The following is a 57,523-nucleotide window of genomic DNA, read 5'->3' on the forward strand; positions in this document are numbered from 1 at the left end:
CCCGCGGCGCGGGGCCGGTCGCCCTGGACGGCATGGCCGTACCCGAGTCGCCCCTCGGCCCCTCCGCGCGGCAGGCCCTGGCCGCCGCCGTCGGCGGGGAGGAACATCTGCGCACCGACGCCGAGTCCCGCATCCGGCACACCCGCGGCAAGTCCACCCCGGACCTGCTCCGCATCCGCGAGGGCGACCTGAGCGACATCCCCGCCGCCGTGGCGCTCCCCGCCGACCACGACGAGGTCCTCGCCGTTCTGCGGGTCTGCGCCGAACACGACCTGGCCCTCGTCCCCTTCGGCGGCGGCACCTCCGTCGTCGGCGGCCTCACCCCCGAGCGGCAGCGCTCCTTCGTGGCGCTGGACCTGCGCCGGCTGAACGCGCTCCTCGACCTCGACCCGGTCTCCCGCACCGCCACGCTCCAGCCCGGCCTGCGCGCCCCGCACGCCGAAGCGCTGCTCAACGACCACGGCTTCACCCTCGGCCACTTCCCCCAGTCCTACGAGTGGGCCAGCATCGGCGGATTCGCCGCCGCGCGCTCCAGCGGGCAGGCGTCCGCCGGGTACGGCCGCTTCGACGAGATGGTGCTCGGCCTCACCGTCGCCACCCCCCAGGGCACCCTGGAGACCGGCCGCGCCCCGCGCTCCGCCGCGGGCCCCGATCTGCGCCAGCTCGTGCTGGGCTCCGAGGGGGCGTTCGGCGTCATCACCTCGGTGACCGTGCGGATCCGCCCCGTCCCGCGCACCCGTGTCTACGAGGGATGGCGCTTCGACACCTTCGAGCAGGGCTCGGCGGCCCTGCGGCGCCTGGCCCAGGACGGGCCGCGGCCGACCGTGCTGCGGCTGTCGGACGAGAGCGAGACGCTCATCGGCCTGGCCCAGCCCGACGCCATCGGCGCCTCAGGACTGCCGCAGGCCGCCGGATGCCAGGCGATCGTCGGCTACGAGGGCACCGAGGAGGACACCGCCCACCGCCGGGAGCAGGCCGCGGCCGTCCTGCGCGACTGCGGCGGCACCTTCCTGGGCGAGGAACCGGGGGAGCGCTGGGCCCACGGCCGCTACTCGGCGCCCTATCTGCGCGACGCGCTCCTGGACGCCGGGGCGTTCGCCGAGACACTGGAGACCGCCGCCTTCTGGTCCCGGCTGCCCCAGCTGTACGCCTCCGTCCGCGACGCGCTCACCGCCACGCTCACCGAGGCCGGCACACCGCCCCTGGTGATGTGCCACATCTCCCATGTCTACGAGAACGGCGCCTCCCTGTACTTCACCGTGGTCTCGGCGCAGGGCGACGACGACCCCGTGGCACACTGGGCGCCCGCCAAGCATGCGGCCAACGAGGCGATCCTGGCGGCGGGCGGCACCATCAGCCACCACCACGGCGTGGGCACCGACCACCGCGACTGGTACGTCCGCGAGGCGGGACCCCTCGGCGTCGGAGCCCTCCAGGCCGTCAAGCGGCGCCTGGACCCCGCCGGACTGCTCAACCCCGGCGTCCTGCTGCCCGCCGACTGACCCCGCCGCACCCCACCGCTCTCGTCCACGACCCGTCAGGCGCCTCCGGAGGCACACCGATGCGACAGTTCACCGCCATCGTCAACCCCACCGCCGGCGGGTCCGCCGGGGTCGCGGTGCTGCTTCAGGTGGCCCGGCTGCTGCGGGAGGCCGGGGCCGAACTCCACACCGAGTACAGCAGGAGCCTGCCGCACGCCCAGGAGCTGGCCCGGGCGGCCGGGGAGCGGCAGCGGGTCGTCCTGGCCGTCGGCGGTGACGGGATCGTCGGCGGCATAGGCGGTGCCCTCAGCGGCACCGACACGCTCTTCGGCCTCGTCCCGGCCGGACGCGGCAACGACTTCGCCCGCGCGCTCGGCCTGCCCACCGAGCCCGAGGCCCTGGCCCGGGTGCTGCTCCACCACGCACCCCGCTCCGTCGACACCATCGAGGTGGAGACCGTCCGTGGCCGCAGCGTCGCCCTCGGCAGCGTGTATGCGGGCGTCGACGCGCTCGCCAACCGCCACGCCAACCAGTCCACCCTGCTGAAGGGCGCCGCGTCCTACTACGCGGGCGGACTGCGCGCCGTCGCCTCCTGGCGCCCGGCCGCCTACCGGGTCACCGTCGACGGCGAGGAGCTGACGCACCGCGGCTACACCGTGGTCGCCGCCAACTCCCCGTACTACGGCTCCGGCCGCATCATCGCCCCCGAGGCCCGGGTCGACGACGGGCTCCTGGACGTGGTGATGATCCGCGAGGCCCCGCGCCGCCTCTTCTTCGCCCTGATGAACGAGCTGAAGGCCGGGACGCACATCCACCGGCCCGAGGTGCGGATGCTGCGGGGCCGGGAGATCCGTATCGAGGCCGACCGGCGTCTGCCGTGCGGCGCCGACGGCGAGGTCGACGCCGTCCTCCCGGTCACGGCCAGGGTGCTGCCGGGGGCGCTCTCGGTCCTGTGCTAGGCGGGCGGTTCCCGTCCCGCGCCGGTGGGTGCTCGCCGCACCGCTCCGGTGGGTGCCGCCGGTCCGGAGCTGCTGACTTTCGTCACTGACAGTCAGCTGGGCGGGCGGCTAGCTTCGCCTGGCGGAACCAGACGAGGAGGCCCCGGGGCATGGGGAGAACACGTACCTACGCATGGGACGACCCGGCGGTCACCGCGGCGGCCGCGGGACGCACCTCCGGTCTGGAGTTCCTGCGCGAACTGCTGGCCGGGCGCCTCCCCGCACCGCCCGTCGTCGCGACCCTGGGCATGGCGCTCACCGAAGTGGAGCGGGGGCGGGTGGTCTTCTCCCTGGTCCCCGGCGAGGAGCACTACAACCCGATCGGCAGTGTGCACGGCGGTGTCTACGCGACCCTCCTCGACTCGGCCGCCGGATGCGCCGTCCACTCCGTCCTGCCCGAGGGCATGGCGTACACCTCGCTGGATCTGACGGTGAAGTTCCTGCGGCCGGTCACCGTGGACACGGGTGAGATACGGGCCGTGGGCACCGTGCTCAGCAGCGGCCGCCGCACCGCCCTCGCCCAGGCCCAGCTGCTCGACGGCGCGGACCGGCTGCTCGCCCACGCCACCAGTTCCTGCGTCCTGTTCCCGACGTCCGGGTCCTGAGGGCGGGCCTTCCGCTGCCTCGCGGCGGGCGCCCGACGCCGTAGCCCGTGCCCGTGGCGGCCATCCGGGGGGCGTGATCCCGGAACTCCCGTGGGGGAGCGGCCGCAGGGGTACCCAGTCCAGTGCACGCACACGAAAGGGCTGGGACGAGATGCAGATCGATCTGAAGGGCCGTACCGCACTGGTGACCGCTTCCACGCAGGGCATCGGCGCGGCGATCGCCGCCGGACTGGCCCGGGCCGGGGCCCGGGTGGGTGTCAACGGCCGTACCGCCGAGCGGGTCACGGAGAGCGTCGCCCGGCTGGCGCGGGAGGTGCCCGGGGCGGACGTCCTGCCGGTCACCGCGGACGTGGCCACCGAGGAGGGCGCGCGTCAGGCCCTCAAAGCACTGCCGGACGTCGACATCCTCGTCAACAACCTCGGCATCTTCGGCGCCGAGGACGCCCTGAAGATCACCGACGAGCAGTGGCGGCGCTACTTCGAGGTCAATGTGCTGGCCGCGGTGCGGCTGACCCGCCTGTACCTGCCGGGCATGTGCGAACGCGGCTGGGGGCGCGTCCAGTACATCGCCAGTGACTCGTCCGTGGTCATCCCCGCCGAGATGATCCACTACGGCATGTCCAAGACGGCGCTGCTCGCGGTGGGCCGCGGATTCGCCAAGCAGGCCGCGGGCACCGGAGTCACCGTGAACTGCGTCCTGGCCGGCGCCACCCACACCGGGGGCGTCGAGGACTTCGTCTACGAACTCGTCGGCCGTGAGCTGCCCTGGGACGAGGCCCAGCGGGTGTTCATGCGCGAGCACCGCCCCCAGTCGCTGCTGCAACGGCTGATCGAGCCCGAGGAGATCGCCCATATGGCCGTCTACCTCAGCTCCGACCAGGCCTCGGCCACCACCGGCGGCGCGCTGCGGGTCGACGGCGGCTACATCGACGCCATCGTGCCGTGACCGGATCCCCCGTGCACCGCCCTGAGATGCGGAAGCGCGGGGCTGCACATAGCGTCTGAAACGCATCTCGGTGGGGGACGGCACCGGGCGCCGCGCCGCCGTGCGCAGTGCCCGTTCGGCATGGGAGGCCGTCGGCCATGCGCACCACAAGTATCCGCCGCCGCGGACCCGGCGGACCGCCCCTGCCGCAGCGCTGGCGTGAGGCGGCGGACCGGCACCTCACCCCGGTCCAGCGGTCACTGCTGATCACCTGGGTGTCCTTCGGAGCCACCTTCGCCTCCGTACGGGTCATCACGCATGGCATCCGGGGCGGTTGGCTGCCCTGGGGAAACCTCTCCGCGGGCGGAGAGCACCTGCACCACTACAACATCGGGATCGTCACCCTCGCCGGTCTGGGACTGATCGCGGTACGCGGCGACGAACGGGCCGTCGGGCATCCCGCCGTCGCGGCCGCCTACGGCTGCGGGACCGCGCTGATCTGCGACGAGTTCGCGCTGCTGCTGGACCTTCAGGACGTCTACTGGGCCAAGCAGGGCCGGATCAGCGTCGATGTCTCCCTCGGAGTGTTCTCCGCGCTGGGGACGTATCTGACGGCCCGGCCCTTCTGGCACGAGGTCGGCCGCGTCACGGGCCGTCACCTCGCCTCCGCGGCCCGGGGCGGTGCGCGGTCTGCCGTCTGAGGCGACGGCCCCGGTCCGTCGCACCGGCGGTGTGCGCCTGTCCGGCGGATCCGGTTTTGACGCGAGCAGCCGTTGCATGCGGCACGAGGAGGATGGCATGAGCCAGGGCAAGCGCCCTACGGAGTCCGGACAGCGGCAAGGCGCCGGAAGCGAGGCCTCCGGCCGGGACCGCGGCCGCGGGGGGACCGGGCCACGCCGCCGTACCGCACCACCGGCCGCCGACCCGGACTCCGGCCCCTCGGCGGCGGACAGCCCCCGGACGAGCCGAGCGGGCAAGGGCAAGGACACCCCCCTGTCGGCCGCCCCGCCGACGGCACCGAGCCGGTCGCCGGGGGCGAAGGCCTCGGGCGCCGCGGGGGCGGGAGGACGGCAGGGACCGGAGAAGGGTGCCTCCGGCGGCGCGGGTACGGGGCGTCGGCCTACGACGCCGCCGGGGCGCGCGGGGCGTGCGGGGCGGGGGAGCGGTGCGGGAACGGGTGCGTTGGGGGCGCGGGGTGCATCGGCGGTGCGTGGGGAGGGGACTGCGAGTGGGGAGGGGGCTGCGCGTGGTGTGGGGGCTGGGAGAGGCCGGGCGCCGGGGGCCGCGGAGGCGGGAGGCCGTCCGGCGTCGGCTGCCGGGTCCGGCAGCCGCCCACCGACGGTCAGCACGGCGCCGCAGGGCCCGGTGGCCGGGAAGGGCACGCCCTCGGGCCGCGCGACCTCGCCGGGCGCGGCGGCCGACAGCCATGCGCAGGCGGTGACTTCGCCGCCCCGGGGCGCGGCGTCGGCAGACCGTCCCGCACCGGGTGCTCCGGCGCCGGAACACCCGTCGCCGTCAGGCCCGCTTGCCGTGGATGCTCAGTCGGAGCGAGAGGACTCGCAGCCGCAGCCGCAGCCCGGCGACGGGGCAGAGCCGGTGTGTGCCGAGCGGCGGCGGCGGTGGCCCGCTCCCGCGCCCGCGCCGCGGTGGCGCAGGACACGGCTGCGGATCTCCGCGGCGGAACCCTGGTCGGTGATGAAGGTCGGCCTGCTGGTGTCGGCGGGTCTCGGGCTGTGCGCGGTTGTGGCCGTGACACTGGTCTCGATCATGCTGATCGTGCTGGGCCAGGAGCCGGTGGTGTCGCTGGGCTGGGAGACCACCGTCGGCCTCACCGTCGTCGTCGTGATCGTGGAGGTGGTCCTGTTCACCGCGCTGGCGACGCTGGTGGCCTTCCTCTTCAACTGGTGCTCGGACGTCGTCGGCGGGGTCGAGATGACTCTTGCCGAGGAGATCCCGGCCGGTCCGGAGCAGGTGCCCGACGCCGCGCCCGAGGACGACCGGCTCCAGGCGCCCCCGGCGTAACACCTGCCTCGCGGGCCGTGGATCCTTCATCGCGTCGTTGAGTCGGCGCGTCGCTCATGGCGTGAGCGTGCGAGGTGATGGGCCGCACGCAGCAGTTCACGTGTTGACGCTTCGGTGCGCTCGCCCGGGTTCACCACTGCCAGCCAGCCGACGGTGCCGTAGACGGGGTGCGCGATCACGGTGTCGGTGGTGCTGGGGTCGACTTCGGCGGAGGCCGGTTCGCGCGGTTCATGACCGGTCCACCGGGTGAACGCCTCCTTCCCGGCGGCGATGTTCACGCGGAAGGTGTCCGGGCGGTCCAGACGCGATGCCTCGTCGCCGGGGTAGTTCTTGGTCACGACAGTCGCGAACGGCTGGGCCGTCGTCGGAGTGGCGCCGTCAGGGGCGTAGTAGAAGAAGGTGTCTCCCCAGCTGATGTCCGGCGTGCCGTCGCCGGGGGCGGGCCTGATGGTCAGGACGCCGTCGAGGCCGCCCACGAAGCCGATGATCTCGTCGATGGTCATGTGCTCCAGCGTTCCATGGAAGTGCATGTGGAGTCTTTGAGACCGAGAGAGAAGGATGGCAGGCCAGGGAAGCCGCCGACGCGATCTCCGGCGAGCCGGTGCGCTGGCTGCCAGGGACGCCGGCATCACCGCTCGGTCCAAGGCCCTCCTCGACGGGGCCACCGCACTCAGTGCCGTGCTCTCCCTTCACGGGCGGCCGACCTGACCCGCCCCCGCCCCTGGTGCGTACCGGACTTGCCCCTCCGCGGAGCTCCGCCGAGGGACAAGTCCGGCCGGGTCAGCGCGCTGCTCGCGCTGCGTGCGTTGCGTGGATCTCGGCGATGTACCCGCCGGGGAACTGCACCAGGGCACTGTCGCGTCCGGCCGCGGTGACGGGGCCCCACAGCACGTTCGCCCCGGCCGCCCGGGCCTTGGCCAGTGTCGCGGACAGGTCGGTCGCCTCGTAGCCCGTCTGCTCACGGCCGAAGGGGTACGGCAGATGGCCGTCCGTGACGGTCACCACCGTCTTGCCGAAGCCCGACTCGATCGCGATCCGGCGGTACGTCGTCCCGGGCAGGCCGATAGTGGCGCCGTCGGCCCTGCGGTCGTCCGCGGTGATGTGGCCCTGGGTGAAGCGCAGGTAGGACCGCAGGAAGGCGGAGGCCGCGTACGGCGACACATAGAGCCGGTTCTCCGGCACGGTCGCCAGGGGCGCGTAGTGCGGCGGGGTGGTGTGCCAGTAGAGCTGGGCGTGGATCCCGCCGGGGAACTCGATGACCGCGTCCCTGCCGATGGGATCGGCGAAGGGGGCCACCTGGACGTCGGCGCCCGCGGACAGCGCCGACTTCACGGCGGTGTCCAGGTTCGTGGTCAGCCAGCCGGTGCGTTCCGTCCCGAAGGGATAGGGGACCGGGGTCTGGAAGTCGAAGACCGACAGGGTGCCCACCGGGGAGAGGACCAGCTCCGAGAGGGTCTGGCTGGGGGTGGGGGTGACATCGGTCAGCACCGGCTGGGTGTTCGTGCCGCCGAAGGTGCTCTCCCAACTGGTCACGAACGCCTGGAGGGAGCCGTGCGCCACATACACATGGGTCGAGTCGTACTGCGGGCCCACCGAGATCCGGTGGCTCGCGGATACCGCGGCCGTGTCCCGGCTCGTGGGCGGGCTCGCCCCGGCCGGACCGGCCAGCGCCGAGGCGACCAGCGCGGCGGCGAGCAGAGAGACAGCGGAACGCCACCTCATGGAGTGTCCTTTCTGGTGAACGCCCACGGCGGCGGACCGGTCGGACCGGTCGTCCGTGGGAGGAATGTGGCCCCGTTCGTCGGGAGGCGCGGCACTGGCCGGGGGATCACCGGGGTGCTGCCGCGGCGGCCGGGACGGCGTAGGGCGTCGCCGAGGCCGCGAGGGCGGCGGCCCCCACCGTCGTGGCGGTCGGCAGGCGATGTGACTGCATGCTCGGTGCCTCTCTCCTCCACGGCTGCCCGGACCGGTGGGCACGGTGCGCGTCCGTGTTCCACGGTAGGGAGTTGACGGACCGTCGGATGCGCTCCGAGCGCACGGCATCGTGCCTCAGAGTGAAGTCCGGCAGTCCGGGTTCTCCCTCCCCGGGGCATGAGTGAGGCCCCCGGGATGCTTCCCCGGGGGCCTCACTCCGCGGTCCGGCCGCGAAGGCCGTCGGTCCGCTCAGGCGGTGTAGAGGGACTCGATCTCGCCGGCGAAGTCCCGGAGCACCACATGGCGCTTCAGCTTCAGCGACGGGGTCAGATGACCGGAGGTCAGGGTGAACTGGTGGTCCAGGATGTGGAACTTGCGGACGGACTCGGCCTTGGACACCGCCGCGTTGCCGTCGTCCACCGCCCGCTGGATCTCGGCGAGAAGCCCGGGGTCGTCGCGCAGCGCCGCCAGGGTCGTCCCCGCGGGCTTGCCGTTCTGTTCCGCCCAGCGCGGCAGGAACTCCTCGTCGATGGTCACCAGGGCCGCCACAAAGGGCTTGCCGTCGCCGACCACCATGCACTCGGCGATCAGCGCATGCGCCCGGATGCGGTCCTCGATCACGGCCGGGGCGACGTTCTTGCCGCCCGCGGTGACGATGATCTCCTTCTTGCGGCCGGTGATGCGGAGATAACCTTCCTCGTCCAGGGAGCCGAGGTCACCGGTGTGGAACCAGCCGTCCATGAGCGAGGCAGAGGTCGCCTTCTCGTTGTTCCAGTACCCCTGGAAGAGGTGCTCGCCGCGCAGCAGCACCTCGCCGTCCTCGTCGATGCGCACCGAGGTGGACGGCAGCGGCAGCCCCACCGTGCCGATCTTCTGCCGGTCCCACGGGTTCAGCGTGGTCGCGGCGCAGGACTCCGCCAGACCGTAGCCCTCCAGCACGGTGAAGCCGAGGCCGCGGTAGAAGTGGCCGAGACGCTCACCGAGCGGGGCGCCGCCGGAGATGGCGTGCCGGGCCCGTCCGCCCAGGACCGCGCGCAGCTTGCCGTAGACCAGGCGGTCGAAGAGCTTGTGCCGCAGCCGCAGGGCGAGACCAGGGCCTGCGGAGGTCTCCAGTGCCCTGCTGTACTCGATGGCCGTGTCCACGGCCTGGTCGAAGATCTTGCCCTTGCCGGTCGACCGGGCCTGCGCCCGCGCCGAGTTGTACACCTTCTCGAAGACGCGCGGCACGCCCAGCAGGAAGGTGGGCCGGAAGGAGGCCAGTTCCCGGGTGATGTCCTTGATGTCGCTGACATGTCCGAGCTTGACCGGTGCCATCATGGCGCCGATCTCGACCACGCGGCCGAGGACATGGGCGAGCGGCAGGAAGAGCAGGACCGAGGAGTCCTCGGCGAAGATCGGCTTCATCCGGGCGATGGTGTTGCCGCACTCCGCGAGGAAGTTGCGGTGGGTGAGCACACAGCCCTTGGGGCGGCCGGTCGTGCCGGAGGTGTAGACGATGGTGGCGAGCGAGTCGGCACCCGCCGACGCGATCCGCTCGTCGACCTGAGCCTCCGTCACATCGGCGCCGAGCGTGACGAGTTCGTCCACTCCGCCGTCGTCGATCTGCCAGAGGTTCTTCAGCAGGGGGACCCGCTCCCGCACCTGCTCGACGATCTCCTGGTGCGCCCCGGTCTCCACCACGCAGGCCACGGCCCCGGAGTCACCGATGATCCATTCCACCTGCTCGGCGGAGGACGTCTCGTATACGGGGACGGAGACCGCGCCGGCGCTCCAGATGGCGAAGTCCAGCAGAGTCCACTCGTAGCGGGTCCGGGACATGAGGGCCACCCGGTCACCCGGCTGGACGCCGGACGCGATCAGCCCCTTGGCGGCGGCGCGCACCTCGGCGAGGAAGGCGGTGGCGGTGACGTCCTGCCACTGCCCGGAGACTTTGCGGGCGAGCACCGCCCGGTGGGGGAATTCGGCCGCGTTGCGGACGGCGACCTGCGCGAGGTTGCCGTCCGCCGGGACGTCGTATAAGGCGGGAACGCTGAACTCGCGCAAGGCTGTTGCTCCTTGTCGACGTCGACATCGGTGTCGGCTGCGGCGTCGGGCCGGCCGCGTCAAGAGCGAGTGTCCGACAGTCCGAACAGAACCAGCCGTAGACGGACCCTACCAGCCAGTAAGGGAAGCGGTACAGATGCACGCCGTGCACACTTCGTGAAGCCCTCCCTATGAGTCTTCATCTTCACATCACCGGGGGGTTGATCAGGAAGGCTCGATTCCTCTGTCATGGAGGGCATGCCCGATCCTAATCTGTTCGGCATGGCCCCTCTACCGACTGGTAATGCCCTACGAGCCCGGCCGTTTCGGCCAGTTGAGGAGGGAGTGTGCACCTACCGAGGGAGCGGACCGAGGCCCGCTCCACGGCTCCCGGCCGCCGCGGCCCGCCCGGCGCCGCCGCGCCCCGGCGCCTCGGCCGGTCCCCGCCCGGGCCGGTGGCGGAGCGGGGGTGCCACTGCGGCTGCCTGAGGACGGTTCCGAGAAGGCTTCGGTGTGCTTCCTGCGCCACGGCGATGCCCGCGTGAGCTCCCGCGCGCCGCTACGACACCGATTCGCCCTGCGTGATATCGAGTTCTGTATTCCGTACCACAGTCGACGACCTTCGATACGACCGCCCGATCCTCGGTGGCGTCGGCAGAACGAAGAACGTTTCAACCGAGAGGTACCACGCAATGTACAGCCAAACAAGAACTGTAGCTTCGACGAACCGCCACCGCCATCCTCTGGCCGTTCTGCGCTCCAGGGCTGGTTTGACCCATGGCGAGTACGCGCGCCTGATCGCCACGACACATGCGGAGTTGGGATTCGGCCAGATGGCCGCACGCCGTGAGAAGGTCTCCCGCTGGGAGTCCGGACGTGCCGTGCCGGAGCGGACCGCCCAGCTCGCGATCGCGCACATACACGCCGTTCCCCACGCGGAGGTGCTGAGACTGGACTGGCCGGAATGGTTGCACCTGGCCAACGGAGACGCCCGGCAACTGGAATTACCCTGGACGACCTCCGCCGTCCCCGAAGCCATACTCGACGCCATCGCCGGACGTGAGGAGAGCCAGCAGGACTACCTCCTCGCGACCGGCTGGGCCGCCAGGTCGCTGATGGAGAACTGGCTGGACGCCATGACCGAGGAGATGGCCGCGCATCCCGCGGGTTCCATCAGCCCGGCCACAGGCCGGGTGCGGGGGCCCCGTCTGGGAGGCGGGACCGAATCCGTGCTGGAGGCCTGTACCCGGCTGCGCACCCTGCACCGCTTCGCGGCCACCTTCTCCGCGGGCTGGCTGGTGGCCGCCAGTGAACTCGAACTGCGCCATCTGGCCGACCACTTCCTCTCCTCCCCGGAGGCCCTGAACTCGGGCCGGGAGCTGCTGGTGCTCGCGGCCGAGGGCCTGGCCGTGTGCGGCTTCATCGCCCGGCTCCAGGGCCAGCACGTCGGCGCGCAGCGGTACTACGTCGCGGCGCTGCGATGTGCGACCGCGGCCAACGACCCGGAGACCGCGGCGGCGATCGTCACCCTGCACGTCGGCCAGTATCTGGATCTCCATCTGCACGAGGAGGCCGCCGAGTTGATCGAGGCGGTCAAGAAGTTGTTGCGCCACGACCAGGTGCAGGTCACGGACCCGACCCTGCTGGCGCTGCTGCACACGCAGTCGGCCCGGGTCCATGCGCAGCGCGGTGACGACCTCAGCCGCAGAAGGGCGCTGACCGTGGGGCGGCATGCGCTGACCAGCGCGACCTCCCCGGGCGGGATCCGGATTCTGCCGCTGCGGTCCGAGGACTGGCTCAGCTGTATGGACGCGGTGTCCCTGCTCGATCTCGACCAGCCGGATCGCGCCATCAGGCATTTCGAGCCGGTGCTCGCCGAGCACCGGCCGGAACTCCAACTGCCCCCGTGCGTCCACGCCATGTATCTGCTGCGTGCGGCCGAGACCCAGGTCGCACTGGGAGACGCGACCGCCGGTGCGGAGTCCGCCAATCGGGCGGCGACGCTGCTCGGCGGTGTACGGGCGGCGGCGTCCGAGCGGGTGCGGCTCGCCCTACGCGCCTACGCCCATCTCCCGGAGGTCACCAGGTTCCTGGACTCCGCCTAGGGTCTTTCGTTTGGATCGGGCCGGGTCAGGGAGCGGTGCCAGGGCCCGCGAGCCCGGCATGATCCGAAGTGGGGCCGGGGGAGGGGTGGGGCGAGCGGCACCACCGGGGACCGGAGGCACCGGCCCGGCTCCCGCGGCAGTACGGAATTCGGCCGTCCGGCATGCGTCACAGCGCTGCCGGGCGGCCGAGTGCTTTCCGGGGGAAGACAGGGGTGTGCGGGACGGGAACGGGACCGTGGGGAGGGGGCGGGGCGCCGCGGCCGCCCGGAGGGTGCCTCCGGCGCACGGTCGCCCTCTGTAGCAACGCTCCCGGTGCCGCGTCAATGCGCAACCGATGTGCCTTCGGGGTGCCCCGTGGGGCCGTACGACCGCGAGGCACACGCTAAGCACATGGGTGGCTGTGGAAAATTCCGGCACGTTGCGATGAGATTTCGGTGCCCGTCCCGAACGGTCCCACGAACCCCAAAGGGCTCGCACCCCAAGGGCGCGAGTTTCTCCGTGCGGCCGGGGCCGGGCAGTGTTCTGGATGTTTTTCGCGACCATCACGACCATCAGGCTGGAGATTTGCTCATGAGCCGTTCTGTCCTGGTTACCGGCGGCAATCGCGGAATCGGGTTGGCCGTGGCACGGCGGCTCAGCGCCGGTGGTGACCGGGTGGCGGTGACCAGCCGGTCCGGCGAGGCGCCCGAGGGCCTGCTCGCCGTGCCCTGCGATGTGCTGGACCCCGCCGCCGTGGACGAGGCGTTCGAAAAGGTCGAGGCGGCCCACGGACCCGTCGAGGTCCTGGTGGCGAACGCGGGCATCACACGGGACGGCCTGCTGATGCGGATGACCGAGGACGACTTCACCTCGGTGATCGACACCAACCTGACCGGCACCTACCGGGTGCTCAAGCGCGCCGTGCGGCGCCTGATGCGGGCCCAGGCGGGACGGGTGGTCCTCATCTCCTCGACCGCCGCGCTCAGCGGGGTCGCCGGGCAGGTCAACTATGCGGCGTCGAAGGCCGGACTGATCGGCATGGCCCGCTCGCTCGCCCGCGAACTCGCCCCGCGCGGCGTCACGGTGAACGTGGTCGCGCCCGGACTCACCGACACCGACATGAGCGCCGCCCTCAGCGCGGAGCAGCGCGAGCGGATCGTGGGCCAGGTCCCCCTGGCCCGGATGGCCGACCCCGACGAGGTCGCCGCGGCGGTCGAGTTCCTGGCCTCGCCCGCGGCCGGCTACATCACCGGCGCGGTCGTGCCCGTGGACGGCGGCATGGGAATGGGCCACTGACGTGCCCCCGTTCATGCCGCGGCCCGGCACGTGCCGCGGCGGAAAAGGCAAAGCCCCGGCGGCCGGACGCATTTGTTCCGCCAAGGGCCCACAAAGAATTCGGAGGTGCCCGGCCGAAATCGGCCGAGGGCAATTCTCCGGGCCCGCCGACATGACGTACGGGCGAATCGCACCGAAGCTGGGAGGCTACAGGTGAACCCGCAAACTGGACCCGGCCGGACCGGCCGGAGGGTCGCCGTCACCGGGATGGCGGTTACCACGGGTTACGGCCATGGTGTCGACGCCCTGCGCGACGGGATCTACTCCGGCGTACCCGCCTTCACTCCCGTGACGAGGTTCGACACCAGCAGGTACCGGGTCGGCGTCGCCGCCCAGGGCCCGGCCGAGCTGGACCTCGACACGGAACTGAAGACACTGACCGAGGAGGCCTGCAAACAGGCCGGACTCTCCGACCAGGACCGGGCCGACACCCTCTTGGTCGCGGCCCGGCACGCGGACCCCGCGGTGTCCCGGCTGCCCCGGGAGGAGCAGGAGACCCGGCCGATCGGCGAGACCGCGCAGTGGCTGGCCCGCGACTGCGGCCTCGGCTCCGCCGGACGCACCTACATCAACGCCTGTGTCGCCGCCAGCACGGCCATCGCGGAGGCGGGTGCGCTGATCTCCTCCGGCCGCCGCGACCGCGTGGTGGTCGTCGCCGGTCACCTGGTGGACGCCGAGTCCTTCACCACCTTCAACGCGGGCAAGGCGCTGGCCGCCGACGGGCGGCTGCGGCCCTTCAGCTCCGGCCGCAAGGGGCTGCTGCTCGGCGACGGGGCCGGTGCGGTCGTCCTGGAGGCGGCCGACAGCCGCGAGGACCTGCGCCCGCTGGCCCACCTCGACGGCTGGGGCATGGCGGGCGACGCGCACCATGTCTGCCAGCCGCACCCGCAGGGCCTCGGCATGGCGCGCTCCATCGAACTCGCCCTCGCCCGGGCCGGACTGGGTCCGCAGCACCTGGACTACGTCAACGCCCACGGCACCGGCACGCCGTACAACGACTCCGCGGAGACCGCCGGACTGCACCGCGCCTTCGGGGAGCACGCGGAACAGATACCGGTCAGCTCGACCAAGTCGATGCACGGCCACGCCCTCCAGGCGGCCGGGATGGTCGAGTTCGTCATCTGCGTCCTCGCGCTCCAGTCGGGACGCCTCCCCGTCAACTCCGGTTATCTCGGGCCCGATCCCGACTGCCGCCTCGATCTCGTCCTCGACACCCCGAGGGAACGCATGGCTCAGCATGTCATCAGCCTCAACTCCGCCTTCGGTGGCGCCAACACCGCTCTGGTGGTGAGCGCGGCATGACGACCACCGCATCGAAGACCGTCACCCTCCAGCACATCGTCTGGCCCGCCGGGGGAGACCTCGAACCGGCCCCGAACCTGCCCGGGTTCACCGCCTCGCCCTTCGGCCCGATCATCGCCCATGTCGCGGACCTCTGCCTCGGCGGCGAATGGGGCGAGCCGCCCGCGCCGCCCGAGCGGGCCGGGCACACCGGGATGGTCATGGTCTCCCGGCTCGGCGACATGGCCACCGAGGCCGCCGTCACGGGGTCGGTGGACGCCGGTACGAAGGCCTCGCCGCTGCTCTTCTACCAGTCGGTGCCCAGCGCCGTCCTCGGTGTCGTCTCGGCGCGCTGGGGACTGGGGGGTCCGGTCATCTGCATCAGCCCGGCCGGGGACCCGCTCGCCGAGGGGCTGGAACTCGCGGAGCTGCTGATCGAGGACGGCAGCGCGGCGGACGTCCTGGTGGTGCTGGTCGAACTGGCCGTCCGCGAAGGGGACCGGGACCGGGCCGAGGCGCTGCTGGTGACCGCCCCCGCACCGGACGGGCAGGAGGGCGCGGCATGACGGACAGCGGCCTGGAGTTCCCGCTCTCCACCGAGATCGCCATGCTGCGGCAGTCCTGGTGGCTGCACGACGCCCGCTGGTACCAGGCGGTGAAGACCCGCTTCGGCCAGGAGGTCGCCAACGAACTCAACGCCGAGGTGATGAAGTTCGTCGCCCGGCGGGTCGCCACCCTGTACAGCCGCCGCCATCCGGTGGCCCCGGACAGCACGCCCAAGGAGGTGGCCGGGACCCTCGAAGCCCTGGCCCGCCTGATGTTCTCCTCGATGGTCCGGCTCGACTCCGCCGAGATCGACGACGAGGACGGCACCTGGGAGACGGTCGTCAGCGAGCACTTCGCGTTGAAGATGCTCGCGGCGAGCCGGTCGCTGGAGGGCTATCAGTGCCCCTGCCTCGATCTGCGGGCCGGCTGGTTCGAGGGCCTGAAGGTCAAGGCCGACGACGAGGTCGTCGAGTGCATGCGCGAGGGGGCGGAGGCCTGCCGCTTCCGCGCCTGCCTGAGATAGCCGGACGCGTGAGGGCGCGGGTCCGACCCAGACACAGGTCCGACGCAGACACAGGTCCGACAGCGAAGGAGTGAGGTGCAGGCGATGCGACTGGTCGTGGCCATCACCGGCGCCACCGGAGTGGCGCTGGGCGTCCGGCTGCTCGAGGAGCTGCGGCTCCACGAGGAGGTCGAGACGCATCTGGTGATGAGCCGGTGGGCGCGGGCGACCCTGAAGGCCGAAACGGACCTGACGGCTCATCAGGTGAGCGCGCTCGCCGATGTGTCGTACGCCCCCGACGACCAGGGCGCGGCGATCGCCTCCGGCTCGTTCCCCGTGGACGGCATGGTCGTCATGCCGTGCAGCATGAAGACCCTGGCCGCCATCAGGACCGGATACGCCGACGGCCTGGTCGCCCGGGCCGCCGATGTGACGCTCAAGGAGCGGCGCAAGCTCGTCCTCGTGCCCCGGGAGACCCCGCTCGGCGACATCCACCTCGACAACCTGCTGGCGCTGTCCCGGGCGGGCGCCGTGGTCCTGCCGCCCATGCTGACCTTCTACAACCGCCCGGCCACCGTCGAGGACATGGTCGACCACATCGTCGCCCGGGTCCTCGACCAGTTCCACATCGCCTCGCCGCGCGCCCGCCGCTGGCAGGGGCTGCCGGGCGCCGCCCTCCCCGCGGCCCGCCCCGGCCGTCAGCCCGTCATCGCGAACTCCCCCGGAGGGCCGACCTCATGAGCCATATCGTCGACCTGCGTGCCTATATCGACGCACTCGCCGCCCTCGGCGACCTGAAGACCGTCGGCCGCCCGGTGAGCGCGGACCTCGAAGCGGCGGCCCACACCCGGCGCTCGTACGAACTGCGCGCCCCCGCACCGCTGTTCACGGACGTCGTCGAGGACCGGATCGGGATGCGGCTGTTCGGCGCGCCCGCCGGGGTGAGCGCCCGCCCGGACATGCCCCTGGCCCGGATCGCGCTCTCGGTGGGCCTGCCGCCCGAGACCGACGCCGCGACGCTGGTGGACCATCTGGTGCGCACCCGCGACGCCGCTCCCGTACCGCCGCGGACCGTGTCCCGCGAGAACGCCCCCTGCAAGGAGAACGTCCTGCTCGGGGACGAGGCGACCCTGGACCGCTTCGCCGTGCCCCGCATCCACGAGGGGGACGGCGGGGACTACCTCAACACCTGGGGCGTCATCATCGCCAAGACGCCCGACGGGCAGTGGACCAACTGGTCCATATCGCGGATCATGAAGCTCGACGGCAAGCGCATGACCGGCCTGGTGGTCCCCCCGCAGCATCTCGGCCTGGTCTGGCAGGCCTGGGCGGAGCGCGGTGAGCCGATGCCCTACGCCCTGGTGCAGGGCGGCGCCCCCGCCATCCCCTTCGTCGGCGGCATCCCCCTGCCGCGGGGCGTGGACGAGGCCGGCTACATCGGCGCGCTGCACGGCGAACCCCTCGACCTGGTCCGCTGCGAGACGATCGACCTGGAGGTCCCGGCCCACGCGGAGGTGGTGATCGAGGGCCATCTCTCGGCGGAACGCGACAGCCTGGAGGGGCCGTTCGGCGAGTACGCCGGATACGCCTCGACCCACACCTCCCTCCAGCCGGTGTACTCGGTGGAGGCGATCACTTACCGGGACCGGCCGATCTGGCCGGTCGTCGCCGAGGGCCGCCCGGCGGACGAGTACCACACCGTGACCGGCACCGGCCGGGCCGTGAACGTGCTGCACGCCCTGCGCCGCGCCGACCTGCCGGTGACCACCGTGTGGATGCCCTTCCTCGCGGCCATGCACTGGACCGTGGTCACCGTGCCCGAGGACTGGCGCGCCGCCCTCCCGGGCGTCGACTCCGCGGAGTTCGTACGGCGTATCGGCGAGGCCATCCACAACAGCGGCGGCCCCAGCGCCATGATGCCCGTCACCTTCGTGCTCGACGACGACATCGACCCCGCGAACGAGGCCGACCTGCTGTGGGCGCTCGCCACCCGGCTGCATCCCCGCGACCGCAGTGCGGCCTGGGACGGTGTGGTCCTGCCGTTCATGACCTGCTACTCGGAGGAGGAGCGCAAGGCGATGCGCGGCCCGAGCGTGGTCCACGACGGGCTGCTCCCCGCCTGGGGCGAGGGGCGGATGCGCCACAGCTCCTTCGCCCAGGCGTACCCGGCCGACGTCCGCCGCAAGGTCGTCGACCACTGGGACGACTGACCCGCGCACCCGCCACCGCAACGCCCCGCACCCGCCGACGACCGGCCCCGCCGGGCGCCCCGCCCCTGCCCGAGAACGACCACCGACTTCCCACCGATGGAGCGTCATGACGCTGAACCCGAAGTGCGTCGGGACGACATACCCGCCCGCACAGCCCTACCCCGTGGAACCGCAGACGATCCGGCGCTTCGCCGAGGCCGTCGGCGACCCCGCTCCCGTGTACACGGACCCGGAGGCGGCACGGAGCCTGGGGCATCCCGACGTCCTCGCGCCCCCCACCTTCCCCTTCGTCGTCGTCGCCCGCGCGATGGAGGAGGTGTTCCGCTACGAGGACATCGGCTTCGACCCCACCTACCTCATCCACGGCAACCAGCGGTTCGACTACACCCGTCCGGTGCGGGCGGGCGACCGCCTGGTCACCACCCTGGAGATCACCGGGGCGCAGACGCTGCGCGGCCGGGACGTCCTCGGACTGCGCGCCGACCTCGCGGACGCCGACGGCTCGCCCGTCGTCAGCACGCACATGACCTTCGTGTCCCTGAGTGCCGTGGAAGGCGGTGAGCCGCGATGACGACCGGCGTGACGATCAGTGCCAAGGACGTGACCGTGGGGGCCGAACTGCCGCCCAGGACCGTCATGTTGAGCCGTACCGACCTGGTGCGGTACGCGGGTGCCTCCGAGGACTTCAACCCCGTCCACTGGAACCCGAGGGTGGCCCGGGAGGCCGGACTGCCCGATGTGATCGCCCACGGCATGCTCACCATGGCCCTCGCCGCGCGCACGGTCACCGAGTGGACGGGCGACCCGGGCGCGATCGTGGAGTACCGCACCCGCTTCAGCAAGCCGGTCGTGGTGCCGGACGACGCACAGGGCGCGACCGTCGAGGTCCGCGGCACCGTCGCCGCCCTCCTCGACGACGCCCGCGTCCGTATCGACCTCGTGGTGACCTGCGGCGGCACCAAGGTGCTCAGCGAGGCACGGGCCGTCGTACGCCTGCCCTCGTGACGGACCGGACCGGGAGGTGCGGCGGCCCCGCACCCGATCCGCCGGGCCTCCGGCCGACCCACGACGACCGGGAACCCGCGCCGCCCCCAGTCGGCGGACCCCCACTCGACTGCCGAGCGAACGGAAAACAGGACGGATGAGCAGTTCACCGGCTTTCCTCGTCGCGCCCCGCTATGTGCTGGGCGAGATCGAGGAACCTCACACCGCCCTCACGGACCTCGCCTCCCGCGCGGCGCACTACGGCATCCCCATGGCGCCCCGCACCTGGGGCTGGGGCAGCTACTTCCGCACCGAGCGCAGCACGGTCGAGCTGGCCGTCGCCAGCGGCACCGCCACGCTGGAGGCGTCCGGCGTGCCGCGCGGTGCGGTCGACGGGGTGATCGTGTGCACCAGCTCCTTCCCCGGCTCCGTCGACGACCACGCCGGATTCCTCGGCGCGGTGCTGAACGGACTGGCTCTGACCGGGGTGTCGTTCGCCTTCGGCATGACCCTCAACCGGTGCAACAACCTGCTCGCGGCCCTCAACGTCGCCGCGTCGCTGGTCCGTTCCGGAAGCCGCCGCCGGATCCTGGTGGTGACCACGGACCGGATCGCCGACGAGGCCGTACGGCTGGAGAAGTTCGCACTGTTCAGCGACGGCGCGGCGAGCTGCCTGGTGAGCGCCGAGGAGGGACCCGACGGCTTCGCGGTCCTCGCCGCGGCCTCGGCCCAGGACACCGAGGTGCTCGGACTGCGCGACCAGATCGACTCCCGGCTCGCCGTCACCGTCAACGAGGAGCTGGAACGCGCCACCGGCATACCGCCGGAGAAGATCACCGCCCTGCTCCCCGCCAATCTGGTCCGCCCGCTGATCACGATGAAGGAGCGTCAGGCGGGCTTCGCGGCCGCCCAGATGCGCACCGGCAACATCGAGCGCCTCGGCCACTGCTTCGCCGCCGATCCCCTGATCAACCTCGTCGACCTCCTCGCCGCGGGCGAAGGGGAGCCCGACGGGCTCTATCTGCTGGCCTCCAGCGTCCCGGGCGCCCGGCACGGCGTCCTGCTCCGCAAGCTCACCTGACGTCGAAATGAGGTGTCCGTTCATGGTTAGGGTCGGGAAGAGGACCGCCGCGGCGGCCGGGCCGACACACCGTATGCCGACCGGTGCCCGCGCCGTCCGAGGGGTGGCACGGTGACCGCGGCCCCGGCCCCCTTCCTCCGGCTCACCGGGGACCCCTTCGAGCTGGGACGGCAGCACGGCGCCACCCGGGCCGCGGAGTTGCGCGCCTTCCTCGACGACGGTCTCGCCCGGCTGAACCACCTTCTGGACACCCCCCTCTCCCTCTCCTCGCTGACCGGAACCCTCGGCGACTTCGAGAAGGAGATATCCTCCGCCACACCCGAACTGGCGGAGGAGATACGCGGTCTCGCGGCCGGGGCGGGCATCAGCCACTCCGAGGCGCTGCTGCTCCAGCTGCGCCGGGAGCTGACCGGCTACCGCAGCACCCGGCGGCCGCACGGCGACTGCACCACCTACGCCCGGGTGGACGAGGGCGGCCCGCACACCGTCCTGGCGCAGACGGTCGACCTCAACGGCAACCTCGACGACCAGACCGCTGTGCTGTCCCTCAGCCGCACCGGATCCCCCCGGCAGGTGCTGATGCTGAGCTTCGGCGGCCTGCTCGGCTACCTCGGGATGAACAGCGACGGCCTGGCCGTCGGCATCAACCTGGTGCTCGGCGGGCAGTGGCGGCCCGGGCTGCCGCCCTATCTCGCCGTACGCCATGTCCTGGACAGCGCCGGGTCGGTGGAGGAGGCGCTCGATCTGCTGGCGGGGCTGCGGCTGGCCAGCTCCCGGTCCCTGACCCTCTGCGACGCCACCGGTGCCGCCGCCTGCGCCGAGTTCCTGGACGGGCGGATGCATGCGGTCCGGGCCCCGCAGACGGTCCACACCAACCACTTCCTGCACCCCGGGTTCATCCCCTTCGACGAGCTGAACGTCTTCGCCAAGAACTCCTCGCTGCGCCGACTGGACGCGTGCACCGTCCGGTTGAGCGCCCTGCCCGTCCCGGCCTCGCCGCGCGACCACCTGGCCCTGCTGTCCACCCCGCCGATCTTCGTGCCGGACAACGGCGACATCCGCCGTGAGCGCACGGTCGCGGTGGTGGCGATGCGCCCGGCCGTCGGCGACATGCATCTGCTGGGCTCCCGGCCCACCGAGCCGCCCCAGGTCTTCACGGCCCGGGACACCACCGGAACGGCGGGGCCATGACGACCCGACTCACCCCCCGCGACGGCACCGCCACCGGATCACTGCCCGCCTGGGACTCCTGGGGCGAGGGCTGGCTCGTCGACCTGCACACGGCCGGGCACCCCTGGGACGACGAGGCCCGCCGCGGCGAACTGTCGGCGGCGGAGACGGCGCGCGCGGAGCGGTTCCGCAGCCCCGCCGCCGCGCTCACCTACGTACGGGCCCGGTCCACCGTGCGCCGGGCGCTCGCCCGGACGCTCGGCGAGCACCCGGCGGCGGTGCGGATCACCACCGCGCCGGGCGGCGCCCCGGTCCTGCCCGACCACCCGGGGTGGCACCTCAGCTGGTCGAGGTCGGGGCACATCCTGCTGGTGGCGGTGCGCCGGGGCGAACCGGTCGGCGTCGACGTCGAGACGATACGGACCGTCCCGTCGCCCGCCAAAGTGCTGCGGACCGTCTACCCGGGCGCCCCGGCGCTCGCGGACCTGGACGAACCCGAGGCGTTCTTCTCGGCCTGGACGCTGCTGGAGGCGGCGGTCAAGGCGACCGGGCGCGGTCTGGCCCGCGGCGGCCGGGACGTACGGCTGTACCGGCCGCCCGGGGCGCGCCGCTGTGTGCTCGCCGGGATCGGCGGTGCGGGCACGGTGCCCTGGCGCGGCCGCACCGACCGGTTCGAGACGCCGTCGTCCGGCCGTACCGGCGATCCGGCCCGGGTGAGGGACCCGGCCCAGGTGATGACGGCGGTGGTGACCCGGGGCCGCACCGCCCCGGCCCTGCGCCTGCACACCTGGCGGCTGCCGGAGGCCGGCCCCTCGCCGCGCACCGCACCGCCGCCGGTCACCGCGGCGGCACCGCGCACCGCACCCCCGCCGCACTGTTCCGCCCCCCATGACAACCACAGCAGGAGGTGACATGTCCGCAGAGACACCCACCCGGGCGTCCGGAACCGACTCCGGGCTGCTCTCGCCCGTCTGGGCCGGCACACCGGTCGAGGCGGTCACCTCGGACGAGGCCTGGCTCGCGGCGATGGTCGAGTTCGAGGCCGCGCTCGCCACCGCACAGGCGAGCCTCGGCGCGGTGCCGCGGGGCACGGCCGCGGCCATTCGCACGGCGGGGGCGAACGGACGGCTCGACCCGGTGGAGCTGGCCCGGCGGAGCCGCGAGGCCGCCAACCCGGTGGTGTTCTTCGTCAAGAAGCTCACCGAACTGGTCGCGGAGGTCTCCCCGGAGGCTGCCGGGCACGTCCACGCCGGATCCACCAGCCAGGACGTCCTGGACTCGGCGGCGATGCTGGTCGCCACCCGGGCGCTCACCCTGCTCCACGAGGACCTCGGACGGATCCGCGCCGCACTCGCCCGCCTGGCCCGTGAGCACCGCGACACCCCCGCCGCGGCACGCACCCTCACCCAGCACGCCGTGCCGACCACCTTCGGGCTCAGGGCCGCCACCTGGCTCACCCTGATCGCCGACGCCCACGACCGGGTCGGGGCGCTGCTCGACACCCGGCTGCCCGTGTCGCTCGGCGGTGCCGCGGGCACCCTCTCCGCCTACCACGACCAGCTGCGGGCCGCCGGTGTGACGGGCTTCCACCCCGAACTGCGGCTCGTGGAACTGGTCGCGGACGAACTGGGGCTGTCGGGCACCGCGCTGCCCTGGCACGCCGCCCGCACCCCGATCGCCGATCTGGCCGGCGTCCTGGCCTTCACGGGCGGAGCCCTCGGCAAGTTCGCCGCGGACGTGCTGGTGCTGTCCCGTACCGAGGTCGCGGAAGTGGCGGAGCCCGCCGCGGCGGGCCGCGGCCAGTCCTCCGCGATGCCGCAGAAGCGCAACCCGGTGCTGAGCACCCTCATCGCGGCCGCGGCACGCCAACTGCCGGTGTACGCGCTGGTCCTCCAGCAGGCGGTGGTCTCCGAGGACGAGCGGCCCGCCGGGGCCTGGCACGCGGAGTGGCAGCCGTTGCGCGAGTGCCTGCGGCTGGCCGGGGGAGCCTCCCACACCGCGGCCGAACTCGCCGAGGGCCTGGTCGTCTCCGCGGAGCGCGTCCACGCCAACCTCGTCCTGACCGGGACCGCGCTGGTCGCCGAGCGGCTCTCCGTGGCGCTCGCCCCCGACCTCGGGCGGCGGCTGGCCAAGGACACCGTCACCCGAGCGGTGCGCGCCACGGAAGGTGGCCTTCCGCTCGACGAGGCGCTGCGGCTGGCCCTGAAGGAGAGCGGACACGCGGACGCCCTCTCCACCCCGCTGGAGCAACTGCTCGCCCCGGAGGACTACCTCGGCGCGGCCGTCCCCCTCACCGACCGGGCCGTGCACCGGGCCACCGGCGCCGGTTCCCCCGACACCCCGGAGCACGGCGGTGACGTACCGCCCGCGGCCGGTGCCCACCCCGCCTCGCACCCCACCACCGATCCCACTCCCTCGTCGCACGACCGGGAAGACTAGGAGACTGCCAGATGATGATCAGTGAGGAACTCCGCCAGAGGATTCTCGCGGACGGGGCGCTGGGCGCGGGCAATGTGCTGCACCGGCTCACCGGGTACGGCCGGACCCTGGACGAGAAGGTGCTGTGGACGGACGGCACCTGGCGCTCGCCCTCCGGCGACCACCCCGAGGTGCTCACCCTCGGCGAACTCCAGGAGATCGTGGCCACCTACGCCGGCTACTACCACCAGGCGGGCGTGCGGGCCAAGGACGCGGTCGCCATCGTCTCCACCTCCATCACCGACTTCGCCCTCAACCTGATGGCGCTCACCAGCCTCGGCGCGATCGCCTCCCTGGTGAACGCGAACATGCCGCCCGAGGTGCGCCGCGAGTACATCCGCCGTCAGCAGGTGGTCGGCGTGATGACCCGGGAGCCCTGGCACAAGGAACTGCTCCAGCACCTCGACGACGACATCGCGCCGGGCTTCGTGGCGCTCCAGTCGGAGATCACCCCCGGGCACCGCACGCACCGCCCGGAGAACTACCCCTTCCGCCACACCCCGACCGACCCGATCCTGATCTCGCACTCCTCGGGCACCACCGGCATCCCCAAGTCCGCCTTCCACACCCATGAGACGCTGTTCCACGGCGCGCTCAGCAGGCTGGAGGACGGCCAGGACTGCAGCACCCGCAAGCGGCTGCTCGCCCTGCCCGGCCACCATGTGTCGGCCATGTCCAACACCCTGCTCAGCCTGCTCCTCGGCGCGCCGCTGGTGCACTTCACCGACCCCAGCGGCCCCGCCGTCCTGGACGGCATCGAGAAGCACCGCCCGACCATCGTGTTCGGCTTCACCCACACCTTCTCGGAGATGGCCGCCGAGGACCTGGCCGGACGTGATCTGTCGAGCGTCGAGGCGTACTACGTCTCCGGGGACGCCGCGCACCTGGTGCACATCAAGCGCCTGCTGGAGAAGGGCTCGCACACCGTGACGGGCCGCGACCTGAAGCCGCACACGGCACCCGGCGCCATCTTCATCGACATGTTCGGCTCCACCGAGATGGGCTATGTGCTGTTCGACTTCGCCCACCGCGCCGGGGGGCAGAACATCGGCCGCTGCATCGGCCGCCCGATGCGCTTCGCGCAGGCGGCCGCGCTCTCCGAGGACGGCGGGGTCCTGCCGCCCGGACAGGTCGGACGGCTCGGCGTACGGTCCCGGTCGCTGACCCCCGGCTTCTGGAACGACAACGTCCGCTGGCACAAGCAGTGGCTCGGCGGCTACTTCCTCACCGGCGACCTCGTCTACCGCGACGGCGCCAACAACTTCTACCACCTGGACCGCACCACCGACGCGATCCGTACCGAGGCGGGCGTCGTCTACAGCGCCTACACCGAGGAGATGCTGCTCGGGGAGTACCCCGAGATCCGCGACTGCACCGTGGTCGGCATGGCCGAGGACGGTGTGAAGTTCGGCTGGGAGGACGACGGGGTCGCCGAGACCCATGTCTTCCTCACCCTCGTCGAGGGGGCGAAGGCGCCCGAGGACCCGACCGCCTGGATCAACGCGGCGCTGTCCAAGCACGGGCTGCCCGAGACGGCGAGCGCGGTCGTCGTGGACGAGGAGACCATCCCGGTCGGTATCACCGGCAAGGTCCTCAAGCGCATCGTGCGCGACAAGGCCAAGTCGCTGGTCGGCGGCTGCTGACAGACGCCATGCCCTGACGGGGGAGGCGGCAGTCCCGCCTCCCCGGTCATCGCAGCACGGACCTTTGCGGTCACCGGAGGGAGATATTCAATGAGCGTCGACTACGACGTGATCGTCATCGGCGCGGGCAACGCCGGGCTGAGCGCCGCGGCCACCTTGCAGCGCGGAGGCAAGCGGACGCTGCTGGTGGAGCGGCACAACGTGCCGGGCGGTGCCGCCACTTCATTCGTCCGGGGCCGCTTCGAGTTCGAGGTGTCGCTGCACCAGCTCGGCGGCATGGGCGGCCCGGGCCCGCTGCGCGAGATCCTGGACGAGATGGATGTGACGCGCCGACTGCGGCTCATCCAGGACGAGGAGCTGTACCGGACGGTCGTGCCCGGTGTGCTCGATGTGACCCTGCCCGCCGACTGGCAGGGGATGGTGGACGTCCTCGACAGCCACTACCCCGGCAACCGCGCGGCACTCACCCGCTTCCTGGAGATCGTCCGGGAGGTCGGCCTGTGGCAGCTGACCGCCCGCGCCAACCTGCACCGGCCGAAGGAGCAGGCGGAGTGGCTGTCCGGCCTCACCGATGTGCGCCGCTACGGTCTGCGGACCTACCGGGAGGTGCTGGACGAGTTCTTCACCGACGAGCGGCTGAAGTTCGTGCTGTCGTCGTACTGGAGCTACAACGGCCAGCTGCCGTCGCTCATGTCGTTCATGGACATGGCGCGGCTGCTCGCACTGTTCGTCGACACCAAGCCGTACCAGATCGTCGGCGGCAGCCAGGCACTGTCCTCGGCCATGCTGGACTCCTTCCTGGAGGCGGGCGGCGAGGCCCGGTTCAACACCAGCGTGGAGAAGATCGTCACCCACGGCGGGCGGGCGGTCGGGGTCCGCCTGGACGACGGGGAGACCGTCTCCTGCCGTCTGGTGGTCTCCAACGCCCCGTCCATCACCACCTACACCCAGCTGCTCGACCCGGCCGACGTCCCGGCGGGCGTCCTCAGGGACCTCGGCTCCCGGCGGATGGGGCCCTCGGCCAGCGTGCTCTACCTGGGGCTGGACGCACCCGCGGCGGAGCTCGGCTTCAACACCGCCACCAACTTCCTCACCACCGACCTGGACGAGCGCACACTGGCCCGGAGCATGCGGTCGCTCGACCCCGCCCCGTTCCTGCTCGCCAGTTGCTACGACGTCCGGCCCACCGGAATGGCGCCGCCCGGCGCCTCGCAGGTCAACCTGGTCACCATCCAGTACGCGGATCCCTGGGAAGCGGTCCCGGTCGAGGACTACCAGCAGGCGAAGACCGCCTACGCGGCCTCGCTGCTGGATCTGCTGAAGGCCATCGCGCCCGAGGTGCGGGATGTGATCGAGGAGGCCGAGATCGCCACCCCGCTGACCTTCAAGCGCTATCTCAGCCAGCCCGGCGGCGCCATCTACGGCTTCGACCAGGACGCCACGGACAGCTGGCTGTTCCGTGAGGACGACCTCAAGCCGAACGTCCCGGGGCTGGTCCTGGTCAGCAACTGGGTCACGGCCGGCGGCTACAACTCGACGATCGTGACGGCGGCCCGGCTCAGCCGGCGGCTGCTGGACGTTCTGTGACGCACCATCGAGCGGAGTCAGACATGTCTACGTCCATCAATCCGCTGGCCCGCCTGTTCGCGGGCGCGGACCAGCTCGTCGCGGAGATCGAGCGGCGCGGCGCCGAGGGTGCGGACCATCCGTCCGACGCCCGGGCGGAGATCACGCCGTACCACCCCAAGGCCCTCGACCTGACCGTGGCCGAGATCGTCGAGGAGACCGAGACCACCAGGACCTTCCGGATGCGGCGCACCGACGGGGAACTGCTGCCGCCGTTCCTCGCCGGGCAGTACATCAGCCTCCACGTCCAGGTCGGTGACGTCCTGACGAACCGTGCGCTGTCCATCTCCTCCAGCCCCGCGGCGCGTGACCACTACGACCTGACCGTGCGCCGGCTGCGGGGCGGACGGGTCAGCAACCATCTGATCGACACCGCCCGGGTCGGCGACCGGTTCACCAGCGGCGGCCCGATCGGCACCTTCTGCCACGACCCGCTCTTCCACGGCGACGACATCGTCTTCCTGGCGGGCGGCTCCGGGGTCGCCCCGGCGATGAGCATGATCCGTGACATCGTCGACCACGGCCTGTCCCGCCGCTTCACCCTGGTCTACGGCTCCCGGCACGCGGACGACGTCATCTTCCGCGACGAACTGGACGCCGTCGCCGGGAAGCACCCGGACATCACCGTGCACCATGTGATCTCCGACCCCGGCCCCGACTGGACCGGGGAGGTCGGCCCGCTCGACGCGGCACTGATCTCCCGGCTGGTGGGCCCGCTGGCCGGGCGGATGACCTATCTGTGCGGACCGCCCGGCAAGTACGCCTATCTCGTACGGCAGTTGGAGTCGCTCGGGCATCCCCGCCGCCGGATCCGGCTGGAGGCCAACAGCGTCGCCCTGCCGCCGTCCGCCGATCCGCGCTGGCCTGCGGAGCTGGACCCGGAGGAGAAGGTCACCGTCACCGTCCGGGGCCGGGGGAGCGTCGAGGTGCCGCGTGGGCGCCCGCTGCTCGACGCCCTGGAGGACAACGGCCTGCGCCCGGAGGCCTCGTGCCGCTCGGGGGAGTGCGCCCTGTGCCGGGTCCGGGTGTGCTCCGGCGAGGTGTTCCACGCCGAGGAGGCCCGGCTGCGGGCGTCCGACCGCGAGTTCGGCTTCGCGCACTGCTGCGTCGCCTATCCGCTCACCGACCTTGAAATCGACTTCTGACGCCCCACCCGTTTCCGGGCGTCCGGAAACTGTCCGAAAAAATACTCCAAAGCCCTTTGTATTTCTTCGGGAATGTGATGTGCTGGGACTGCACACCGACCGGCCGGTCTGGCCGGAGAGGTGGAAACGAATTCACCTTCTACTCGTGTGCTTCTCAGGCTCTTTCGGAGCTTCCCGGAGTTTGTCTCCCTCACGTCCGGCTCCCTGCCGAGGCGTTCCCCCACGGTGTTCCACACCCTCGACAGGAGGTTTGCAGATGTCTTCTGACCTGCGGAAAGTAATGATCGACACGCTCCGGGACATGCACTTCGACACGGAGTCGGTGACCGATGAGACCCCGCTCGGCGACGGCGGCCTGGAATTGGAGTCGCTCTCGATCGCGGAACTCGTGATGCAGCTCGACAATTACGGCGTCGAATTCTCCGACGAGGAGATGGAGAAGCTGCCCACGATGACCTTCGGTGAATTCGCCGAAGAGGCGACCCGGCGCGCCGCAGCCAAGTAGGAAAATCCCTCACCGTACCGTGCCCCGGCGCTCGATTCGCTCGGGCGGACCGAAGGAAGGAGATGTGACCTTGCCGCAGCCGACCAGAGCGATCTGCGTCGTGGGCGCCGGTCCGCGAGGCCTCGCGGTCCTTGAGCGGTTATGTGCCAACCACACCGGCGAGCGCCGACTGACGGTCCACGTGGTCGACCCCTGCCCGCCCGGGCCCGGACGCACGTGGCGCACCCGCCAGTCCCACCACCTGCTCATGAACACGGTGACCTCGCAGGTCAGCCAGTTCACCGATGACAGCGTCCACTGCGCCGGACCCGTCCGGCCCGGGCCCAGCCTGTACGACTGGCTCCAGCGGGCCGGGTCCGGCGCCGCCGGGGACGGTGCGGGGGCGGAGCGGCTCGGACCCGACGACTACCCCTCCCGCGCACAGTACGGCCGCTATCTGGAGTGGGTCTTCGCCCACCTCGTGGCCACCGCCCCCGACACCCTCCGCATCGTCGTCCACCCGGCCACGGCCGTCGCCCTGGACGAGGACGCGACCGGCCAGCGCCTCACCCTCGGCGACGGCACCCGGCTGACCGGCCTGGACGTCGTCGTCCTCGCCCTCGGGCACGGCCCCAACGAGCCGGCGGCCGAGGAACGGCGGCTCACGGCCTTCGCCGACCGCCACGGACTGCGCTACCTCCCGGCGGCCAACCCCGCGGATCTCGACCTGGACGGCATAACCTCCGGCGAGACGGTCGCACTCCGCGGACTGGGACTCGCGTTCTTCGACGTCCTCGCCCTGCTCACCGAGGGCCGCGGCGGAAAGTTCGTACCGTCCCCCGACGGACTCCAGTACCTCCCCTCCGGACAGGAGCCCGTGCTCTACGCGGGATCCCGGCGCGGAGTGCCCTACCAGGCGCGCGGGGAGAACCAGAAGGGGCCGACCGGCCGACACGAACCGCTCTTCCTCACCCTCGACGCGGTCCGCCGGATCCGCACCACCTCCGGCGCGACCTTCCGCCGTGACGTCTGGCCGCTGCTGGACGCGGAGGTGCGCGCGGTCTACCACCACGCACTCGTTGCCCGGCGCGCCGACCGCCCCGCCGCGGACCGGTTCCTCGCCGAGTACCTGGCGGCCCCCGCCGCGGAACGGACCGGTGTGCTGCGCCGCCACGGCGTGGCCGCGGCCGACGAGTGGGACTGGGAGCGCATCGAACGCCCCTGGGGGGACAGGGAGTTCACCGACCCCACCGACTTCAACCGATGGCTGCTCGACTATCTGCGCGAGGACGCGCACAACGCCCGGGGCGGCAATGTCGACAACCCGCTCAAGGCGGCCCTCGACGTCCTGCGCGACCTGCGCAACGAGGTCCGGCTCGCCATCGACCACGGCGGGATCACCGGCACGTCGTACCGGGACGAGGTGGTCGGCTGGTTCACACCGCTCAACGCCTATCTGTCCATCGGGCCGCCGCTGTCCCGCATCGAGGAGATGACCGCGCTCGTCGACGCCGGAGTGCTCCAGGTCGTCGGCCCCCGCACCCGGGTCCGCCCGGACCCGCTCGGGGAGGGCTTCCTCATCGGCTCCGACGCCATACCCGGCTCGGAGGTGCGCGCCACCACCCTGATCGAGGCCCGCATACCCGATGTGGACCTGCGCCGCAGCGGCAACCCGCTGCTGCGTCAGCTGCTCTCCACCGGGCAGTGCCGGACCCACCGCATCGCGGGCCCCGACGGGGCCTACGAGACCGGTGGACTCGACGTCACCCGCCGCCCCTACCGGGTGGTGGACGCCGAGGGCGTACCCCACCCGCGCCGGTTCGCCTACGGGGTGCCCACCGAGTTCGTGCACTGGGCGACGGCCGCGGGCATCCGCCCCGGGGTCGGCTCGGTGATCCTCGAGGACGCCGACGCCATCGCCCGGGCGGCACTGGCTTCCTGACGGACGTCACCGGCCCACCGGTCCGCGCCCTTCCGGCGCGGCCCCGGGGGCCGGTCCGGCGCCCGAACCGGTCATCCGAACCGGCCGGACCGCCCCGCGGCCCCGGCCTCACCCGCACGGAGTTCCCCAGTGGACATCACCACCAGCTTCGACCCCGAGGTCCTCGCACTCCCCTTCTACGACGACGAACACCGCCGCTTCGCCGAGGAGATCGGCGTCTGGTGCGACGGCCACGGCCCCCTGTGGGAGGCCGTGCGCCGGATGGACCCGGACGAGGCCGGGCGCCGCCTGGTGGGCCTGCTCGGCGAGGACGGCTGGCTCGCGGCGCTCGACCCCCACACGGCGCCGCACCGGCTGCCCGGGGACCTGCGCGCCCTGTGCCTGGGCCGCGAGGCGCTCGCCTACGCGGAGGACCTCGCCGACTTCGCGTACTCCATCCAGGCGCTGTCCGCGACGCCGATCCTCCGCTTCGGCGACGCCGAACAGCACAAGCGCTATCTGCCGGGCATGGCCGACGGCTCCCTCATCGGTGCCTTCGCCGTCTCCGAGCAGGCGGCCGGCTCGGACCTCGGGGCGGTGGGCCTGAGCGCCCGGCGCACCGAGGGCGGCGGCTATGTCCTCAACGGCGCCAAGGCGTGGATCGCGCACGCCACCATCGCCGACCTCTTCGTCGTGATCGCCCGCACCGGGGAGGGGCCCGGCCCCCTCGGCCTCACGGCCTTCCTGGTGCCCGCCGACACCCCCGGTGTACGGGTGAGCGAACGCCTGGAGGCCATCGCGCCCCGTTCCTTCGGCCATCTGTCCTTCGAGGACTGCGAGGTGCCCGCCGAGGCCGTGCTCGGCCGCCCGGGCCGCGGCTTCGTCGTCGCCGCCGACCTGCTCGACCGGTTCCGGATGACCGTCGGCGCGGCCGCCGTCGGCTTCGCCCGCCGGGCCGCCGACACCGCCCTGGCCCACACCAGAAGCCGCAAGGCCTACGGCGGCACCCTCTTCGACCTCCAGCTGGTGAAGGGCTCGCTCGCCGACATGGAGGTCCGGATCAACGCCGCCGAACTGCTGGTGGCGCGCGCCGCCTGGGACTGCGACCGGGGCGGCCGCGGCTTCGCCCGCCACTCCCACATCGCCAAGGTCCACGCCACGGAGGCGGCCCAGCAGGTCGTCGACGCGGCCGTACAGCTGTTCGGCGCCGCCGGAGTGGTCAAGGACGGCACACCCGAACGCCTCTACCGGCAGATCCGTTCGCTGCGCATCTACGAGGGCGCCACCGATGTGCTGCGCCTGGCCATCGCCGACGCCCTGGACGTACGGCGCGCCGCCCTCGCCCCATGACCGCCCGTCACCCCGGCCCCGCCGGAATCCGCCCCACCGCGAGGAGCACCCGCGTGACCACCCCGGCCCGGACAGCGGTCCGCCCGGCCCGCCTTCACCGGACCGGGGAACGTACCCCCTTCGAGGAGCAGCACTGATGTCGGACCTGCCCCGCCTGTGGCTGCGGCACGAGAGCCGCCCCACCGAACGCCGGGCGCCGCTGGTGCCCAGCGACGCCGCGCGTCTGGTGAGCCAGGGCGCCGAGATCACCGTCGAGGAGTCGCCGCAGCGCGTCTTCCCGCTGGCCGACTACGTCAGCGCGGGCTGCGCCACCGCACCGGCGGGCAGCTGGACAGATGCCCCTCGGGACCACCATGTGCTCGGGCTGAAGGAACTGCCCCCGCAGCCCGGCCGGTTGCAGCACCGGCATGTGTACTTCGGGCACGCCTACAAGGGCCAGCCGGGCGCCCGGGAGCTGCTCGGCCGGTTCACGGCGGGCGGCGGCGCCCTGCTCGACCTGGAGTACCTCACCGACGACCACGGGCGGCGCCTGGCGGCCTTCGGCTACTGGGCCGGATACCTGGGCGCGGCCCTCGCGGTCCTGCACCGGCGCGGGGTGCTCACCACACCGCTGCGCTCCCTGCACCGCGAGGAGCTGGACACCCTGCTGCGGGACGGCGAAGGCGGCGGGACCGCCCTGGTCGTCGGCGCCCTCGGGCGCAGCGGACGGGGAGCGTGCGACGCGCTGGAGACCGCCGGGCTCACCCCCGTCCGCTGGGACCTGGCGGAGACCCGCGACCTGGACCGGGACGCCCTGCTGGACCACGACATCCTGGTCAACACCGTCCTGGTGACGCACCCGGTGCGGCCCTTCCTCACCCCCGCCGACCTCGACGCGCCCGGGCGGCGCCTCTCCACGGTCGTGGACGTCACCTGCGACGTGGGCTCGGACTGCAACGTCCTGCCCGTCTACGACACCGTGACCAGCTGGACGCATCCGGTACGGCGACTGCGCGGCGGGGACCGCCCGCTGGACCTGATCGCCCTCGACAACCTGCCCTCCCTGCTGCCCGCCGAGGCCAGCCGGTCCTTCTCCGCCGAGCTGTCGCCCCAGTTGGCGGGCCTCGGCACGGACACCCCGCCCTGGTCCCGCGCCCTGCGGGTGTTCGACGAGGCGGTGGCCCGGGAGACGGCCGGTGCGCAGGGTGCCGCGGAGCCGGACCCGGCCCGCGCCGACGGAGAGGAGAACATCCGTGTCTGACCGGACCGCGCCCGTGAGTGGTGTCGTCCACTGGATCGGCACCGGGCTGTCCACCGGCCCCACCGGCCTCGGACTGCTGTGTGAACGCGCCAAGCGGCTGGTGCTGTGGGACCGCACCGCCGAACGCGCCGACCGGCGGCTCGCGGCCCTCGGCCTGGCCGGGCGCGCCGAGACCCGCGCCCTGGACCCGGGTGCCCTGGAGGCCGCGGTGGGCCCCGGTGACGTGGTCGTCTCCATGCTGCCCGCGACCGAGCACCCGGCCCTGCTCCGCCTCGCCGCCGGCCGCAAGGCCCACTTCGCCTGCACCAGCTACACCTCCGGGGAACTCGCCGGGCAGGCGGCCGCCGCGGCCCGCGCCGGGCTGGTCGTGCTGACCGAGGCCGGACTCGACCCGGGCATCGACCACCTCATGGGCCATCTGCTGGTCGAGCGGGCCCGCCGGGACATCGGCGACCGCGCGGCGTCCGTGGAGTTCACCTCGTACTGCGGCGGCATCCCCGCCGAGCCCAACGACTTCCGCTACCGCTTCAGCTGGGCGCCGTACGGAGTCCTGGCCGCGCTCCGCTCACCCGCGCAGCACATCGAGGGCGGACGGCGCAGCACGGTCCGCCACCCCTGGGAGGCCACCCGCACCGTGGTCCTCGGCGGCGAGTCCTTCGAGGTCTATCCGAACCGGGACAGCCTGCCCTTCGTCGCCCAGTACCGCATCCCGCACGACTGGCACCTGGATACGTTCGTCCGGGGCACCCTGCGCAACGCGGGCTGGCGCGCGGCCTGGACCGAGGTCTTCGACACCGTCCTCACCGACGACGAGACCCGGATCCGCTCCCTGGCCAAGGAGCTGGCCGACCGCCACCCGACCACGGAGGCCGACCGGGACCGGGTGGTCCTCACCGTCGGCCTGACCGTCCGGGACGAGGACGGCGGCATCCGGTGGCAGGGGTCCCACCTGCTGGACCTCGTCGGCGACGAGACCGAGAGCGCGATGGCCCGCTGTGTCTCGCTGCCGCTCGCCCACGGGGTGACCCGCATCCTCGACGGCGCCCTGCCCGCGGGCCTGAACCGCGCCGCGGAGGACACCGGCGAGGCCGCCGCCTGGCTGCGCTTCCTCGGCGCCCACGGCGTGCCCACGACGTTCACCCAGACCCCGCCCACCGGCCCGGGAACCGCACCATGACCCCCGCGGCCCGCCCGCACCCGCCCCTCGGCACCGCGTCGCCGAGCCCCCGCCGAGCGGTGGCGGCCGCCCGGCACGCGTCCGGCGGTCCGCCGGGCACCGCATCCGAACCGCTTCACACGATCGAGCGCGGCGACCCGCCCGAAGGAGAGATCTTCCATGGCTCATGAGCCCACACGCTCCGGCCCGACGCACTACCGCTGCCTGGGAGTCGGCGTAGGCCCGGCCAACCTGAGTCTCGCCTCCCTGCTGTACGGCAGGGAGGACGTGACCAATCTGTTCCTGGACCGCAAGGAGTCCTTCAGCTGGCACGACGGCCAGCAGATGCCCGGGAACACCCTCCAGGTCTCCCTGTTCAAGGACCTGGTGACGCTGGCCGACCCCCGCAACCCCTTCTCGTTCCTGTCCTACCTCCACGACAACGGCCGCCTGTACCACTTCCTCAACGCCCAGTTCGACGCCGTACCCCGGGTCGAGTTCCGCAACTACCTTGCCTGGGCCAGCCGTTGCAACAAGAACATCGTCTTCGGGGAGACCGTCGAGGAGGTCACCTTCGACGACGTGTTCACGGTCCGCACCGACCGCCGCACCGTCACCGCGGACAACGTGGTCGTCGGCGTGGGCAGTGAGTCCTGGGTCCCGCCGCAGGTGCAGGGGCTGCTCGGACCGACCCAGTTCCATGTCAGCGAATACCTCCACCAGGACCGGAACCTGGCCGGCAAGCGGGTGGTGGTGATCGGCGGCGGCCAGTCCGGGGCCGAGGCGTTCCTCGACATGATCTCCCAGCCCGGCAAGGACCTGCCGCGCCGGGTCTCCTGGATATCCCGCCGCGGCAACTACTTCCCCATCGACGACTCGCCCTTCACCAACGACTACTACATGCCCTCGCACGCCGAGTACTTCTTCGGACTGGGCCGGGACGCCCGGCAGGCGTTCAACGACCGGCACATCCTCACCAGCGACGGCATCTCCGAGAGCACGCTGCGCGACATCTACCAGCGCGCCTACATGCACCGGTTCGTGGAGGGCAACGTCGACCTGGTGGGCCTCTACCCCAACCGCGAGGTCACCGACGTCTCCACCGGACTGTACGGCGGCTGGCAGGTGACCGCCCGCCACAACGACGACCGCGAGGCCGTGGAGATGTTCGAGGCGGACGTGGTGATCTGGGCGACCGGCTTCCGGCCGACCCGGACGGACTTCCTCGCCCCCGTCGCCGACCGGCTGGAGAAGGACGGCGACGAACTGCGCATCGACGAGGACTACGCCGTCCACTGGGACGGCCCGGACGACCGCCGGATCTTCGTGCAGAACGCCTCGCGCGGCCAGCGCGGCCTCGCCGACCCCAACCTGAGCCTGAACGCCTGGCGCAGCCAGCGGATCGCGGACCGGCTCGGCAAGGTGTCCAGCAACGACCAACTGCCGTCGTTCATCGAGTGGTCGACCAAGATGGGGGACCGGGCCGGGAGGGACACATGAGTCCCGGGCGGAACAACCGGATCGCGGTGGTCGGCGCCGGGATCGTCGGCTGCCTGATCGCACGGGAGCTGCTCGCCGCCGACCCGGGCGCGGACGTGATCGTCCTGGACCGCGACCTGGTCGGCTCGGGAGCGACCCGCCGCTCCGCGGGCCTGCACTTCCCGCGCGGAGCCACCCCCGCGGTCCGGGCGATGGCCGCCGAGAGCCAGCGCTACTACGCCCGACTCGCCGCCGAACGGCCCGAGTTGCCCATCCACGCGCTCCCGATGACGGTCCTCGCCCCGGAGTCGGCCGCGTCCCGCCTCGCCGAGGTGTACCTGCCCGAGGCGGAGCTGCGGCGCACGGACACGGCACCGGCGGGCGTCGAACCGCCCCCGGGAACCGCGGTCTGGACCGGGAACGGCTGCCAGTACGCCGATGTGCAGGCCCTCACCGGAGCCCTCGCGGCCGAACTGCGGCCGCGCGCGGAGATCCGCGAGGGAGCCGCCGTGACCGGCGTGCAGCCCGGCACGGACGGCGTCCGCCTCACCCTGGGCACCGGCGACGTGATCGACGCCCGGCAGGCGGTACTTGCCCCCGGGCCGTGGCTGGCGCACCCCGCCTGGCGCGACCTGGTGGCACCGCTCGGCGCACGGGTGAAGAAGATCGTGGCACTGCACATCGAGGACACCCCCGCCGAGAGCGACGGCGCGATCGTCCTGCACGACGAGGACGCCTTCCTGCTGCCCTACCGGGCCCGCGGACACTGGCTGTTCAGCTACACCTGCACCGAATGGGACGTGGACCCCGACACCGTCGAGCCCGGTCTCACCCCCGCCAACCGGGCGGAGGCCGTCGAGGTGCTGGGCCGCTACGCGCCCCGGCTCGCCGACCGCTGCCGCTCGGGACGGGTCTTCTGCGACGCCTACAACCCGGGCGGCGGTCCGCTGGTGCGCACCCTCACCGACGACGGACGCCTGCTCTTCGCGGGCGCGGCCGGCGGCTCGGGCTACCGCCTGGCACCGGCCATCGCCGCGGAGAGCGTACGCCTGCTGTCCAAGCACGCCGTCTGACCCCAGCCTTCGCGAAGCCTTCCCGGTTCTCGAAGCCTTCCCGGGCGCCTTCCGAACGGCCCTGCCGAGCCCTCGGAACGTCCTCCGAAAGGAACCGACATGATCTTCAGTCGCTATGACGAGCGCGCCCTCCACGACGCGTTCGGCATCCGCATGAGCAGCATCGAGGGGCTGGGCGTGGGGGCCGGCTGGGGGCGCGTCGCCCCGGGGCAGGCCTCCAGCGCACACCAGCACGACGAGACCGAGTTCTTCGTCATCGTCGCGGGCCGGGGCGACTTCGTCGTGGACGGCCGCAGGCACCCCGCCGAGCCGGGCACACTGGCCCTCTTCGAGCCCTTCGAGACCCACGTCCTGGAGAACACCGGCGACACCGACCTGATCTTCGTCACCCAGTACTGGCGGGACGCGGGCCGCGCCCTGACCTCCGCGGGGAACGCGGAGCGCACCGCCTTCGGCGACCGCCCGGTCTTCGTCTTCTCCACCCCGCCGACGCCCAACGGCGACCTCCACCTCGGCCATCTGTCCGGCCCCTACCTCGGCGCCGACGCCTTCGTCCGCTTCCAGCGCATGAACGGCACCGAGGCCTGGCACCTCACCGGCAGCGACGACTACCAGAGCTATGTGGTGGGCGCCGCCCGCCAGGAGGGCCGCGAACCCGCCGAGACCGCCGCGCACTACAGCGCCGAGATCGCCCGCACCCTCGCCCTGATGGACATCACGCCGGACCAGTACACCGTGACCGACACGGCACCCGGCTACCGCGACGGACTGCGCGACTTCTTCTCCCGCGTGGTCGCCTCCGGCCGGGCCGCCGTCACCGAGAAGGACGCGCTCTTCGACGCCGAGAGCGGGCAGTACCTCTACGAGGTCGACGTCAAGGGCGGCTGCCCCGGCTGCGGCGCGGGCACCAGCGGCAACATCTGCGAGGAGTGCGGCGAGCCCAACACCGTGGTGGACCTGGCCGACCCCCGCTCCGCGGGCTCCGCCGCCGCCCCGCGCCGCGCCCCGCTGGCCCGCTACTCGCTGCCGCTGCACGAGTTCCGCGACGAGGTCGCCGCCCACCACCGCGCGGGCCGTGTCCCGGCCCGGCTGCGCGAACTCGGCGACCGCCTCTTCGCCCGCCAGGCCCTGGACATCCCCCTCACCCACCCGTCCTCCTGGGGCGTCGCCCCCTCGGAGACGGAGGTCGACGGACAGGTCATCTGGGTCTGGCCGGAGATGTCCTACGGCTTCCTGCACGGCATCCAGTCCCTGGGCAGCCGCCTGGGCCGCGACTGGAAGGCCGCGGAACCCGCCGAGGACTGGAAGATCGTCCACTTCTTCGGCTACGACAACAGCTTCTACCACTCGGTGCTCTACCCGGTGCTCTACGGTCTGGCCCACCCCGGCTGGGAGCCGGACATCGACTACCACGTCAACGAGTTCTATCTGCTGGAGGGCAGCAAGTTCTCCACCAGCAGGCGCCACGCCATCTGGGGCAAGGAGATCCTGACCCCCGACTCCGTCGACGCCGTCCGCTACTTCCTCTCCCGCACCCGGCCCGAGGGCGAACGGACCAACTTCCGGCGCGCCGACTACGCCGAGACCCTCGACACCACCCTGATCGGCACCTGGCAGCGCTGGCTGCACGACCTGGGCGCCCGGATCACCAAGCACTACGACGGCACGGCACCGGACGCCGGGAACTGGACCCCGGAGCACTCCGCGTTCCTCGCCCGCCTCGGCGCCCGGCTCGACGCCGTCGGCGGCAGCCTGCGCGCGGACGGCTTCTCGCTCAACCAGGCCGCGGCCGAACTCGACGGACTGGTCGCCGACACGGTCCGCTTCGCCGAGCTGGAGGCCCGCACCGCCCAGAGCGCCGACTGGCAGAACGAGGCCCGCACCGCCATCGCGCTGGAGCTGGCCGCGGCCCGGCTGCTCGCCCACGCGGCCACGCCCGTGATGCCCCGCTTCGCCGCCCGGCTGGCCGCCGCGCTCGGGCTGCCGGAGCCCGCCGTATGGCCGCGGACGGTCGAACTGGTCGCCCCGGGAACCGAGATACGGCTCGCCGAGACCGTCTTCTTCACGCCCGCCTCCGCCGCCGAGGACACCCCGGGGGAGGGGCAGCGGTGACCCACGACACGCTCGGCCGCATCGTCTCCGCCGAACCGGGCGACGGGCACATCCGGGTGGCCAGCCTGCTGGGCACCCGCACCCTCCCGCTGCGCGAGCTGTACCGGCGCTCAGGCCGGATCGCCCGCTGGCTCCTCGACCAGGGCATCCGCCCCGGCGACCGGATCGGCATCCTCGCGGCCAACAGCCTGGAATGGATCCTGCTGGACCTGGCCGCGCTGCGGCTGAAGGCCGAGACCGCCGGATTCGAGCCGGGCAAGTTCACCCCGGGCGAGGAGCTGATGCACCGCTACGGCATCCGGCTGCTCTTCACCGACCGCCCCGCCGAGGCGCCCGGCACCGTGCCGATCGCGGAGGTGGCCCGGCTCGCGGAGCGGGAGGACCTCGACGGTGCGCCGCTGCCGCCGGTGACCTGGGGACCGAAGGACGTCACCACCGTCAAGTTCACCTCCGGCAGCACCGGAGAGCCCAAGGGGCTCGGTGCCACCGCGGGCAGCATCGACAGCTCGCTGCGCGCGGTGCAGGAGATCTTCGAACACGGCCCGGGCGACGACCTGTTCGTGTTCCTGCCGCTCTCCCTGCTCCAGCAGCGCTACTGGGTCTACTCGGCGCTGCTGCACGGCCACGACGTCACCGTCAGCACCTATGAAGCCGCGTTCGCGGCACTGCGCCGGGTGCGGCCGACCGTGGTCATGGGAGTCCCGGCCTTCTACGAGACCGCCAGACGGCAGATCCAGGCCAAGATGGCCAAGGGAGACGGCCAGAGCGCCGGGGAGGCGGCGCGCACGGTCTTCGGCGACCGCATCCGCTATCTGTGGACCGGATCGGCGCCCGCGGCCTCCGGCATGCTGCGCTTCTTCACCGAGGCGGGGCTGCCCATCTACGAGGGCTACGGGCTCAACGAGACCTGCATCGTCACCAAGAACCACCCCAAGGCCCACCGCGACGGCAGCGTCGGCCAGGTGCTCCCGGGCAAGGAGGTGCTGATCGGCGAGGACGGCGTGATCACCGTCCGCAGCGAGCACCCGGTCAACGACCACTACGCCTACTGCCGGCCGGGCGACTCCGAGCGGGTCTTCGGCCCGGACGGCACCGTGCGCACCGGCGACCTCGGCTACGTCGACGAGGACGGTTTCCTGTTCGTCCGCGGCCGGGCCGACGACGTGATCGTCCTGGACAACGGCAAGAAGGTGATCGTCCGCCCGATCGAGGAGGACATGAAGGCCGACCCGGCCATCGCCGAGTGCGTGCTGTTCTGCCCGGGACAGACCGAACTCGTCGCCGTGGTCTCCCCGGCCGCCCAGCCCGCGGACGAGCAGGCGATCGCCGCCCGGCTGGCCCTCACCAACGCCTCGCGCGCCGCCGACGAGCGGATCGGCCGCGCCGTCGTCGCGGACCCGCCGTTCTCCATCGACAACGGCCTGCTCACCTCGCAGTACAAACCCAAACGCGGACGGATCCTCGACGTCTACCACGACGCCGTCCACGACCCCCAGGAGGGAATCCATGCTGTCTGAATCCACACTGTCCGGGCTGGAGAGCGCCGCCCGCGAACAGCTGGCCGCCGTACTGACCCACGAGATCGCGCCGGGGGCGCTCGATCCGGACGCCGACATGGCCGGATCGTACGCTCTGACGTCCTTGAACAAGGTCCTTTTCCTGACGGAGCTGTGCGAGGCTACCGGCGTCGACCTCGCGCATTTCACCGAGGACGACCTCGACCGGATGCGAACCCTGCGTGACGTCGTAGAAGCACTCGCCCGACACTCGACCGAGGGATCCTGACACATGACCTGGGCACAGAAGGCGGCAGCCGTCCTGGAGAACGAGCACGTACGGCTGCATCCGGTGACGGAGGCCGACCGCGAGGGGATCCGGGCGGTCGCCATGGATCCGGACATCTGGCGGTACTTCGTGGCGGCCGTGGAGAACGAGGCCGATTTCAAGGTGTTCTTCGACACCTGTCTGGCCGACCAGGCGGCCGGGCGGCGGGTCGTGTTCGTCGTCACCGACAAGTCGACCGGCCGGATCGCCGGTTCGATGAGCTACGGCAATCTCGCCGAGGCCGACGCCCGGCTGGAGATCGGCTGGTCCTGGCTGGGCCGCGACTTCCGCGGCAAGGGCGTCAACCGGTGGGTGAAGTACCTGCTGCTGGAGCACGCCTTCGAGCAACTGGGCGCGGAACGCGTCGAGTTCAAGACCGATGTGCTCAACCAGCAGGCCCGGCGGGGACTGCGCAACATCGGCGCGACCGAGGAGGGGGTGCTGAGGAGCTTCAACTACATGCCCGGCGGACGCCGTCGCGACGCCGTCTTCTACAGCGTCCTGCGTGCGGAGTGGCCCGGCGTGAAGGAACACCTCACGACCGGCGGGGAATGACGAGGGGGCGCCCGTACATGCTGGACGGCTTACTGCTCAATAAATTCCTCCGTGTCCACGCCCGCCGGGTGGGCTACCGCTCACCCGCCACGGGGTATGCCGCACTGGTCGACGAGACCGAGTACGAGCATGCCCGGCTGTCGGACGCGGAAGTGGTGCGGGCGGTGCACGGCTCGTACGCCGACTGGATGGGCGGGCGCCGCGTGGTCGGGGTCCTGGGCCGCTTCGGCCGCCTCGCCCCCCGCGCGGCGGCCCGGTCCCTCACCCTGGCCACCCCGCGGCTGTTCCGCTGGCTGGTGGGCCCGATCCGGCGCACCGGCCGGACCGAACTGGTGGTGGAGCGGTGCAGGTTCCTGACCAGCACCTCTCCGGAGATATGTGTACGCATCTGCAAGGGCCCCACGGAGACCTTCTTCACCGACTCGCTCCACATCCCCACCAGGCTGACCCCGGATTTCCGCAGCTCGAGCTGCCATGTCTCCTTCGCGCCGCCGCCCCCTCGACGCCGCTGACCGGTCCCCCGGCGGGGCCGCCCGGGATGTGCCCCGTTGGATTGGGACGACTATGGAAGGAGGCACAGCGGCCCGCGGCACCGGCCGTGACGTACGGGAAGAGGGGATCGGCGCATGGCGACGAGGGACTCCTCCCGGCCCGGCCGGCGCCCGGCCGCGGTCGGCCCAGCCGCCCCGCCCAGCGGCCTCCTCGACCTGCTGAGCGTCGCCGCGGTGGTGCTCGACTCGGGCGGCCGCGTGGTGTTCTGGAGCCCTCACGCAGAGGAACTGTTCGGCTACACCGCGGCCGAGGCCCTGGGCCGCTCCGCGGCCCGGCTGATGGTCCACGAGGAGCACTGGGACGAAGTGATCCGGCTGTTCGCCGAGGTCATGGGGTCCGGAGCCGACTGGGCCGGAGCCTTCCCGGTCCGGCACAAGGACGGCAGCACCCGGCTGGTGGAGTTCCGCAACATGCGGCTGCTGGACGACCGGGGCGAGACCTTCGCCCTGGGCCTGGCCGCCGACCAGGCGACCGTCGCCCGGGTCGAGAGGGACGTTGCCCTGTCCACCCGGCTGGTCTCCCAGTCCCCGATCGGGTTCGCCGTCCTGGACACCCGGCTGCGGTATCTGAGCGTGAACCCGGCCCTGGAGCGCCTGATGGGCCTGCCCGCCGCCGAGCACCTCGGGCGGCCGGTCCACGAGATCCTGGCGTTCCTCGACGTCACCGGCGTGGAGGAACGCCTGCGCCGGGTTCTGGACACCGGTGATCCGGTCGTCGACCGCCTGGTCGTGTGCCGTCCCCCGGCCGATCCCGAGCACGAGCACGCCTGGTCCGTCTCCTACCACCGACTGGAGGACTCGGGCGGCCGGGTGCTGGGCATCGCCTTCTCCATCATCGATGTCACCGAACGCCACCGCGCGGCCACGGAGGCGGCCGAGGCCCGGCAGCGGCTGGCGCTGATCGCGAGTGCGTCGGCGTCCGTGGGCACCACCCTCGACCTGGAGACGACGGCCCACGAGCTGGCAGACGTCCTCGTGCCGGTCCTCGCCGACATCGCCGTCGTGCATCTCCTCGACAGCGCCCTGTCCGGGCGGCCCGCGCCGTCCTCGGGCCCGGCCCGCTTCCATGTGCTCGCCGTCGGGGCCGCCCGCCCCGAGGAGGCCACCCGCCCGGAGGACCGCCCCGGCCAGGGCGCCATCTGCGGCAGCGACCATCTGATCACGCGCTGCGTGCAGACCCGCCAGCCCGTGCTGGTGCCCCGCACCACCGCCGCGGACCTGCCGAGGATCGGGGACCACCCCGGCACCGTCGCCCGGCTCGCGGCGGCCGGACTGCACTCCTATCTGGCCGTCCCCCTCGTGGCGCGGGGCGAGGTCCTGGGCGCCCTCGCCCTCCAACGCACCCACCATGCGGACCCCTTCGACGAGGACGACGCCTTCCTGGCCGGGGAACTGGCCGCCCGCGCCGCGGTGTGCATCGACAACGCCCGCGGCTACCAGACCCAGCGCCACGCGGCCCTCACCCTGCAACGCAGCCTGCTCCCCGAACTCCCCTCGCGCCGCCCCGGACTTGAGGTCGCCTGGCGCTACGAGCCCGCGGGTGCCGCCAGCGAGATCGGCGGCGACTGGTTCGACGCCATCCCGCTCCACGGCGACAAGACCGCCCTGGTTGTCGGCGATGTGATGGGCAGCGGCATCAACGCCGCCGCCACCATGGGCCAACTCCGCAGCGCCACACGGGCCTTCGCCGAACTCGACCTGGCACCCGCCGAGGCCCTGCGCCATCTGGACCATCTGAGCGAGGGCATCGCCCGGGCCATCACCACCTGCCTCTACTGCGTCTACGATCCGCACCGGGGCCGGTGCGACATCTCCCTGGCGGGCCATCTGCCACCGGCCCTGATGCGCTCGGGCGGCCCGGCGCGGCTGCTCGGCCTGCCCCCGGGCGTGCCCCTGGGCGTCGGCGGCGTCCCCTTCGACACGACCACGGTCGCCTTCCGCCCCGGCGACCTGCTCGCGCTGTACACCGACGGTCTGGTCGAGACCAGGAGCGACCCCATCGACGTCCGCCTCGCCGCCCTGCGCGACGCCGTCACCGCCACGCGGCAGCAGGACCTGGAGGCGACCTGCGACCACCTTCTGGCGATGCTGCGCCCACCGGCCGGGGAGGACGACGTGGCCCTGCTCCTCGCCCGGGCCCGGGCCTGAGCGCGCACCGTACGGTCCGGTGTGTTTGCGGGGAGCGCGAGCGGTAACGCGGTGTCCATGAGTGAACCGAACAGCGGAACGAATCAAAGGACCGAGACCAAGCGGACGACCGCGTCGAAGGCCAGGCAGGCCACCGGCAAGGCCACCGCTCCGGCCTCGAGGACCGCGAAGAAGGCCGCGGCCTCGGCGGACGGCGCCGCGTCGGCGGCCAAGTCCGGCGCCGAGCGCTCGGCGGAGTCGGCCACCGGGGCCGTGCAGGCCGCGGCGAAGGGGGTCGAGGTGAGCCGCCAGGCGATCGTCGCGACCTCGGGCCAGGTCGCGGCGACGGCGAAGACGGCCTGGACGGTCATAGCCCACCGCAAGCTCGTCGCCGCGGGTGTGGGTGCGGGCCTGACCGCGCTCAGCGCCGCGTCCTACGCGGTGGGCCGCCGGTCGGGGCACCGACCCCAGGGTCCCCTCACCCGGCTCACCGGCGGCCGGATCTGACGCGCGGGCGGGCGCGGCTGCCGCCCGCTGCCGTGCGCCGTCGGCGGGCAGCGGGCGGACCGTGCGGAACCGCCCGCGCCACCGCCGGTCAGCGCAGGTTGCCCAGACGGGCGTCCTGCCACAGATCGACGCCGCCGTCCATGGCATACGTGTCGATCTCGGCCAGCTCCTCGTCGCTGAAGTCCGGGTGCTCGAGCGCGGCGACGTTCTGCTCCAGCTGCTCCACCCGGGAGGCGCCGATGACCAGCGAGGTCACCCGCCTGTCCCGCAGGGCCCAGGCGAGGGCCATCTGGGCCAGGGTCTGCCCGCGGCGGGCCGCGATGCCGTTGAGGGCGCGCAGCCGCCGCATCATGTCCTCGGACAGCCAGCCGGTGTCGAAGGACGTGCCCTGCGCGGCACGCGAACCCTCCGGGATGCCGTCGAGGTAGCGCCCGGTCAGCAGCCCCTGGGCGAGCGCCGTGAAGCCGATGACCCCGAACCCCTCCTCCTGGGCGGCGTCGAGCAGTCCCTCGTTCTCGATCCAGCGGTTGAGCATGCTGTAGGACGGCTGGTGGATGAGGAGCGGGGTGCCGAGGTCCCGGAGGATGGCGGCCGCCTCCCGGCTGCGCTCCGTGTCGTAGGACGAGATGCCGACGTAGAGGGCCTTGCCCTGGCGGACCGCGGTGTCCAGTGCGCCCATCGTCTCCTCGAGAGGAGTGGTGGCGTCGAGGCGGTGGGAGTAGAAGATGTCCACGTACTCCAGGCCCGTACGGCGCAGTGACTGGTCGAGCGAGGCGAGGAGATACTTCCGGGAGCCGCCGCCCTGGCCGTAGGGGCCGGGCCACATGTCCCAGCCCGCCTTGGTGGAGACCACCAGTTCGTCCCGGTACGGGGCGAGGTCCTGCTTCATCAGGCGCCCGAAGTTGACCTCGGCGGAGCCGTACGGCGGCCCGTAGTTGTTGGCCAGGTCGTGGTGGGTGATCCCCAGGTCGAAGGCGCGCAGGGCGATGTCGCGCTGCGTCTCGAACGGCCGGTCGTCCCCGAAGTTGTGCCAGTAGCCGAGGGACAGGACGGGAAGGTCGAGCCCCGAGCGCCCGGAACGCCGGTAACGCATGGTGCCGTTGTAACGCTCGGGGTCCGCGACATGGTTCATCGGGTGGTCTCCGGATGGTTCGGTGAGGGGTGCCCCGCAGGGAGCGAGGGGACATGCCCACACTGCCTCCGCGTGATCCTCAAGTCCAATAGCTCCTTTTCATCGGATTCAGCGGTGTCGCTTCTGAATGGGTTGAATGGGCCGGCGGGCGTGGGTGGTCGGACACCGGGTAGACGGGAGAGGTGAACGGGGTGGCAGAGGCGGTCCGCATGGATCCATTTATGCAGGGGGAAAGCCGTACGAGGCCGGACGACGGCCCGATACGGACCACGATGGCGCTGGACGGCGACGGTGCGCGCATCGCCGAGGCGCGGCATCTCACGACGGCGTTCCTGGCCCGGGTGCAGGCCGATCACGGTGTTCCCGTGTCGGTCCGGGCCATGGACCTGACCCGGCTCGTGGTGAGCGAGCTGGTCACCAACGCGCGCAAGTACGCTCCCGGCCCGGTGCTGCTGGAGCTGCGGGTCGTCGGCGACCTGGTGGACGTGATGGTCTGGGACAGCGATCCGGTGCTGCCGACGGCCCGGACGACGGACCCCGGGAGAGTGGGGCGGCACGGTCTGGAGATCGTACGGGCCGTCGCCCGGGGTTTCGCGGTACGGCGGGAGCCGTTCGGCAAGCGCGTCACCGCCCGTCTGGCCCTGTGGGACGAAACGGACGGCTGACACCCTTCGGCCGCTCCCGCACCGGGGAGTGCCCGCGGGCCGGGTCGGCCCGCGGGCACATCGGTGGTGACTCCCGGCCTCAGCCGAGGGGCGCGGCCGCGGCCGGGTCCCTTCGCGGATCGGCGAGCGGGCCCAGCTTCAGCAAGGACTGCTGGGCCGGATCCGGCGCCTTGCCGCCGCCGGTGGAGGGCGGCGGTGTGGTTCCACCGGTCGACGGGGGTGGGTTGGTCCCGCCGGTCGACGGGGGTGGGTTGGTTCCGCCGGTCGACGGGGGTGGGTTGGTTCCGCCGGTCGACGGGGGTGGGTTGGTTCCGCCGGTCGACGGGGGCGGGAGCGGAGGCCGGACGCAGGAGGACTTGCCGGACTCCAGAGCGCCGTTGATCGCGGTGACGCAGAACTCGTAGTTCCAGTTCCCCGGGTACAGGAAGGCGATCCCGTGCTCGGGGCCGTCCGCGATGTAGGGATCCGGCGAGGCCGAGCCGCCGGGGGCGTTCACATTGCGCACCCACACCCGGTACCCGGCCGCTTCCGGGGACCCCTTCCAGTTCAGCTGGACGGTGGTGGGGTCGATGGACTTGACGGTGAGGTCCGTCGGGACGGCCGGGGTGCCCGCACCGACGGTCACGGACCGGCCCGCACCGGGGATTCCGCCGCCGGCCCGGTTCCAGGTCGCGACCGCGACGAGGTAGTGGTGGCCCGGGACGAGCCCGTCGATGTGGACGGACGTCCCCTTGACGGCCGTGCCGCCGATGAACGCCCCGGGGACGTCCCGGTCCCAGGTGATGATCTGGTACCGGTCGATGCTGTCGGTGTACGGGCCCTTCGCCGGGTCCCAGGACACGTCCACGCCCGTGGCGGTCGCGCGGGTGACGATGTTCCCCGGCGCGGCGGCGGTCTCGGGATGTGAGGTGGCGCTGGTCATCATCCAGGCCGACGCGCCGTCGGTGTAGTTGTTGGTGCGGACCTGGTATTCCCAGGTCCAGCCGTCCTGGGTCCAGGTGGTGTCGAAGCGGTTGGACGGCACCACCGCCTCGTTCCAGTTCGGGGCGCCCGCGATCCGGTAGCGGACGGTGTAGCCGCGTGCTCCGAACACTGGGTTCCAGGTCACCTTGATTCCGCTGGGGACGGACTCCGCCTTGAGCCCGGACACCGGCGCGATCGGCCGCGCGGGGAACGCGGGAATGTGGTCCGGCGTGGACTGCCCGATCCCGAACCGCTCGTTGAGGGTGCGCGCGTAGGCGTAGGCGATCTGGTACTCACCCGTGAGATTGGGGTGCAGGCCGTCATAGCCTGCGGGGCAGCCGGTGGGTTTGCAGCTGTAGGACCCTTCCCAGTCGACCAGTTTCACCGGGGAGGCGGAGGTGCTCCAGGTGGGGGTGGCGTCCTTGAGCATGGCGTTGTACTGGTTGGTCTTGTCGACCAGGTCCTGGCGGCCGTTGATGAAGAGCCGCTGCGGGACGTTCGCCACGGCCATCTTGACATCGGGTTTGGCGGCCCGGGCCCGGTCGACGAGGGTCTTCATGCTGTCCAGCGTGCCTTTCGCATCGCTGACGAACCAGCCCATGTCGTTGAAGCCGATGCCGAAGAGGATCAGGTCGGGCTTGTACTGCGCGACCATGGGGCCGATCAGGTCCTTGTCCTGGGCGGCCTGGCGGCCCCACACGGCGAAGTGGTCGCTGTCGAAGCCGGCCGGGATGTCCTGGTGGTAGGCGCCGGAGACAGGGGGGTTCGCCACCGAGGGGTTCTCGGGCGGCTCGTTCTGGAGCCGGGGCGGGGCGGGCGGCCCGGTCGGGTCGGGCTGCTTGGTGCCCCGGTAGGGGCCGACGAAATCGACGGGCACATGCTGGTCCTTGAACCACTGCCACAGCCGGTAGCGCCAGGTCCAGTCGCCCTCCATCCCCTCGGTCATGGAGTCGCCCACCACCATCACCTTCAGGGGCGGGTTCGAGGTCGGGTCCCCGCTGCCCGAGGATGCGGTGTCGTCGATGCCGCTGTCGTCGACCACCAGGTCGGCGGGGTTCACCACGACCTTGTCCGGATCGACGACGGCTCCCGACGCCGACAGACTGCTCAGCCGGGTCACATAGGCCTCGGCCATGGCCTTGTAGCCGTCGTCGTTGGGCACTCCGTCAGCGCCCTGCGTGGTGTCCACGAAGCTGGAGTCGTGGGGGAAGGCGATGGGGACCTGCTGGACCGGCTGGCCCGAGCGGCGGGCGGAGGCGATGGCCGCGCTCGACCGCGCGAGGTAGGAGGAGTCCCCGTTGTACATCTTGTCGCGGACGGCCGGCGACTTGGACGGGGCGGGATCGCCGACCAGCACCATCGTGTTCGGCAGGACGTAGTGGATCTGATCGATCAGGGCGTGCAGCCGGTCCGCCTCCTGGGCCGCCGTCAGGTCACCGTTGTTGGTCAGGTCGTTGGCGACGTCGAGTTGGAGCAGCACGACGTTGGGTTTGTAGGTGCGCAGGTCACCGACGAGATGCTGGCGCAACTGGTCGATGTTCTGGCCGGGGAACGCCTCTTCCTGGTTGTCGCCGTCCGAGACCTCTCCGCTGCTGACGGAGCCGACGTAGTCGAAGCCGGGCGCACCGGCGTCCGCCGCGCGCGTCCTGGCGAACTCGTGGTAGGCAACGCACTTGCCCTTGGGGCCGTACGCCATGCAGATGCGCGTCTGGTCGCGCCAGCCGTTGGCGGCGTACTCCCTGTGCCCGTTGAAGCCGTCGACACCGAAGCCGCCGACCGGCATCGTGGCCAGCGGTGGACGGTTGTCCGCCCGTGAGGGCACGGGGAAGATGTACACCGGTTCATGGTCGGAGCCGCCCTGGTTCGGCTGCACGCTCCCCTCGAGACGGCCGTGGTCGGTGGTCGTCACGGCGAAGTCGAGTTCCCGCTCTTCCCCGTCCGGGCTCCGGTGAGTGGGGCGGCCGCTGCGCACGACGTTGAGCGGGTCGTCGGTCGGTGTGGGAATGTCGTTGTATCCCCGCCGGGCGACCAGGGTTTCGGGCCTGGTGTTGAAGTCGGCTCCCACCGTCCAGTCGTACCGCACGCCCGCAGGCTGGGCGCTCCGGACGGCGTTCCCGATCGCGGTCAGCATGGTGACCGCGTCGCCGCCGCCTCCCGACAGCGCGTGGTAGCTGAAGTACCAGTCGTTGCCCAGGCGGATGCCGATGGCGGGACGGCCGACGTTGCTGCCGTGCGGGTTGTCCACCACCATCGCTTCGTCGACCCGGGTGGTCGACATCACGATGGTGTTGACCCGGCCGCCCGGCCTCGTGGGATCGTTGGTCTGGAGGAAGACCATGTACCAGTCGGGGGCCCGGCTGCCGCGGGGCCAGCGGGCATAGGTGACCAGCGGATTGCCGACGGTGCCCGGCGGGTTGTTCAGCAGTACGGCGCTGTCCGGGATGTCGGGACCCGCCTCCTGGAGCATGACGACGTCGGACGGGGCCCCGTTGAGGATGCGGGGAATGTACGAGGACCACAGGCTCTGGCCCGACGAGGTCGCGCCCTGCATGTTCCAGGTGAGGAAGGGAGTCTCAGCCGGGGGTGCCGCGTGGGCCGCCCCGGCGGCCAGGACGGTGAACGGCACCACCAGGAGCGCGCACAGCAGCGCCTGGACCGTGCCGAGGGCAAGGGATCCGACCCGTCGTCCGCCTAATTGCGTCCGGGCGGTTCGCCCTGCCCCCGATGGTGTCCGGGCCCGGTCGGGCGGGCGGGGAGTGAGGTGTGTGGTCATCGACGGGTTGCGCCTTCCGGTTGATTTGATCACGCCAAATCCGAACATATCCCACGCCTGATCAACTCCCGCTCCGGGGAACGGCTTTGAGCTCCTGGCCATTCCCAAGACCGGCACCCGGCGCCGTCCCGGCGCGACCGGCGCCCGGCGCCGTCCCGGCGCGACCGGCGCCCGGCGCCGGGCCGACGCGCGGCGCGACCGGCACCCGGCGCAGGCCGGAACGGCCGGTCCTGGCCAGACGGCCGTTTTCTCCTTGCTCATCTGCTGGGTTTTTTCATGACACTGGCTAGGGTGACAGCATGAAACGGACGTCGTTCTCCCACTGGCCCTGCTCGATCGCCCGGACCGTCGACCTGCTCGGCGACACCTGGACGGCCCTTCTGCTGCGCGAGGCCTTCTACGGGATCCGCCGCTTCGACGAGTTCCAGCAGGAGCTGGGCATCGCCCGCAACACCCTGGCCGACCGGCTGTCCCGGCTGGTGGAGGAGCGGGTCATGGAGAAGCGCCCCTACCAGGACGAGCCGCGGCGCCACGAGTATGTGCTCACCGAGAAGGGGCGGGACCTGTTCGCCGTGCTGGCCGCGATGTCCCGGTGGGGCGACCGGTGGCTGGCGGGGGAGGAGGGTGTCCCGGTGGTGCTCCACCACCATGCCTGCGGCCATGACGCCCAGGCCGAAGTGGTGTGCTCGGTGTGCCGGGTCCCGCTGGAGGCCGAGGACGTCTCGATGCGGCTGGGGCCCGGCTATCCGGAGCGGCTGAAGCAACGCCCCGACGTGCGGCGGCGGTTCGGCCTCGACCAAGCGGACCCCGGCCCCGCTGGTTCCCTTGACAGGTAGGTCTTATGAAGCAACTCTGGTGGTCAAAACCTCGACGCTGAGGAGGCTGGCCGACTTGGAGTGGACGGGCGCGCGCTACGCGGACAAACCCACCGTGGAGGTGAGGACCTGGATCGACGCCCCACCGGACCGGGTGTGGCCCCTGGTCAGTGACATCGGGCTGATGCCGGACCTGAGCGATGAACTCCAGTCGGTGGAGTGGCTCGACGGCGCCGAGGAGCCCGCCGTGGGAGCCAGGTTCCTCGGCCGCAACAAGCACCGGGCACTGGGGGAGTGGCAGACGACCTCCCATGTGGTCGAGTGTGTGCCGGGGACGGTCTTCGCCTGGGCGGTGGGGACCCCGGCCGATCCGGCTGCCGTCTGGCGCTTCCGGCTGGAACCCCGGGACGGGGGCACCGAGCTGACGCAGTGGATGCAGTTGGGCCCGGGCCGCTCCGGTCTGTCGATGGCCATCGACCGGATGCCGGACAAGGAGCAGAAGATCGTGTTCGTGCGGCTGCGCGAGCTCGAGTGCGGCATCACCGCCACTCTGGAGAAGATCAAAGAGAGGGCGGAGTCCTGATGCGCACTGCCACCACGGTCGAGGCGTCCGGTGGCGAAACCTGGCCGCAGGTGGCCGAGTTCGTCGTCGAGGCCGAGAAACTGGGCCTGGACATCTGCTGGGTGGCCGAGGCGTGGGGCTCGGACGCGCCCTCCGCACTCGGTTACTACGCCGCCCGCACCGACCGCATGCTGCTGGGCTCCGGCGTCATACAGCTGGGGACCCGCTCCCCGGCGGCCGTGGCGCAGACCGCGATCACGTTGTCCAATCTGTCCGGCGGGCGTTTTCTGCTCGGTCTTGGCGCCTCCGGACCCCAGGTGATCGAGGGCCTGCACGGGGTCCCGTTCGCCCGGCCACTGAGGCGTATGCGGGAGACCGTGGAGATCGTGCGGCGACTGGCCGACGGCGGCAAACTGTCGTACACGGGATCCGAGTTCACCATTCCGCTGCCGGGCGGCGAGGGTGTCCCGATGCGGCTGTCCATGCGCGCGGAGCACCGGATCCCCGTCTATCTGGCCGCCCTGTCACCGGCCATGCTGCGACTGACCGGTGAGGTCGCCGACGGCTGGCTGGGCACCAGCTTTGTGCCCGAGGGCGCGGCCGAGGCCTACTTCGCCCCTCTCGACGACGGGCTGGCCCGCGGCGGCCGCACCCGGGGGGACCTCGACATCTGCCAGGGCGCCGAGGTCGCCTTCGCTCCCGACGAGGAGGCACTCGGCGCGATGACCGCCCGGCGCAAGAAGGAACTGGCCTTCAGCCTGGGCGGGATGGGATCGTCGTCCACCAACTACTACAACAACGCCTACAGCCGCCAGGGCTGGGCCGAGACCGCCGCCGAGGTGCGCGAACGCTGGCAGGCCGGGGACCGGGACGGCGCGGCCGCCCTGGTGACCGACGACATGGTGCTGGGCACCACGCTGATCGGCACCGAGTCCATGGTGCGGCAGCGGCTGAGGGTGTGGCGCGACGCCGGTGTGGACACCGTCCGGCTCTACCCGGCCGGTCAGACGCTTCAGGACCGGCTCACCACCCTGGGCAGGGCGATCGAGCTGGTGCGGGAGGTCGACGACACCCCGTGAGCCACGGCCGCGGGACGGCCCCGGCGCAGGAGGCGCCCTCCCGCGGCAGCGGCGGCCGCCCCGCCCGGGGAGCCGCCGCGGAAACGGCCCCGGCCACCGGTGTGACGTTTTCCGGAAGGGAAACGATTCGCCGCAGGTCGGGACCCGTTTGTCATCCCTGGCCGGTATTCGATGCACGGTCTTGCATTTCATCCAGGTCGTTGTATGCGCCGGTGCGCCCCACTCCTCCCGGGTCGCTCACGCGCACGACCATTGGCGTACGGAAATCCTCTGTGAGCGTGCGCTCTTTTCGTGCTTCGACACCCCGCTTATGCCGGTCGTCCGGCAGATCTAACTTGGCGGCAGGCTTGAACTCCTCTTCAGGACAGAGCATCCGGCCTGCTGTCCCAGCCTTTTCGCCTCTCAGGGGTGATGCTCCCATGTCTTCCCCCGGTCTTGCCCTGCTCAAAGGCGGTCCGAGCGACGCTCCACAGGTCGTGAACGCACCGCCCGGCGGAACCGACGACCCGGTGAAGCTCGCCTATCGCGATGGTTACGACCACTACGAATTCACCGGCGAGTTCACCGACATCGGTGCGGGTCCCATGCCTGTGTACCGCTGGACGCACCATACCCGGTACGCGGAATAGCCCGGACCTCTCATTCGCAGCAGCCAACGGCGAGCGGGCCTCACCGAAGAACCGGTGCGGCCACCTCTTTTTCGGCGGTGCACCCCACGCACCCATCACCGCCTCGTGGAGGTTCATGATGAAAAGTACCCTTTACCGGCCCCCGGACGACGGGAATTCGGACAGGTCGGCCCGCGGCGGCACCAACGCCAGGGACGTCATGGTGACCGGCATGGGATTCTGCCTGCCGGGCAGCAGCCGGCCCGTGTTCACCGCGGACGACATCTGGGACGTCGCCTCCCGCGGCACGTCCTGCCTGGCCCACGGCGACGTCTACTACGGAGCGGTCGACCTGTCCCAGGCCATGTTCGACGCGCGGCTGCCCGACATCCCGCCCACCTTCTCCCGCCACTACACCAACGCCCACCGGTTCGGCCTGGTCTCCCTGGTGGAGGCCTGCGCGGACGCCGGTCTGGACTTCCGGGCGGGCGATCTGACCGGAGCCGCGGTACTGGCAGGGCGCGGGGGAGTGGACTCCAACGTCGAGCCCTACCTGGCCGTACTGACCGCCGATCCGCTCACCACCGGCCCCGAGGAGGCCATGGAACTGTTCGTCCGGGGCCAGCAGGGACTGACCCCCTCGGACGTCTCCCTGGTGCAGGGCGCCCTCATGCGGTCGACCGGACCCTGCTTCACCGTCTCCTGCGGCTGTGCCTCGTCCGCGGTACAGCTCGGCACCGCACGGCAGTTGATCGCCGACGGCGTGGTCGACCTCGCCGTGGTGTCCGGTGTCGACCTCTTCGGCCTCGATGTCATCCTCAACGTCCAGCGGCTGCTGCGCTCCGCCCAGGGCGCCTACGAGACCGTACGCGTCGAGGGCATGCCGGAACTCCTGCCGTCCTTCGACCGGTTGATGCGGCCCTACGACCGCCGGGCGGACTGCGTGAACCACGGCGAGGGAGCCGCCACCCTCGTCCTGGAGTCCCGGCGCCACGCCGAGGCACGCGGCGCACGCCCGCACGGCCGGATACTGGCCAACGCCATGACCCGGGACGGCCTGGTGAACCCCCTGGCCAGCGACGACAGCGGCGACGCACTGGCCGATGCCGTACGGCGGTGCCTGGGGGACCGCTGGGACCTCTCGCAGGTGCCCTACATCCACGGCGGCAGCGACGGGGACGTCGTGGTCACCGCCTTCGAGGCCAACGCGGTCCGGCAGCTCTACGGTCCGGACAGCGATGTGGTGATGACCTCGCAGGAAGCCTGCTTCGGCCACAACGGGGCGCCCTCCGGCTGCGTCGGAGTGGCACTGAGCCTGCTGATGATGGAGCGGGGACAGATCTGCCCCACCGCCAACTGCGAACAGCCCGCGGACGGCCTGCCGTTCGACCCCGTCGCCGGCACGAGCAGCAGACCCCTCGACTTCGACTACGCGCTCACCTGCAACTACCAGATCGGCGGGGTGAAAAGCGTGATCCTCGTCGGCAGCCCGGACGCGCTCTGACCCGGGCCGGCCGGACCGCGCACGCCCCGGACCGCCCGGACCGCCCGGCCGTGCGCGGCCCGCGCCGACCCCGACCCCCCATCCCGGCGGCACCGGGCGAACCCGCCCCGAAGCGCCGCCTTCCGCACCATCGCACCACCCCGACGACCGCACAGGGAGGGTCTCGTGGGAGACGAACACAAGGGACACACAGGCGACGACGGCAGCCGCATCGCGGTCATCGGCATGGGCTGCCGACTGCCCGGAGGCACCGACTCGCCCGCGGACCTGTGGCGGCTGCTCGCCGCCGGACGCGACGCCGTCGGGGACCCGCCGCCCACCCGGACCGACATCGGCCGGACCCCGGACGCCGCCGCGCCCCGGCAGGGCGGCTGGCTGAGAGACATAGCCGGATTCGACGCCGCCTTCTTCGGCGTCTCGGGACGGGAGGCCGACATACTCGACCCCCAGCACCGGCTGCTGCTGGAGGTCTCCTGGGAGGCCCTGGAACACGCGGGCCTGCCGCCCGACCGCCTGGTGGGCACGCCGACCGGGGTGTTCACCGGTCTCAGCTACACCGACTACATGGACCGCCTGGCCGGACACCCCAAGGAACTGGAGGGGGCGGTCCTGACCAACGGCCACTGCGTCGCACCCGGACGCGTCTCCTATCTGCTGGGACTCCAGGGGCCCTCCATCGCCCTGGACACCGCGTGCTCCTCCTCCCTGGTGGCCCTGCACCTGGCGGGGCGGGCCCTGGAGAACGGGGAGTGCGACGTCGCCCTCGCCGGGGGCGTCACCCTGATGCTCGCCTCCAGGACCACCCGGTCCTTCGTCCGCATGGGCATGCTCTCGCCGACGGCGCGCTGCCGCGCCTTCGACGCGGCGGCTGACGGCTTCGTACGCGGCGAGGGCTGCGCCGTCGTCGTCCTCAAACGCCTGCGGGACGCCCTGCGGGACGGCGACCGGGTGCTGGCCGTGGTGCGCGGAACCGCCGTGAACCAGGACGGCCGGTCCGACGGGCTCGCGGCGCCGTCGGCGCCCGCCCAGGAGGCACTGTTCCGCCAGGCACTCGACCGCGCCGGGACGGACCCCCGCGAGGTGGGCATGATCGAGGCGCACGGCACGGGCACCCCCGTCGGCGACCCCGTCGAATTCACCAGCCTCGCCCGCGTCTACGGCACCGGCCGGGACCGCTGCGCGCTCGGCTCGGTGAAGACCAACCTGGGACACCTGGAACCCGCCGCGGGCCTCACCGGCCTGCTGAAGGCGGTGATGTGCCTGCGCGAGGGCGTCATCCCGCCGAGCCTGCACTTCACCCGGTGGAACCCGGCCATCGCGGCCGAGGGCACCCGCTTCTTCGTGCCCGACCGGCTCACCGACTGGCCCACCCGGACCCCGACCCGGCTGGCGGTCCTCTCCTCGTTCGGGTTCTCCGGCACCAACGCCCATGTGGTGCTGGAGCAGGCGCCCGCCCCGGCCCGGCGTCTGCTGCCGGGCGCCCGCCGCCCCGCCGGTCCCGCGCCCGCCCGCTCCTGTGCGCTGCTGGTGCCCGCGGGTTCGCCCGCCGCCCTGCCCGCGGCGGCCCGGCGCCTCGCCGACTGGCTGGAGGACGGAGGCGCGAGCACACCCCTCGGCGACATCGCCCACACCCTGGCGCTGCGCCGTCCTGCCGGACTCGGACGGCTGGGCGTCGTGGCGGCCTCCCGCCCCGCCCTCGTCACCGCGCTGCGGTCGTTCGCCGACGGACAGGCCGTACCCGGCGTCGTATCGGGGTCGGTGGCGGCCGGGGTGACCAGACGGCCGGTGTGGGTGTTCTCCGGCCAGGGATCGCAGTGGCCGGGCATGGCCCGCGAACTCCTCGCCCAGGAACCCGCCTTCGCCGCCGCCCTGACCGAAGCCGACCCGCTGATCGCCGCCGAGGCCGGATTCTCCGTGCTGGACGTCGTGCGCGAGGGCCGGGAAGTGACCGGATGCGGCCGGGTGCAGCCGTTGCTGTTCGCCGTGCAGACCGCACTGGCCGCCACCTGGCAGGCCTACGGTGTGGAACCCGCAGGAGTCATCGGCCACTCCATGGGCGAGGTCGCCGCCGCCGTCGTCGCGGGAGCGCTCTCCCCGGCGGACGGCGCCCGGGTGATCTGCCGCCGCTCCGCCCTGCTGAGCCGGATCGCGGGCGCCGGGGCCATGGCGACCGTCGCACTCGGGCACGCCGAGGCGGAGGCGGACCTGACGGCCGCCGGGGTCCGGGAGTCCGTCTCCGTCGCGGTGCTCGCGGCCCCCGGCTCCACCGTCGTCGCCGGTGCGCCGGATCTGGTGGAGAGGATGGTGGAGCAGTGGGACACCCGGGGCGTCCCGGCCCGGCGGATCGCGGTCGACGTCGCCTCCCACTCCCCGCAGGTGGACCCGCTGCTGGACGAACTCGCTGCCTCCCTCACCGATCTGACGCCTCATCAACCCGTTGTGCCGTTCTACTCCACGGTGCTGGACGACCCGAAGACCGTCCCCGGCTTCGACGCCTCCTACTGGTGCCGGAACCTCCGCAGCCCGGTGCGGTTCGCGGACGCGGTCCGCGCCGCCGCCCAGGACCGGCACTCGGTCTATGTCGAGGTGTCCCCCCACCCGGTGGTCACCCAGGCCGTCACCGGCAGCATCGGGGAACTCGCCGAGCACCCCGTCGTGCTGCCCACCCTGCGCCGCGGGGAGCACGAGCAGACCACCTTCCGCACCCAGCTCGCCGCCCTGCACTGTGCCGGAGTGCCCGTCGACTGGAGCGTCCTGTACGGCGACGGCGCCCTCGCCGACGTACCCACCATCGCCTTCGACCGGCAGCGCCACTGGGTCGACCCCGGCGACCGCCCCGGAACCGATGCTCCCGCCGCGGACTCCCCCCGCCCGGCGGACCCTGGCGCGGGCGGCTCCCTGCCCGGGGTGCACGGGCAGGTCCCGGGCCGTCCCGTCCGGCACACCTGGCGCGGAGAGGCCGGCACCCGAGCCCACCCCTGGCTGGCCGAC

At 72.2% G+C, this 57,523-nt stretch carries 49 protein-coding genes (2 of these 49 running past the window's edge); 43 read left to right on the forward strand and 6 right to left on the reverse strand.

The features are described from left to right. From ACIHAA_RS18630 to ACIHAA_RS18655, 6 genes are all read left to right on the forward strand, one after another. Window positions 1–1,502, forward strand: the 3' portion of a protein-coding gene (locus ACIHAA_RS18630) for an FAD-binding oxidoreductase (protein ID WP_399818368.1). It extends 97 nt beyond the left edge of the window; only the last 1,502 of its 1,599 coding nucleotides appear in the window; its start codon lies beyond the left edge, outside the window; the stop codon is at window positions 1,500–1,502. 59 nt (window positions 1,503–1,561) lie between these two features. Beyond that, window positions 1,562–2,440 carry a YegS/Rv2252/BmrU family lipid kinase gene (locus ACIHAA_RS18635; RefSeq protein WP_399818370.1) on the forward strand — a complete coding sequence of 293 codons (879 nt, stop codon included), beginning with the start codon at window positions 1,562–1,564 and terminating at the stop codon, window positions 2,438–2,440. A 149-nt stretch (window positions 2,441–2,589) separates the two neighbouring features. Further along, window positions 2,590–3,084, forward strand: a complete 495-nt coding sequence (locus tag ACIHAA_RS18640; RefSeq protein ID WP_399818372.1) for a PaaI family thioesterase — start codon at window positions 2,590–2,592, stop codon at window positions 3,082–3,084. A gap of 151 nt (window positions 3,085–3,235) precedes the next feature. Next, complete coding sequence (locus ACIHAA_RS18645; protein WP_399818374.1) at window positions 3,236–4,030, forward strand: SDR family NAD(P)-dependent oxidoreductase; 795 nt, start codon at window positions 3,236–3,238, stop codon at window positions 4,028–4,030. A gap of 137 nt (window positions 4,031–4,167) precedes the next feature. After that, the gene (locus ACIHAA_RS18650) at window positions 4,168–4,710 is read left to right on the forward strand and encodes a hypothetical protein (RefSeq protein ID WP_399818377.1); all 543 of its coding nucleotides are present in this window, start codon (window positions 4,168–4,170) and stop codon (window positions 4,708–4,710) included. Between the two features lie 97 nt (window positions 4,711–4,807). Beyond that, window positions 4,808–6,031 carry a DUF3566 domain-containing protein gene (locus ACIHAA_RS18655; protein WP_399818378.1) on the forward strand — a complete coding sequence of 408 codons (1,224 nt, stop codon included), beginning with the start codon at window positions 4,808–4,810 and terminating at the stop codon, window positions 6,029–6,031. Between the two features lie 26 nt (window positions 6,032–6,057). Here the strand turns inward: ACIHAA_RS18655 and ACIHAA_RS18660 are convergent, their stop codons facing one another. From ACIHAA_RS18660 to ACIHAA_RS18670, 3 genes are all read right to left on the reverse strand, one after another. Then, window positions 6,058–6,561 carry a DUF6194 family protein gene (locus ACIHAA_RS18660; protein ID WP_399818380.1) on the reverse strand — a complete coding sequence of 168 codons (504 nt, stop codon included), beginning with the start codon at window positions 6,559–6,561 and terminating at the stop codon, window positions 6,058–6,060. Between the two features lie 250 nt (window positions 6,562–6,811). Next, window positions 6,812–7,753 carry a glyoxalase gene (locus tag ACIHAA_RS18665; protein WP_399818382.1) on the reverse strand — a complete coding sequence of 314 codons (942 nt, stop codon included), beginning with the start codon at window positions 7,751–7,753 and terminating at the stop codon, window positions 6,812–6,814. 441 nt (window positions 7,754–8,194) lie between these two features. Then, window positions 8,195–9,988 (reverse strand): AMP-dependent synthetase/ligase, encoded by a 1,794-nt coding sequence (locus tag ACIHAA_RS18670; protein WP_399818384.1) that lies wholly within the window; start codon window positions 9,986–9,988, stop codon window positions 8,195–8,197. Between the two features lie 812 nt (window positions 9,989–10,800). Between ACIHAA_RS18670 and ACIHAA_RS18675 the strand changes: the two genes are divergently transcribed. From ACIHAA_RS18675 to ACIHAA_RS18820, 30 genes are all read left to right on the forward strand, one after another. Continuing rightward, a complete protein-coding gene (locus tag ACIHAA_RS18675; protein ID WP_399818387.1) occupies window positions 10,801–12,072 on the forward strand; it encodes a transcriptional regulator in 1,272 nt (423 codons plus the stop codon). 570 nt (window positions 12,073–12,642) lie between these two features. After that, complete coding sequence (gene fabG / locus ACIHAA_RS18680; RefSeq protein ID WP_399818390.1) at window positions 12,643–13,347, forward strand: 3-oxoacyl-ACP reductase FabG; 705 nt, start codon at window positions 12,643–12,645, stop codon at window positions 13,345–13,347. Window positions 13,348–13,593: 246 nt separating this feature from the next. Next, window positions 13,594–14,688, forward strand: a complete 1,095-nt coding sequence (locus tag ACIHAA_RS18685; RefSeq protein ID WP_399818392.1) for a beta-ketoacyl-[acyl-carrier-protein] synthase family protein — start codon at window positions 13,594–13,596, stop codon at window positions 14,686–14,688. Then, a complete protein-coding gene (locus tag ACIHAA_RS18690; RefSeq protein ID WP_399818394.1) occupies window positions 14,685–15,233 on the forward strand; it encodes a beta-ketoacyl synthase chain length factor in 549 nt (182 codons plus the stop codon). The genes ACIHAA_RS18685 and ACIHAA_RS18690 overlap by 4 nt, the downstream gene beginning before the upstream one ends. After that, complete coding sequence (locus ACIHAA_RS18695) at window positions 15,230–15,736, forward strand: hypothetical protein (protein ID WP_399818396.1); 507 nt, start codon at window positions 15,230–15,232, stop codon at window positions 15,734–15,736. The genes ACIHAA_RS18690 and ACIHAA_RS18695 overlap by 4 nt, the downstream gene beginning before the upstream one ends. Before the next feature lie 84 nt (window positions 15,737–15,820). Next, complete coding sequence (locus ACIHAA_RS18700) at window positions 15,821–16,456, forward strand: UbiX family flavin prenyltransferase (RefSeq protein ID WP_399818569.1); 636 nt, start codon at window positions 15,821–15,823, stop codon at window positions 16,454–16,456. Next, on the forward strand, window positions 16,453–17,925 hold the full coding sequence (locus ACIHAA_RS18705) for a UbiD family decarboxylase (protein ID WP_399818398.1): 1,473 nt from the start codon (window positions 16,453–16,455) through the stop codon (window positions 17,923–17,925). The genes ACIHAA_RS18700 and ACIHAA_RS18705 overlap by 4 nt, the downstream gene beginning before the upstream one ends. Before the next feature lie 106 nt (window positions 17,926–18,031). Continuing rightward, a complete protein-coding gene (locus ACIHAA_RS18710; protein WP_399818400.1) occupies window positions 18,032–18,496 on the forward strand; it encodes a MaoC family dehydratase N-terminal domain-containing protein in 465 nt (154 codons plus the stop codon). Further along, a complete protein-coding gene (locus tag ACIHAA_RS18715; RefSeq protein ID WP_399818401.1) occupies window positions 18,493–18,930 on the forward strand; it encodes a MaoC family dehydratase in 438 nt (145 codons plus the stop codon). Before ACIHAA_RS18710 ends, ACIHAA_RS18715 begins: the two co-directional genes overlap by 4 nt. A 136-nt stretch (window positions 18,931–19,066) precedes the next feature. Beyond that, a complete protein-coding gene (locus ACIHAA_RS18720) occupies window positions 19,067–19,990 on the forward strand; it encodes a 3-oxoacyl-ACP synthase (protein WP_399818403.1) in 924 nt (307 codons plus the stop codon). A 111-nt stretch (window positions 19,991–20,101) separates the two neighbouring features. Continuing rightward, entirely contained in the window at window positions 20,102–21,181 is a 1,080-nt protein-coding gene (locus ACIHAA_RS18725) for a C45 family autoproteolytic acyltransferase/hydolase (RefSeq protein WP_399818405.1), read from the forward strand. Continuing rightward, complete coding sequence (locus ACIHAA_RS18730; RefSeq protein ID WP_399818407.1) at window positions 21,178–22,071, forward strand: 4'-phosphopantetheinyl transferase family protein; 894 nt, start codon at window positions 21,178–21,180, stop codon at window positions 22,069–22,071. Before ACIHAA_RS18725 ends, ACIHAA_RS18730 begins: the two co-directional genes overlap by 4 nt. A gap of 1 nt (window position 22,072) precedes the next feature. Continuing rightward, the gene (locus ACIHAA_RS18735) at window positions 22,073–23,599 is read left to right on the forward strand and encodes a lyase family protein (RefSeq protein ID WP_399818409.1); all 1,527 of its coding nucleotides are present in this window, start codon (window positions 22,073–22,075) and stop codon (window positions 23,597–23,599) included. Window positions 23,600–23,610: 11 nt separating this feature from the next. After that, window positions 23,611–25,281, forward strand: a complete 1,671-nt coding sequence (locus tag ACIHAA_RS18740) for a class I adenylate-forming enzyme family protein (RefSeq protein WP_399818411.1) — start codon at window positions 23,611–23,613, stop codon at window positions 25,279–25,281. A gap of 90 nt (window positions 25,282–25,371) precedes the next feature. Beyond that, a complete protein-coding gene (locus ACIHAA_RS18745) occupies window positions 25,372–26,868 on the forward strand; it encodes a phytoene desaturase family protein (protein ID WP_399818413.1) in 1,497 nt (498 codons plus the stop codon). Window positions 26,869–26,891: 23 nt separating this feature from the next. Continuing rightward, complete coding sequence (locus ACIHAA_RS18750) at window positions 26,892–28,052, forward strand: FAD-binding oxidoreductase (protein ID WP_399818415.1); 1,161 nt, start codon at window positions 26,892–26,894, stop codon at window positions 28,050–28,052. 256 nt (window positions 28,053–28,308) lie between these two features. Beyond that, window positions 28,309–28,557 (forward strand): acyl carrier protein, encoded by a 249-nt coding sequence (locus ACIHAA_RS18755; protein WP_399818417.1) that lies wholly within the window; start codon window positions 28,309–28,311, stop codon window positions 28,555–28,557. 100 nt (window positions 28,558–28,657) lie between these two features. After that, entirely contained in the window at window positions 28,658–30,478 is a 1,821-nt protein-coding gene (locus ACIHAA_RS18760; protein ID WP_399818571.1) for an FAD/NAD(P)-binding protein, read from the forward strand. A gap of 129 nt (window positions 30,479–30,607) precedes the next feature. After that, window positions 30,608–31,807: an acyl-CoA dehydrogenase family protein gene (locus ACIHAA_RS18765; protein WP_399818419.1), complete on the forward strand. Its 1,200-nt coding sequence runs from the start codon at window positions 30,608–30,610 to the stop codon at window positions 31,805–31,807. Between the two features lie 136 nt (window positions 31,808–31,943). Beyond that, a complete protein-coding gene (locus tag ACIHAA_RS18770; RefSeq protein ID WP_399818421.1) occupies window positions 31,944–33,047 on the forward strand; it encodes a saccharopine dehydrogenase in 1,104 nt (367 codons plus the stop codon). Beyond that, window positions 33,040–34,224, forward strand: coding sequence for a saccharopine dehydrogenase family protein (locus ACIHAA_RS18775; RefSeq protein ID WP_399818423.1), 1,185 nt, complete (start codon window positions 33,040–33,042; stop codon window positions 34,222–34,224). Before ACIHAA_RS18770 ends, ACIHAA_RS18775 begins: the two co-directional genes overlap by 8 nt. Before the next feature lie 159 nt (window positions 34,225–34,383). Beyond that, entirely contained in the window at window positions 34,384–35,703 is a 1,320-nt protein-coding gene (locus ACIHAA_RS18780) for a lysine N(6)-hydroxylase/L-ornithine N(5)-oxygenase family protein (RefSeq protein ID WP_399818425.1), read from the forward strand. Then, complete coding sequence (locus tag ACIHAA_RS18785) at window positions 35,700–36,755, forward strand: NAD(P)/FAD-dependent oxidoreductase (protein ID WP_399818427.1); 1,056 nt, start codon at window positions 35,700–35,702, stop codon at window positions 36,753–36,755. The genes ACIHAA_RS18780 and ACIHAA_RS18785 overlap by 4 nt, the downstream gene beginning before the upstream one ends. 99 nt (window positions 36,756–36,854) lie before the next feature. After that, window positions 36,855–38,867: a class I tRNA ligase family protein gene (locus tag ACIHAA_RS18790; RefSeq protein WP_399818429.1), complete on the forward strand. Its 2,013-nt coding sequence runs from the start codon at window positions 36,855–36,857 to the stop codon at window positions 38,865–38,867. Further along, window positions 38,864–40,384, forward strand: a complete 1,521-nt coding sequence (locus ACIHAA_RS18795; protein WP_399818430.1) for an AMP-binding protein — start codon at window positions 38,864–38,866, stop codon at window positions 40,382–40,384. The genes ACIHAA_RS18790 and ACIHAA_RS18795 overlap by 4 nt, the downstream gene beginning before the upstream one ends. Next, window positions 40,374–40,652, forward strand: a complete 279-nt coding sequence (locus tag ACIHAA_RS18800) for an acyl carrier protein (RefSeq protein WP_399818432.1) — start codon at window positions 40,374–40,376, stop codon at window positions 40,650–40,652. The genes ACIHAA_RS18795 and ACIHAA_RS18800 overlap by 11 nt, the downstream gene beginning before the upstream one ends. 3 nt (window positions 40,653–40,655) lie before the next feature. Next, on the forward strand, window positions 40,656–41,246 hold the full coding sequence (locus ACIHAA_RS18805; protein ID WP_399818434.1) for a GNAT family N-acetyltransferase: 591 nt from the start codon (window positions 40,656–40,658) through the stop codon (window positions 41,244–41,246). Between the two features lie 17 nt (window positions 41,247–41,263). Beyond that, window positions 41,264–41,758, forward strand: a complete 495-nt coding sequence (locus ACIHAA_RS18810) for a beta-carotene isomerase domain-containing protein (protein WP_399818436.1) — start codon at window positions 41,264–41,266, stop codon at window positions 41,756–41,758. A gap of 114 nt (window positions 41,759–41,872) precedes the next feature. Beyond that, window positions 41,873–43,945, forward strand: coding sequence for a SpoIIE family protein phosphatase (locus tag ACIHAA_RS18815; protein ID WP_399818438.1), 2,073 nt, complete (start codon window positions 41,873–41,875; stop codon window positions 43,943–43,945). 57 nt (window positions 43,946–44,002) lie between these two features. Then, window positions 44,003–44,431: a hypothetical protein gene (locus ACIHAA_RS18820; RefSeq protein ID WP_399818440.1), complete on the forward strand. Its 429-nt coding sequence runs from the start codon at window positions 44,003–44,005 to the stop codon at window positions 44,429–44,431. Between the two features lie 88 nt (window positions 44,432–44,519). Here ACIHAA_RS18820 and mgrA read toward each other — a convergent pair whose 3' ends face one another. Then, window positions 44,520–45,563, reverse strand: coding sequence for an L-glyceraldehyde 3-phosphate reductase (mgrA, locus tag ACIHAA_RS18825; RefSeq protein WP_399818442.1), 1,044 nt, complete (start codon window positions 45,561–45,563; stop codon window positions 44,520–44,522). A 221-nt stretch (window positions 45,564–45,784) separates the two neighbouring features. On the opposite strand from mgrA, the gene ACIHAA_RS18830 reads away from it, so the two are divergent. Next, entirely contained in the window at window positions 45,785–46,228 is a 444-nt protein-coding gene (locus ACIHAA_RS18830) for an ATP-binding protein (protein WP_399818443.1), read from the forward strand. 79 nt (window positions 46,229–46,307) lie between these two features. Here ACIHAA_RS18830 and ACIHAA_RS18835 read toward each other — a convergent pair whose 3' ends face one another. Beyond that, window positions 46,308–49,964, reverse strand: a complete 3,657-nt coding sequence (locus ACIHAA_RS18835; RefSeq protein WP_399818444.1) for a GDSL-type esterase/lipase family protein — start codon at window positions 49,962–49,964, stop codon at window positions 46,308–46,310. Between the two features lie 299 nt (window positions 49,965–50,263). Between ACIHAA_RS18835 and ACIHAA_RS18840 the strand changes: the two genes are divergently transcribed. Genes ACIHAA_RS18840 through ACIHAA_RS18850 form a run of 3 tightly spaced genes read left to right on the forward strand, consistent with a single transcriptional unit; the run spans window position 50,264 to window position 52,420 of the window. Beyond that, window positions 50,264–50,800, forward strand: coding sequence for a winged helix-turn-helix transcriptional regulator (locus tag ACIHAA_RS18840; RefSeq protein ID WP_399818447.1), 537 nt, complete (start codon window positions 50,264–50,266; stop codon window positions 50,798–50,800). A 55-nt stretch (window positions 50,801–50,855) separates the two neighbouring features. Continuing rightward, window positions 50,856–51,362, forward strand: coding sequence for an SRPBCC family protein (locus ACIHAA_RS18845; RefSeq protein ID WP_399818449.1), 507 nt, complete (start codon window positions 50,856–50,858; stop codon window positions 51,360–51,362). Further along, window positions 51,362–52,420: an LLM class flavin-dependent oxidoreductase gene (locus ACIHAA_RS18850; RefSeq protein ID WP_399818451.1), complete on the forward strand. Its 1,059-nt coding sequence runs from the start codon at window positions 51,362–51,364 to the stop codon at window positions 52,418–52,420. Before ACIHAA_RS18845 ends, ACIHAA_RS18850 begins: the two co-directional genes overlap by 1 nt. 151 nt (window positions 52,421–52,571) lie before the next feature. On the opposite strand, the gene ACIHAA_RS18855 is transcribed toward ACIHAA_RS18850, so the two are convergent. Then, complete coding sequence (locus ACIHAA_RS18855; RefSeq protein WP_399818453.1) at window positions 52,572–52,793, reverse strand: hypothetical protein; 222 nt, start codon at window positions 52,791–52,793, stop codon at window positions 52,572–52,574. A gap of 46 nt (window positions 52,794–52,839) precedes the next feature. Here ACIHAA_RS18855 and ACIHAA_RS18860 point away from each other — a divergent pair, with 46 nt between their 5' ends. The 3 genes from ACIHAA_RS18860 to ACIHAA_RS18870 all read left to right on the forward strand — a co-directional run. After that, window positions 52,840–53,049, forward strand: coding sequence for a DUF5988 family protein (locus tag ACIHAA_RS18860; protein ID WP_399818455.1), 210 nt, complete (start codon window positions 52,840–52,842; stop codon window positions 53,047–53,049). A gap of 199 nt (window positions 53,050–53,248) precedes the next feature. After that, complete coding sequence (locus tag ACIHAA_RS18865) at window positions 53,249–54,532, forward strand: beta-ketoacyl synthase N-terminal-like domain-containing protein (protein ID WP_399818572.1); 1,284 nt, start codon at window positions 53,249–53,251, stop codon at window positions 54,530–54,532. Window positions 54,533–54,697: 165 nt separating this feature from the next. Further along, a protein-coding gene (locus ACIHAA_RS18870) for an SDR family NAD(P)-dependent oxidoreductase (protein ID WP_399818457.1) crosses the window boundary here: on the forward strand, window positions 54,698–57,523 show its beginning. It continues 3,615 nt past the right edge of the window; 2,826 of the gene's 6,441 nt are visible here — the first part of the coding sequence; its start codon is at window positions 54,698–54,700; its stop codon lies off the right edge, out of view.

The organism is Streptomyces sp. NPDC052040 (assembly GCF_044548405.1).
Lineage (GTDB): Bacteria > Actinomycetota > Actinomycetes > Streptomycetales > Streptomycetaceae > Streptomyces.

Bases quoted from the DNA above. Each gene is read 5' to 3' on its own strand.
- ACIHAA_RS18635 (WP_399818370.1), top strand. From the start codon at position 1,562: ATGCGACAGTTCACCGCCATCGTCAACCCCACCGCCGGCGGGTCCGCC.
- ACIHAA_RS18640 (WP_399818372.1), top strand. From the start codon at position 2,590: ATGGGGAGAACACGTACCTACGCATGGGACGACCCGGCGGTCACCGCG.
- ACIHAA_RS18645 (WP_399818374.1), top strand. From the start codon at position 3,236: ATGCAGATCGATCTGAAGGGCCGTACCGCACTGGTGACCGCTTCCACG.
- ACIHAA_RS18650 (WP_399818377.1), top strand. From the start codon at position 4,168: ATGCGCACCACAAGTATCCGCCGCCGCGGACCCGGCGGACCGCCCCTG.
- ACIHAA_RS18655 (WP_399818378.1), top strand. From the start codon at position 4,808: ATGAGCCAGGGCAAGCGCCCTACGGAGTCCGGACAGCGGCAAGGCGCC.
- ACIHAA_RS18660 (WP_399818380.1), bottom strand. From the start codon at position 6,561: ATGCACTTCCATGGAACGCTGGAGCACATGACCATCGACGAGATCATC.
- ACIHAA_RS18665 (WP_399818382.1), bottom strand. From the start codon at position 7,753: ATGAGGTGGCGTTCCGCTGTCTCTCTGCTCGCCGCCGCGCTGGTCGCC.
- ACIHAA_RS18675 (WP_399818387.1), top strand. From the start codon at position 10,801: ATGGCCGCACGCCGTGAGAAGGTCTCCCGCTGGGAGTCCGGACGTGCC.
- fabG (WP_399818390.1), top strand. From the start codon at position 12,643: ATGAGCCGTTCTGTCCTGGTTACCGGCGGCAATCGCGGAATCGGGTTG.
- ACIHAA_RS18685 (WP_399818392.1), top strand. From the start codon at position 13,594: ATGGCGGTTACCACGGGTTACGGCCATGGTGTCGACGCCCTGCGCGAC.
- ACIHAA_RS18690 (WP_399818394.1), top strand. From the start codon at position 14,685: ATGACGACCACCGCATCGAAGACCGTCACCCTCCAGCACATCGTCTGG.
- ACIHAA_RS18695 (WP_399818396.1), top strand. From the start codon at position 15,230: ATGACGGACAGCGGCCTGGAGTTCCCGCTCTCCACCGAGATCGCCATG.
- ACIHAA_RS18700 (WP_399818569.1), top strand. From the start codon at position 15,821: ATGCGACTGGTCGTGGCCATCACCGGCGCCACCGGAGTGGCGCTGGGC.
- ACIHAA_RS18705 (WP_399818398.1), top strand. From the start codon at position 16,453: ATGAGCCATATCGTCGACCTGCGTGCCTATATCGACGCACTCGCCGCC.
- ACIHAA_RS18710 (WP_399818400.1), top strand. From the start codon at position 18,032: ATGACGCTGAACCCGAAGTGCGTCGGGACGACATACCCGCCCGCACAG.
- ACIHAA_RS18715 (WP_399818401.1), top strand. From the start codon at position 18,493: ATGACGACCGGCGTGACGATCAGTGCCAAGGACGTGACCGTGGGGGCC.
- ACIHAA_RS18720 (WP_399818403.1), top strand. From the start codon at position 19,067: ATGAGCAGTTCACCGGCTTTCCTCGTCGCGCCCCGCTATGTGCTGGGC.
- ACIHAA_RS18730 (WP_399818407.1), top strand. From the start codon at position 21,178: ATGACGACCCGACTCACCCCCCGCGACGGCACCGCCACCGGATCACTG.
- ACIHAA_RS18735 (WP_399818409.1), top strand. From the start codon at position 22,073: ATGTCCGCAGAGACACCCACCCGGGCGTCCGGAACCGACTCCGGGCTG.
- ACIHAA_RS18740 (WP_399818411.1), top strand. From the start codon at position 23,611: ATGATGATCAGTGAGGAACTCCGCCAGAGGATTCTCGCGGACGGGGCG.
- ACIHAA_RS18745 (WP_399818413.1), top strand. From the start codon at position 25,372: ATGAGCGTCGACTACGACGTGATCGTCATCGGCGCGGGCAACGCCGGG.
- ACIHAA_RS18750 (WP_399818415.1), top strand. From the start codon at position 26,892: ATGTCTACGTCCATCAATCCGCTGGCCCGCCTGTTCGCGGGCGCGGAC.
- ACIHAA_RS18755 (WP_399818417.1), top strand. From the start codon at position 28,309: ATGTCTTCTGACCTGCGGAAAGTAATGATCGACACGCTCCGGGACATG.
- ACIHAA_RS18770 (WP_399818421.1), top strand. From the start codon at position 31,944: ATGTCGGACCTGCCCCGCCTGTGGCTGCGGCACGAGAGCCGCCCCACC.
- ACIHAA_RS18780 (WP_399818425.1), top strand. From the start codon at position 34,384: ATGGCTCATGAGCCCACACGCTCCGGCCCGACGCACTACCGCTGCCTG.
- ACIHAA_RS18785 (WP_399818427.1), top strand. From the start codon at position 35,700: ATGAGTCCCGGGCGGAACAACCGGATCGCGGTGGTCGGCGCCGGGATC.
- ACIHAA_RS18790 (WP_399818429.1), top strand. From the start codon at position 36,855: ATGATCTTCAGTCGCTATGACGAGCGCGCCCTCCACGACGCGTTCGGC.
- ACIHAA_RS18800 (WP_399818432.1), top strand. From the start codon at position 40,374: ATGCTGTCTGAATCCACACTGTCCGGGCTGGAGAGCGCCGCCCGCGAA.
- ACIHAA_RS18805 (WP_399818434.1), top strand. From the start codon at position 40,656: ATGACCTGGGCACAGAAGGCGGCAGCCGTCCTGGAGAACGAGCACGTA.
- ACIHAA_RS18810 (WP_399818436.1), top strand. From the start codon at position 41,264: ATGCTGGACGGCTTACTGCTCAATAAATTCCTCCGTGTCCACGCCCGC.
- ACIHAA_RS18815 (WP_399818438.1), top strand. From the start codon at position 41,873: ATGGCGACGAGGGACTCCTCCCGGCCCGGCCGGCGCCCGGCCGCGGTC.
- ACIHAA_RS18820 (WP_399818440.1), top strand. From the start codon at position 44,003: ATGAGTGAACCGAACAGCGGAACGAATCAAAGGACCGAGACCAAGCGG.
- mgrA (WP_399818442.1), bottom strand. From the start codon at position 45,563: ATGAACCATGTCGCGGACCCCGAGCGTTACAACGGCACCATGCGTTAC.
- ACIHAA_RS18830 (WP_399818443.1), top strand. From the start codon at position 45,785: ATGCAGGGGGAAAGCCGTACGAGGCCGGACGACGGCCCGATACGGACC.
- ACIHAA_RS18835 (WP_399818444.1), bottom strand. From the start codon at position 49,964: ATGACCACACACCTCACTCCCCGCCCGCCCGACCGGGCCCGGACACCA.
- ACIHAA_RS18840 (WP_399818447.1), top strand. From the start codon at position 50,264: ATGAAACGGACGTCGTTCTCCCACTGGCCCTGCTCGATCGCCCGGACC.
- ACIHAA_RS18850 (WP_399818451.1), top strand. From the start codon at position 51,362: ATGCGCACTGCCACCACGGTCGAGGCGTCCGGTGGCGAAACCTGGCCG.
- ACIHAA_RS18855 (WP_399818453.1), bottom strand. From the start codon at position 52,793: ATGCTCTGTCCTGAAGAGGAGTTCAAGCCTGCCGCCAAGTTAGATCTG.
- ACIHAA_RS18860 (WP_399818455.1), top strand. From the start codon at position 52,840: ATGTCTTCCCCCGGTCTTGCCCTGCTCAAAGGCGGTCCGAGCGACGCT.
- ACIHAA_RS18865 (WP_399818572.1), top strand. From the start codon at position 53,249: ATGGTGACCGGCATGGGATTCTGCCTGCCGGGCAGCAGCCGGCCCGTG.